Below are 57671 nucleotides of genomic sequence, written 5' to 3' on the forward strand. Positions count from 1 at the left end.
CGCCGCCCCCCGGCCCGTCCTCGCCCCGTCCGTACGCCTGCTGTCCGTACGCCCCCTGCCGGTGCCGTCCACGAACAGTCCGTCCCGGCCCCAAGTGCCCGCGCTCACGCGATGCCGCCCTCTTCCTCGCCGAACCTGCGACCTCCCGCCCGCTGCGGGCGCAGCCATCCGACGCTACGTCGCCGGGGCGCGAGGCAGGCCACGGACGAGGGTGGATCACACGTTCGGGTGACACCCCCGGCCGCGCGCCCCGGTTCTTCCCCCGGTCCCGACCGCTGGTCCGGGCACGGCTGCTACTCCACGCCCAACGACACGTAGTCGTAGCGGCCGAAGTAGGCGTCCGACGTGTAGGCGTTGGTCAATCGCGGGCCACGCCACATCATGATCTTCTCGTAGGTGATGGGCAGATAGACGGCGTTCTCGGAGACCTGACGGTTGATCTGGTGGTAGATCCTCCCCGCCCTGACCGGATCCCGTTCGGCGATCGCATCGTCGAACAGGTCGTTGATCTCCGGATCGTCGAGCTCGCTGTAGTTGTTGTTGCCCGACTCCAGGATGAACCGTCCGTCGACCAGCGGACGCAGGAAACCCTGGCCGGTCGGGAAGTCCGCGGCGAAACCCATGAGGATGATGCCGTACCCCCTGTCCTTCACCGCCTTGGGCGACTCGAGCACCCCGAAGGTCGCGGCGCCGTCGATGCGGTCGATCGTCGTGCGGATGCCGACTTTCTCCAGCTGCTTCTGCAGGGCCAGAGCGGTGTCCACTTCGACCGGTACGTTCTTGCGCACGGCGATGGTCGTGGAGAAGCCGTCCGGCCTTCCGCACGCCTCGAGTTCCTTCCTGGCCGCTTCGAGTTGTGGCCCGCCCTTGTTCTCGAGCACGCCGTAGGGGTCGTAGGCCGGATCGGATCCCGCGATGGACGCCGGGAGCATGTTGGGCGCGATGTCACCGCCGACGAGTGGTCCTCCCCGGGCCGTCTGGAGCCCCTTGTGATCGGCGGCGAGGATGACGGCCTTGCGGCAGTGGATGTCGTTCATCGGCTCGACCGACTGCGGGAACGCCGCATACCTGATGAATCCGGTACCCGGATTGTCCAGGTGTCTCTTGAGGTCGGAGCTCTTCAACGCCTTGGAGACGGCAGCCCGGCTGAGTCCGGTCCCGTTCAGGTCGAGATCGAACTCGCCCTTGATCAGACGGGTGTCCATGTCGTCGGCATCGGCGACGAAGGTGACCTCGATGCGGTCGGGAAGCGCCGGACGGATTGGATCCGATTCCTCGTTCCACCGCTCGTTGCGGACCAGGACCAGCTTGTGGTGCGGGTCGTACGACGCGAACTTGTACGGTCCCGACGAGAACGGCCTCAGTTCGTACACGCTGCCGGTGTCACGCTCCCGTTTGACCGGGGACGCCACGGGCAGAGCCAGCATCTGCTCGAAGTCACCGTTCGGCTGCGCGAGATGGAAGACGATCGTCCGGCTGTCCGGGGTCTCGATGGCCCGCAGCCCCAGCTTCTCCGGATGCTCGTCCTTGTACGGCCCCTTGTAGGTCTTCTTCGGATCGAGGACCTTCTGGAGGTATGCGGGGCCGCCGGAGACGACGTCACTGGCCCAGGTCCGCTCGATGCCGTACTTGACGTCCTGGGAGGTGATGGGCGACCCGTCCTCCCAGGTGCTGCCCTCACGCAGGACGTAGGTGTACGTCCTGCCGCCGTCCGAGACCTCCGCCAGGCCGGTGGCGAGGTCGGGCACCAGGGCGGTGCTTCTGGGCCCCGGCTGGGGAGCGAAGGTGACCAGCTGGCGGGCGTAGTAGCGGGCGAAGTTCCACACGAACCCGTAGTAGGTGCGCTGCGGGTCCCAGGAGTCGGCCTCCTGGGTGGCGGCGAAGCGCAGGGTGCCGCCCCGGGTCGTCGCCGCGTTGGCGACGCTGGTCGTTGCGGCGTCGTACTCGGCACCGGAGCCGGTCGTCCGCTGCGACGACTCGTGCCACCAGTCCAGCGCGACCGGAATTCCCGCGGCCAGCAGACCGACGGCTGCGACCCCGGAGGTGAGGGCACGGCTGAAACCGCGCCTCCTGCGACTGCGGTGCCGCGGGACGGCTGTGTCCTCCGCACCCTGATCGGCCGGCTCCCGGGTGGTGGCGGCGCGGCGGGCGTGCACCACGGTGAGCAGCTCGTCCGGAGTGGGCCGGTGGGCCGGGTTCTTGTCGAGGCATCTTCCGACGACGGTCCGCAGAGAGTCGGGGAGGGTGCCCAGGTCGGGGTCGTGATGGACGATCTGGTAGGCCGTCACATAGGGATTGCCCGCGTCGAAGGGGCCGCGGCCGGTGGCCGCGTAGACCAGGAGCGAGCCGAGCGCGAAGACGTCGGTGGCCGGGCTGACGGCCGGCGGAACCTGCCATTGCTCAGGGGCCATGAACGGTGGCGTCCCGACGATTTGGCCGGTCTGGGTCAGCACCTCCCCGGCATTGTGGTCGACGGCCTTGGCGATACCGAAGTCGATGACCCGTGGTCCGTCCTCGGTGATGAGGACGTTGCTGGGTTTCAGGTCCCGGTGGATCATGTGGACGCGGTGGATGTCGCGCAGGGCTTCGGCTAATCCGGCGAAAAGTTGCCACAGTTCTTCCGCGGGCATGGGGCCGTTGTCCTGGATATGCCTCGAAAGGGTCGGGGCGGGCACGTAGATCGTGGCCATCCAGGGCTGCGGGGCGTCCGGATCGGCGTCCACCACCGGGGCGGTGAAGGCCCCGCTGACCCGCCGCGCGGCCGCCACCTCCCGGCGGAACCGCGCCCGGAAGCGGGGATCCTCCGCCAGCTGCGGGTGCACCGCCTTCACGGCCACACGGCGACCCGACGGAGAATGGGCCAGGTAGACCTCGCCCATACCTCCCGCCCCGAGTCGGGAAACCAGGCGATAGGTGCCGATCGTTCGACGTTCAAGGCGTTCGGCGCCGTCGTCCGGAATTGACATGTTCCCCCCTGTGCCGGCCTGGCCGTCGCACAGATTACGGCGCGCAGGAGCCCGATCGCGCAGGGTGGACAGTACCGTTACAGAAAGGCGGAATCGTGCCGCACACCGTTGTCGCCGACCGCCCTTGCCCTTTGTCCCGGCCCGGTGGAAGGCCGGCTCGCTCGGGCGCGTATCCGGTCCGGGGGGCGACCGGCCGCTCTTCCTACCGCGGCCCGTACTTCCGTCCCGTCCGGGACGTGAACCCGCCCAGCAGCCCCCGCGGTACCAGCTTCGCCGCGCCCATCAGGGCCTTGTAGCGGGGGTCCGGGACGGAGACGGACTTGCCGCGGGAGAGGTCGGACAGGGCGGCCGTGACGACGTTGTCGGCGTCGAGCCACATCCACTTCGGGATGCTGTTCGTGTCCATGCCGGCCCGCTCGTGGAACTCCGTGCGCACGAAGCCGGGGCACAGCGCCATCAGCCGTACGCCGCTGCCCGCCAGGTCCTGCGCCACGCCCTGGGTGAACTGCACGACCCACGCCTTCGAGGCGCCGTACGTGCCGCGCGGGACGAAGGCCGCGGTCGAGGCGACGTTGACGACGCCGCCGCGGCCCCGCTGCCGCATGGCCTCCGCCGCCGTCGACGTCAGCCGGAGCACCGCCTCGCAGTGCACCTTGAGCATGGTCAGCTCGTCGGCCGTGGAGACGTCGAGGAAGCGGCCCTTGTTGCCGAAGCCGGCGTTGTTGATCAGCAGGTCGACGGGGTTCCTGCGGTCGTCCAGGCGGGCCGCCACCGCCTCGATGCCGGCGTCGGTCGCGAGGTCGGCCGTCAGCACCTCGGCCTCGATGCCGTGCCGGTCGTGCAGCTCGGTCGCCTGTCCGCGCAGCCGCTCGGTGTCCCGGGCCACCAGGACCAGGTCGTGTCCGTCCGCCGCCAGCCGACGCGCGAACGCGGCGCCGATGCCCGCCGTCGATCCCGTAATCAATGCCGTTGTCATGGCGCAAGGTTATGGGTCCGGACCGGGTGGGTCCGGTTCGCTCACTCCTGCCGACGATCGTGCAGATGTGGTGAAGAAGGCCCTGGTGAGGGCCGGTGACAATCTGGTGGCGGCCGGTCAGGAGCCGTACTCGGCCACGTACTTCCGTGCCCTCGCGAGCGCCTCCGGGTGCAGCGCGTCACCCGCGGCGAGCAGCCGGGGGAGCAGCTCCCGCTGGATCGTGACCGCCTTGAACTGCAGGGCCACGGTCACTTCGTGGGCGGGCCGGTGCACGACGCGCACCGGATCGCCCGTGCGGATCTCGCCGGGCTCCACGACCCGGAAGTACGCGCCCGGCGCGGCCTTCTCCATGAAGCGCTTCATCCACCGCTGCTCACCCATGTGGCCCTGGAAGGTCCGGCAGGGGATGCGCCCGGACGTCACCTCGAGCAGCAGCTCGGGGCCGACCCGCCAGCGCTCGCCGATCAGGGCGCCGGAGACGTCCAGGCCGGTGGTGGTGAGGTTCTCGCCGAAGGCGCCGTTCGGCAGCGGACGGCCCAGTTCGTGCTCCCACGCGTCCAGGTCCTCGCGGGCCACCGCGTACACCGCCTGGTCGTCGCCGCCGTGGTGGCGGGTGTCGCAGACGGCGTCGCCGGCCAGTCCGCTCCCTCCGGCCCCCTTCGTGCCGGGTGCCGCCACCCGTACGGGTCCTTCGGCGGGGCGCTTGTCGATGCCGGTGACCCCCTCGGGCTGGTCCGTGTACGGCACCGCGGTGGGGCGGCCCAGGTTGACGGACAGGAGCTTCGCGGCAGGACGGTGCAGCGGGGAGACGGGACGGTTCATGGGGGAACGGTAGAACAGCGCGGGTCAAAGCGTCGACGTGTTATTCGCCGCCCGGTCAAAGGGGCGCTTATCCTCGGAGGCGTGATCGAGGCTCGTCATCTCCGTGTGCTGCGCGCCGTGGCATCGACCGGTTCCTTCTCCGCCGCCGGGCGCGAGCTGGGCTGCACCCAGCCCGCCGTCAGCCAGCAGATGAAGGCGCTGGAGTCCTCCGTCGGCACCCCGCTGCTGGTACGCACCGGCCGCGAGATGCGGCTCACCCAGGCCGGTGAGGCGCTGGTGCGGCACGCCGCCGGGATCATCGCCGGGCTCACCGCGGCCGAGGAGGAGGTCGCCGCCATCGCCGGGCTGCGCGCCGGACGGGTGCGGCTGGTCTCCTTCCCCAGCGGCAGCTCCACCCTCGTACCGACCGCGCTGGCCGCACTGCGGGCCGCGCACCCCGGCACCCGTGTCTCGCTGGAGGAGGCCGAGCCGCCGAACTCCGTGCAGCTGCTGCGCGAGGGCGACTGCGACGTGGCACTCGCCTTCCGCTACGAGGGCGCGGCGGGCGCGGAGGAATGGGACGACCTCGTCGTACGGCCGCTGCTGACCGACCGGCTGGTGGCGCTGGTGCCCGAGGCGCACCGGCTCGCGCGTACGGCTGCGGACGGGGCCGTGGCCATCGGGGAGCTGGCCCGGGAGTCCTGGATCGCGGGCTGCCCGCGCTGCCGCGGCCAGCTGGTCGAGGTCTGCGAGGGCGCGGGCTTCAGCCCCCGCATCGACTTCGCGACCGACGACTACCCCGCGGTGGTCGGCCTCGTCGGCGCCGGACTGGGCGTGGCCGTCCTGCCCCAGCTCGCCGTCGACTCCGTACGGCCCCGTGGCGTACGGACGGTGACGCTGGAGCCGGCGGTGCGGCGGGAGATCGTCGCGCTCACCCTGCCCGACCTGGCCCAGGTCCCGGCGGTGGCGGCGACGCTGGACGAGCTCAGCCGGGCAGGCACGCGCCGTCCGCCGGCGCGCTGACCGCGTCGGAGGGCCGGCTGGCGGCCCTTTTCGGAGAAACGTTCCTTCAGTGAGGTGCGACCGCCTCCCCGCCGGTCGGTGCCGATGCCGCCACCAGCCGGTGACGGGCGCGTCCCATCAGCTCTTCGCGCTCGTCCTCGGTCAGCCCGCCCCACACGCCGTACGGCTCGCGCACCGCCAGCGCGTGCGCCGCGCACTCCGCGCGGACCGGGCACCTCATGCAGACCTCCTTGGCCGAGTTCTCGCGAGCGCTCCGTGCCGCACCGCGTTCGCCTTCCGGATGGAAGAAGAGTGAGCTGTCCACCCCACGGCACGCAGCCAGGAGCTGCCAGTCCCACAGGTCCGCGTTCGGTCCGGGAAGGCGGGAGAAATCTGCCATTGCGTGACCCCTTGTTGCCGATATGGGTGGATGAAGGGATACAGCGTCTGCAACCGTACAACTACGATCTAAGGAGATGAAAATATGACTCATTGCGAATCTAGCCGCAGACACCAGCGAAGTGGAAGAAAAGCGGCTGAATGGGGCACTGGTTGTGGCGAATCGGCGTGGGTCCGACGCGCATGTCTGCTGCGTGGCCGACCCCTCACGTAGAGTGCTGAAGACGACACACAGCCCCGTAACTCTTTCGAGTGACCGTCGTTGAGAGTGCGGAGGCGGTTGAAGGAACAAGTGCTCGGGCGGGCGTCCGGGACGGTCGACCGCACAGGTGACGATTTCGTACCAGCCTGGAGGCTCAACGTGACGCGCAAGAGCTGCGGAGGACGGCCATGACTTCCGTCCTCGTCTGCGACGACTCCCCGCTTGCCCGAGAGGCGCTGCGCCGCGCGGTCGCGACCGTGCCAGGCGTCGAGCGTGTGACGACGGCCGCCAACGGCGAGGAAGTCCTCCGCCGCTGGGGCGCCGACCGCTCCGACCTGATCCTGATGGACGTGCGCATGCCCGGACTGGGCGGCGTCGAGACCGTCCGGCGGCTGCTGTCCGCAGACCCCGGGGCACGGATCATCATGCTGACCGTCGCCGAGGACCTGGACGGCGTGGCCCTCGCGGTCGCCGCCGGTGCCCGCGGCTACCTGCACAAGGACGCCTCGCGCGCCGAACTGCGCGCCACGGTCACGCAGGCCCTCGCCGACCCCACCTGGCGGCTCGCCCCGCGCCGGCTGCGCTCGGCCGAGATGGGCGCCGCGCCCACCCTCACCGCGCGGGAGATCCAGGTCCTGGAGGGCATGAGCCACGGCCGCTCCAACGCGGAGATCGGCCGCGAGCTGTTCCTCTCCGAGGACACCGTCAAGACCCACGCCCGGCGGCTCTTCAAGAAGCTCGGCGCCTCGGACCGGGCGCACGCCGTGGCGCTCGGTTTCCGGTGGGGCCTGGTCCGCTAGGAGCCCCCGTGCAGAGGCCGGTCAGGGCCGTCGGGGACGTGAAGATCCCCGCTTACCGCGAGGTGAGCGGGGGTGACAAGGCGACCCGCCGGGTGCCCGCTGCTGGTTTCGCCGCGGATGACGCATCCTTGAGGTGTGGAGTTCCTCGGGGACGAGTCGGTCGAGCGGAAGGGGAGGGCGCAGGGGATGAGTTCCGGCGCACCTGCTCATAACGCTTCGGTGCACAACAACGGGCACGGAGCCACGGATCGGACGGCCGCAAGGCACGATGGACCGATGCGTGACGACGAGGCGCCCCCGGATCAGGGGACGGTCGGTGGGCTCGTCCACCGCGCCGTCGACGGGGACGAGCAGGCCACGCACGACCTGCTGGCCCATGTCCACCCCCTGGCGCTGCGCTACTGCCGCACGCGCCTGTCCCGGCTGCCCGGCGACGCCCGGCACTTCGTCGAGGACCTCGCCCAGGAGGTCTGCGTCGCGGTGCTCCTCGCGCTGCCCCGCTACAAGGACACCGGCCGCCCCTTCGAGGCGTTCGTCTTCGCCATCGCCGCCCACAAGGTCGCCGACCTGCAGCGCGCGGCGATGCGCCACCCCGGCTCGACGGCCGTCCCCTCCGACGAGATGCCCGAGCGGCCGGACGACTCCCTGGGCCCCGAGGAGCGCGCGCTGCTCAACAGCGACGCCGCCTGGGCCAAGAAACTGCTGGCCAACCTGCCCCAGAACCAGCGCGAGCTGCTGCTGCTGCGCATCGCCGTCGGCCTGACCGCCGAGGAGACCGGGCAGATGTTGGGAATGTCACCGGGGGCCGTGCGGGTCGCCCAGCACCGGGCACTGAGCCGGCTGCGGGCCCTGGCGGAGCAGTAGCCGCCGCCGGGAACGGCACGAGGGGCGTTGCCCGGTACCTTCGGGCGGTGTGCCGGCCCCCGGGAACGGCGCAGATGTGCGGCGGGGCGCCGCAGCGAACGGTGCGGACGGACGGTGCGCCGCCGCCGTGAACGGGTGGGGACCGCCATCCGTACGAAGCTACGAAGAGTGCGGGCCGCCCCGGTCGTGGAATGAGCCACCTCCACTTCCCGTTAGCATGGACATCCGCACCGATCAAGGCCATTTGGGGAAGGTGTCATGACTGCCAACGTCGACGGAGTGCCTGAGAAATTCGCGACCCTCGGGCTGACCTACGACGACGTGCTGCTGCTGCCGGGAGCGTCAGAGGTGCTCCCGAACGCGGTCGACACCTCGTCCCGCATCTCCCGCAACGTCCGGGTCAACCTCCCGCTGCTCTCGGCGGCGATGGACAAGGTGACCGAGTCCCGCATGGCCATCGCCATGGCCCGCCAGGGCGGCGTCGGCGTGCTGCACCGCAACCTGTCCGTGGAGGACCAGGTCAACCAGGTCGACCTCGTCAAGCGGTCCGAGTCCGGCATGGTCACCGACCCGATCACGGTCAACCCCGAGGCGACGCTCGGCGAGGCCGACGCCCTGTGCGCCAAGTTCCGCATCAGCGGCGTCCCGGTCACCGACCCGGCCGGCAAGCTGCTCGGCATCGTCACCAACCGCGACATGGCCTTCGAGTCCGACCGCACGCGCCAGGTGCGCGAGGTCATGACGCCGATGCCGCTGGTCACCGGCAAGGTCGGCATCTCCGGTGTGGACGCCATGGAGCTGCTGCGCCGGCACAAGATCGAGAAGCTTCCGCTGGTCGACGACGAGGGTGTCCTCAAGGGCCTCATCACGGTCAAGGACTTCGTCAAGGCCGAGCAGTACCCGAACGCCGCCAAGGACTCCGAGGGCCGGCTGCTGGTCGGCGCCGCGGTCGGCGCCAGCCCCGAGGCGCTGGAGCGCGCCCAGGCCCTGGCCGCCGCGGGCGTGGACTTCCTGGTCGTCGACACCTCGCACGGCCACAACAGCAACGCCCTGAGCTGGATGGCGAAGATCAAGTCCAGCGTCGGCGTCGACGTCGTCGGCGGCAACGTCGCCACCCGTGACGGAGCCCAGGCCCTGATCGACGCGGGCGTCGACGGCATCAAGGTCGGCGTCGGCCCCGGCTCCATCTGTACGACCCGCGTCGTCGCCGGCATCGGCGTGCCGCAGGTCACCGCGATCTACGAGGCGTCCCTCGCCGCCCGCGCCGCCGGGGTGCCGCTGATCGGCGACGGCGGCCTGCAGTACTCCGGCGACATCGGCAAGGCGCTGGCCGCCGGCGCCGACACCGTGATGCTGGGCAGCCTGCTCGCGGGCTGCGAGGAGTCGCCGGGCGAGCTGCAGTTCATCAACGGCAAGCAGTTCAAGTCGTACCGCGGCATGGGCTCGCTGGGTGCCATGCAGTCCCGCGGCCAGGGCAAGTCCTTCTCCAAGGACCGCTACTTCCAGGCCGAGGTCGCCTCCGACGACAAGCTCGTGCCCGAGGGCATCGAGGGCCAGGTCCCCTACCGCGGCCCGCTCGCCAACGTCCTGCACCAGCTCGTCGGCGGCCTGCGCCAGACCATGGGCTACGTCGGTGCCGCCACCATCGAGGAGATGGAGTCCAAGGGCCGCTTCGTGCGGATCACCTCCGCGGGCCTCAAGGAGAGCCACCCGCACGACATCCAGATGACCGTCGAGGCGCCGAACTACAGCCGCAGCAAGTAACCACGCAGGCAGCAGCCTCCCGAGGGCGGCTCCGGACCATCCGGGGCCGCCCTCAGCACTGCCCCGGCGGGCCCGTCGGGGATACTGGAAGGCGCTGCAACGCATCAGGGAAAGGCCACAGACGTGACTGAGATCGAGATCGGGCGCGGCAAGCGCGGCCGCCGGGCGTACGCCTTCGACGACATCGCCGTCGTCCCCAGCCGCCGTACGCGGGACCCGAAGGAGGTCTCGATCGCCTGGCAGATCGACGCCTACCGCTTCGAGCTGCCGTTCCTGGCCGCTCCCATGGACTCGGTCGTCTCCCCGGCCACCGCCATCCGCATCGGTGAGCTGGGCGGCCTCGGCGTCCTCAACCTGGAAGGGCTGTGGACCCGGCACGAGGACCCGCAGCCGCTGCTCGACGAGATCGCCGGTCTCGACGCGGACACCGCGACCCGCCGCCTCCAGGAGATCTACGCCGCTCCCATCCAGGAGGAGCTGATCGGGCAGCGCATCAAGGAGGTGCGCGACTCGGGCGTGGTCACCGCCGCCGCGCTCTCCCCGCAGCGCACCGCCCAGTTCTCCAAGGCCGTCGTGGACGCGGGCGTCGACATCTTCGTCATCCGCGGCACCACCGTCTCCGCGGAGCACGTCTCCGGCTCGCACGAGCCGCTGAACCTGAAGCAGTTCATCTACGAACTCGACGTCCCGGTGATCGTCGGCGGCTGCGCCACCTACACCGCCGCCCTGCACCTGATGCGTACCGGCGCCGCGGGCGTCCTGGTCGGCTTCGGCGGCGGCGCCGCCCACACCACGCGCAACGTGCTCGGCATCCAGGTGCCCATGGCCACCGCGGTCGCCGACGTGGCCGCGGCCCGCCGGGACTACATGGACGAGTCCGGCGGCCGGTACGTCCACGTCATCGCCGACGGCGGCGTCGGCTGGTCCGGCGACCTGCCCAAGGCCATCGCCTGCGGCGCCGACTCCGTGATGATGGGCTCCCCGCTGGCCCGCGCGACCGACGCGCCGGGCAGGGGCCACCACTGGGGCATGGAGGCCGTCAACGAGGAGCTGCCGCGCGGGCAGAAGGTCGACCTCGGCACGGTCGGCACCATCGAGGAGGTTCTCACCGGCCCGTCCCGCACCCCCGACGGCTCCATGAACTTCTTCGGCGCCCTGCGCCGCGCGATGGCCACCACGGGCTACAGCGAGCTGAAGGAGTTCCAGCGCGTCGAGGTCACGGTCGCGGACTCGCAGCACCGGCGGTAGTCCCCACGGGACGTGCAGGGGCCGGTCACCCGGGTGGGGTGACCGGCCCCTTTCGTGCGCTCGGGGGCTCTTGAGGGGGCGCGTGACGTGGCGCGGGGGCGTGCGGTGGTGTTCGGGGCGAATACGCGGGGGAGGGCCGTGCCGGGTCGGTAGTGTCCCTGCTCGGCGACCCCGTTCTCTGGGGCGCCCCCTTCCAAGGAACCGTTCCGGACCCCGCTCCTCGGGGCCCGGCCCGAATTCCGGACGGACCGCCTCACCGGGATATGGGCGGCATCGTGGAAGGGGGCGCGCCATGGGCCGTCACCGCAAGCCCACTCGCTGGGACCTGATCCGTCTGCGGATGGTGAAGTTCCGGAGGAGGTGCATCTTGTGGATCTACGGGAAGTGAGCGGCCGCCCCCACGTGAACTAGGGGCGGACACTCCGATCACTTCTCTGGAGCCTGCCGCATTCCCAGTGCGGTGGGCTCCACCCGCCCCACCGTACCGGCGCAGCCGCCCTCCCACCACCAGCCTCGTGGCCCGGTCACCTCCGTGCGCCCCCGCCTCACAACCGGTGCGCCGCCCCCGTGGGTGTGGCGCCTCGCGTGTCCAGGAGGAGCTGGGCCTTGACCGACAAGCCCTGCAGGTCGTACGTGCGGTGTTGCTGGAGGAGGATCGTGAGGTCGGCGTCGGCGGCGGCCTCGTAGAGGGAGTCGGCGCGGGGGACGGGGCGGTCGGCGACGTTCCAGGACGGGATGTGCGGGTCGTGGTAGCTCACCGCGGCGCCCATCGACATCAGGCGGGTCGCGATCTCCTCGGCCGGGGTGGCCTGCTGGTCGGCGAGGTCGGCCTTGTAGGTGACGCCGAGCAGGAGGATGCGGGCGCCGCGCGCGGACTTGCCGTGCTCGTTGAGGAGGGCGGCGGCGCGCTGGACGACGTAGCGGGGCATCTGGGAGTTGACCCGCTGGGCCAGCTCCACCATGCGCAGACTGTGCGGGGCCCGGCCGGTGAGGTCCTGGGGGACGGAGTGGCCGCCGACGCCGGGCCCGGGGCGGAAGGCCTGGAAGCCGAACGGCTTGGTCTCCGCGCAGCGCAGCACGTCCCACAGGTCGACGCCGAGGTCGTCGCAGAGCACGGCCATCTCGTTGACCAGGGCGATGTTCACGTGCCGGAAGTTGGTCTCCAGGAGCTGGACCGTCTCCGCCTCCCGCGGCCCCCGCGCGCGGACCACCTTGTCGGTGAGGCGGCTGAAGAAGGCGGCGGCCGACTCGGTGCAGGCGGGGGTGAGGCCGCCGATGACCTTCGGGGTGTTGGCCGGGGTGAAGTCGCGGTTGCCCGGGTCGACGCGGCTGGGGGAGTAGGCGAGGTGGAAGTCGCGGCCGGCGCGCAGCCCGGAGCCCTGCTCCAGGAGCGGGCGCAGGAACTCCTCCGTCGTCCCGGGCCGCACCGGCGACTCCAGGATGACGGTGGTGTGCGGGCGCATGTGCGCGGCCAGGGTGCGGGCCGCGGCCTCCACCTGGCCGAGGTCCAGGCCGCCGTCGGGGGAGGGCGGGGTGGGCGCGCAGATGACGGCGGTGCGGACGCGGCCCAGCTCGGCCGGTCCGTGCGGGGTGCGGAAGCCCGTCGCCAGCATCCGGCGCACCTCGGCGGGGGTGAGCGGGTCGGCCTCGGGGCCGGTGCGGTAGCCGAGGGTGGGGATGCCGGCGGCGACGGCGGCCTGGGCCAGGGGCAGGCCGTACGGGCCGAGTCCGATGACGGCGAGATCTGCGGGCATGGCGTGGGCCGTCCTTCCCAGTAGCCGGAGCGGGACAGGTGTGCAAGCCCGGTGGACAGGATGGGCGAGCACAACGTCAGACTAGGAGTAAATATGACCGATATGTGGGATTGATGAGCGGGGTTTTGCCGGGTTTCAGCGAGTTTCAGCTGGTTCTGACGTGGGTCGACGGCGGAGACCCGGGGGTTGGCGTGGTTGGCGCCGGTGGGCGGGGGAGTTGTCCACAGGCGTGGGCGGATCCGGATGCCGGGTTGTCCACAGGTTGGGGCGTGCGGCTGCCGATCTCGGGCAGGCGGGTCAGAATCTGGGCATGGGGGTACCAGGAACCGGGCTCGCCCGACGGGTGCGGCCGACGCGACCGACAGCGGGAGGCAGCAGTGAGGACAGCGACACTGGGGCCGGCGCAGCGCGCCGAGTCGCTCGCGGCCATGGCCGAGCGCGAGCTTGACGTACTGGTGGTGGGCGCCGGTGTGGTCGGTGCGGGCACCGCGCTCGACGCCGTGACGCGCGGCCTGTCCGTCGGCCTGGTGGAGGCCCGGGACTGGGCGTCCGGCACCTCCAGCAGGTCCAGCAAGCTGATCCACGGCGGCCTGCGCTATCTGGAGATGCTCGACTTCGCGCTCGTACGGGAGGCGCTGAAGGAGCGCGGGCTGCTGCTCGAGCGGCTCGCCCCGCACCTGGTGAAGCCGGTGCCGTTCCTGTACCCGTTGCAGCACAAGGGCTGGGAACGGCTGTACGCGGGTTCGGGCGTCGCGCTCTACGACGCCATGTCCATGGCCCGCGGCCACGGCCGGGGCCTGCCGATGCACCGTCACCTGAGCCGCGGCCGCGCCCTGCGGGTCGCGCCCGCCCTCAAGAAGGACGCGCTGGTCGGGGCCCTCCAGTACTACGACGCACAGGTGGACGACGCCCGCTTCGTGGCCACCCTGGTGCGCACGGCGGCGGCGTACGGCGCGCAGGTCGCCAACCACGCGCGGGTCACCTCCTTCCTGCGCGAGGGCGAGCGGGTGGTCGGCGCACGGGTCCAGGACGTCGAGGCGGGCGGGGAGTACGAGGTCCGCGCCAAACAAGTGGTGAACGCGTCCGGGGTGTGGACCGACGACACCCAGTCGATGGTCGGGGAGCGCGGCCAGTTCCACGTCCGCGCCTCCAAGGGCATCCACCTCGTCGTGCCCAAGGACCGCATCCACTCCAGCACCGGGCTGATCCTGCGCACCGAGAAGTCCGTGCTGTTCGTCATCCCGTGGGGCCGGCACTGGATCATCGGCACCACCGACACCGACTGGGACCTGGACAAGGCCCACCCGGCCGCGTCCAGCGCCGACATCGACTACCTCCTGGAGCACGTCAACGCGGTGCTGTCGGTGCCCCTCACCCGCGACGACGTCGAGGGCGTGTACGCGGGGCTGCGCCCGTTGCTGGCCGGCGAGTCCGACGCCACCAGCAAGCTGTCGCGCGAGCACACCGTCGCGCACCCGGTGCCCGGCCTGGTCGTCGTGGCGGGCGGCAAGTACACGACGTACCGGGTGATGGCCAAGGACGCCGTCGACGAGGCGGTGCACGGGCTGGACCTGCGGGTCGCCGACAGCGTCACCGAGGAGACACCGCTGCTCGGCGCCGAGGGCTACCACGCGCTGTGGAACGCGCGGGCGCGGATCGCCGCCCGCACCGGCCTGCACGTGGTGCGCGTGGAGCACCTGCTCAACCGGTACGGGGCGATGGCCGAGGAGGTCCTGCAACTCATCGCCGACGACACCTCGTTGGGTGCGCCGCTGCAGGCCGCCGACGACTACCTGCGCGCCGAGGTCGTCTACGCCGCCTCGCACGAGGGCGCCCGGCACCTGGACGACGTGCTGACCCGGCGCACCCGCATCTCCATCGAGACCTTCGACCGCGGCACGCGCAGCGCCCGTGAGGCCGCCGAACTGATGGCACCGGTGCTGGGCTGGGACAAGAACCAGATCGAACGGGAGGTCCAGCACTACGAGAAGCGGGTCGAGGCCGAACGGGAGTCGCAGCGCCAGCCCGACGACCTGACGGCCGACGCGGCCCGGCTGGGGGCGCCGGACATCGCGGCGCGGTAGGGGCGCGGTCCCCGAGGGGCCGTGGGGGCGGGTGTGACGCGGTGTCGGGGCAGGGCGGTGCCCGGCTCCGCCTCCGGCCGCCTCCCGTGGCACCCTGGGCGTCGAGCACTTGTCGCGTGAGGGACAATGGAGGCTCTGTCAGGGCGGGTTGCATGAGGGGACGCATGTCGGAGGCGGAGCGGGCGGGGACATCCCGTACGGACAAGAGCGCACGTCTCCTCGCCGGGCGGTACCGGCTGGGAGACGTGCTCGGCCGCGGCGGCATGGGGACGGTGTGGCGGGCCGAGGACGAGACCCTCGGACGCACGGTCGCCGTCAAGGAGCTGCGGTTTCCGGGCAACATCGACGAGGAGGAGAAGCGGCGCCTGATCACGCGCACGCTGCGCGAGGCCAAGGCGATCGCGCGGATCCGCAACAACAGCGCCGTCACGGTCTACGACGTGGTCGAGGAGGACGACCGGCCGTGGATCGTGATGGAACTCGTCGAGGGCAAGTCGCTCGCCGAGGCCATCCGCGAGGACGGCCTCCTGGAGCCGAAGCGCGCCGCCGAGGTCGGCCTCGCCGTCCTCGACGTGCTGCGCTCCGCGCACCGCGAGGGCATCCTGCACCGTGACGTGAAGCCGTCCAACGTGCTGATCGCCGAGGACGGCCGGGTCGTGCTCACCGACTTCGGCATCGCCCAGGTGGAGGGCGACCCGTCCATCACCTCCACCGGCATGCTCGTCGGCGCCCCCTCCTACATCTCCCCGGAGCGCGCCCGCGGCCACAAGCCCGGCCCGGCCGCCGACCTCTGGTCGCTCGGCGGGCTGCTGTACGCCGCCGTGGAGGGCACCCCGCCCTACGACAAGGGCTCCGCGATCGCCACGCTCACCGCGGTGATGACGGAGAACCTGGAGGAACCGAAGAACGCCGGACCGCTGCGGGACGTCATCTACGGGCTGCTCAACAAGGAACCCGCCCTGCGGCTGGACGACGCGGGCGCCCGCGCGATGCTCAACAAGGTCATCCACGCTCCCGAGCCCGAGCCCGTGGACGCCACCAAGGTCGTGCCGCTGCCCGCACAGCCGGACGGGCCGGCGGGCCGCGGCGGCGCGGCGGGCAACGGGGGCAGGCGGACCGAGGAGGCCGGGGAGCGGCTGCGCGGGGCGCTGCGTTCCGTGCGCAAGGCCGCCGTCGGAGCGGGCGCGGCCGGTGCCGCGGCCGCCGCGCGGACCAGGCAGGGCCGGGGCGGCGCCGGCACGGCGGGGATGTCGCAGGCCGCGGGAACGGCTGCGGCGTCCGGGGCCGCCGGTACGGTCGCCCCGCCGGGACCGGCCGAGGGCGCGGCTTCCGGCGCGGGCACACGGTCCGGTGCGGGTGCGCGGTCCGGTGTGGGCGCGGGGGTCGGGTCCGGCTCCGGCGTCGGCGCGGGCCGTGGTGCGGGCACGGGAGCGGCCTCCGGGGGCAGCGGTCCGGGCGGTGGCACCGGCGGTGGCACGAGCGGTGGTACGGGCGGTGGTACGGCTAACTCTCCCGCGGGTGCGCGCAGTTCCGGCTGGCCGGTCATGCCGCCGCCGGACCTGCCGGTCCGCTCCGCGCCCCGCGCCCCGCTGACCGACGTGGTGCCCCGCCGTACGCTGATCATCATCGCGGTGGTCGTGGCCCTCGCGGTACTCGGCACCGTACTGGCCCTCACGCTCGGGGGCGGCGACGACGAGAAGGGCGCCGAGGGCGGTGGCGGTGGCGGGACCGTGGCCTCCGCCGGGCCGAGCGGCGACACCAAGCAGGACGAGGAGAGCGGTACCGGCACCGACGGCTCCGCCTCCGCCCCGGCCGCGGGCGGTGACGCGTCCGCCGCGGACGCCGGCGCGTCCGGCGAGGCGGGGAGCGGGGCGCAGGACGACGCCGGGAAGTCCGACGACTCCGGCGACGGCGAGGGCGCGGCCGCCACCCACAAGGGCAGCCAGGGGTACCGCATCGGGCTGCCCGAGGGCTGGAAGTACGCCTCCACGGGGTCCGCGGGGGACCGTTTCACCGGACCGCGCGGGCAGAAGCTGCTGGTCGCCTGGACCTCCACGCCCAAGGGCGACCCGGTCTCCGACTGGGAGAGCCAGGAGCAGTACATGGTGCGCTCGCAGTACAAGAAGATCCGCATAGAGAAGGTGGACTACCGGGACTGGAACGCGGCCGACTGGGAGTTCACCTACACCGACGGCGGCACCAAGTACCGCACCGTGGACCGGGGGTTCGTCGTCAACGACCACCAGGGCTACGCGCTGATGTACACCGCGAAGGCGGCCGACTGGGACAGTGACCTGCGCGAGGACACCTGGCAGACCCTGTCGGAGACCTTCGAACCCAAGTCCTGAGCGGGCGGGGCCGGGTTTGAGCCGCCCGATATCTGGCATCAGCTCATTGCGGGTTGCCTCCGGCACGTATCGTGAGTGCTTGCGGACCGTACGCAGCCGGAACGGCCCGCCGGACGAACGGAATTGACCGAGGGCTGCCGGGGGTGGCGACGTGGACGACTATGCGGGACGGGTACTCGCCGACCGCTACCGCCTGCCCCTGCCGCCGTCCGACGAGTACGAACTCACCGAGACCCGGGCCTTCGACACGTACAGCGGCCAGGAAGTGCTGGTACGGCAGGTGCCGTTGCCGGAGGTCGTCGAGGCGGAGGTGCTCGACGTGGAGGGCCTTCCCGACGGGTTCACGGCCCGCGACGGAGGCCTCCGGCACCCCGGTGTCCGGCATTCCGGCAGGCGGTCGCCGGCCGCGGGCGGGGCCGTGCGGCGGCCGGCCGACCCGGTGGTGCGGCGGGCCGTCGAGGCCGCCCAGGCCGCGGCCGCGGTGCCCGACCACCCGCGCCTGGACCAGGTCTTCGACGTGTTCGCCGAGGGCGGTTCGCTGTGGATCGTCAGCGAACTGGTGGCCGCGAGGCCGCTGGCCGCGCTGCTCGCCGAGCAGACCCTGACGCCGTACCGGGCCGCCGAGGTCGCCTCCGACGTGCTCCTCGCGCTGCGGGTGCTGCACACCCACGGCTGGGTGCACCGCAACATCACCGCGCGGACCGTACTCGTCTGCGACGACGGACGTGTGATGCTGACCGGTCTGGCGGCCGGGGCGGCGGAGGAGGCGCTGTGCGGGTACGACCCCGTCCCCGCCCCCGACGAGGAGCCGCCCCCCGCGACCGGTCCGGGCGGAACCTTCGGCCCGGGAGGCGGCACGCCCGGTGCCTCCGGCACCACCGCGATTCGGCCCGGGTCCGTGGCTGGGGCTGGGGCTGGGGTTGGGACCGGGGCTGGGAGTTCCGGTTCCGGTGGCGCGCGTGCCGGGATCCTCGGTCCCGCGTCCGGCCCGGGACCGGGCGACGCCGATCCCGAGGCCGCCCGCCGGGCCGCCATCGAGGCGCGGGGCGTCGGGGAGCTGCCGGTGCCCGGCACCCCCACGCCCGGCCCTCCGGGGCTCGCGCCCGCGCCGCTGGACCCCGCGGGCGAGGCCCGCGCCGCGCGTGCCGGTGCGATCGCCGCGTACCGCGCCGGTGCCCGCGCCGCGGCCCGGGTCCAGGAGGCCCAGAACGGTCGCGCGGCCCTGCCCGGCGCCCGCCCCGCCCCCGACAGCGGTGCCGACGGCCTGCCACAGCGCACCACGGCCGCCGACGGGCACCCGGGCCACGGCATCGAGGGCGGAGCCGGAGACGGTGCCGGTGCCGGTGCCGGAGACGGTTCCGGTGGGGCGCGGCCCGGACGCGGGCCCGACGCCGGTCGGGACGCCTACGGGGTCGACGCCGGTCGGGACGCCTACGGGGTTGGCCCCGGGTTCGAGACCGGGCCGGTCGACTACGGGGCCCGTCCGGGCAGCAGGCCGTACGAGGGTGGCGGCGACGTTCCGGCCGGGGACGCGGGGTTCGCCGCCGGTCCGGGGTCCGCCGGAGACAGGGCGTTCGAGACCGGTTCCGGTGCCGGTCCGGGGCCCGGTCCCGGTCCCGGTTCCGGTTCCGGTCGCGTGGGAGGCGCCGCGTTCGAGACCGGTGCCCGTCCTGTCGGAGGTGGGGGGTTCGAGGGCGGTTCCAGCCTCGGTGGAGGCGCCGGCTTCGGCTCCCTCCCCGGCGCCGCCGGAGCCGGGCCCGGCGCCAACGCCCCGCCCGGACAGATCGCCGACCCCTACGGCGTAGGCACCGGAGACCCCTGGCACGGCACCACGCCCTGGGCCACCGGCCCAGCGCGGCCGGTCCCGACCGCCCCGGCACGGGAGGCGGCCTCTCTGGAGCCTGGCTTGAAGCCAAGCCTGGAGCCCGGCCTGGAGCCAGGTGTGAAGCCAGGTGTGAAGCCAGGCGTGGAGTCAGGCGCCGCGGGGGCCGGAGGCTGGGACGGGCCGTCCGCACGTACGCCCGCGTCCCGCGGCCCCGCCACCGCTCTCGATGCCGAGCGGGCCCGGCAGACGCGGATGGCCGTGGTCGGGCCGGTGACCGAGCGGTGGGCGCCGGAGCAGGCGGGCCCCGTGCACGAGAACTGGCAGCTGGCCGCGCCCATCGGCCCGGCGACGGACCTGTGGGCGCTGGGCGCCCTGCTCTTCCGCGCCGTACAGGGACACGCGCCCTACCCGGAGGAGTCGACCGCCGAGCTGGTGCAGATCGTGTGCGCGGAGCCGCCCGCCTTCGCCGAGGAGTGCGGGCCGCTGCGCCCGGTCGTGGAGTCGCTGCTGCGTCAGGACCCCACCGAGCGCATCGACTTCGAGGAACTGCGCGGCTGGCTGCGCTCCCTCGTGCGCTCGGCGCCCGAGCCCGAGGCCGGGCTGAACGTGATCCCGGCCCCGCCCGCGGAGACCAGCCGGCTGCCCATCGTGCGCCGCCGCGGCGAGCTGGTGCGCAGGCGGCGCGCCGGGCTGCCCGCGCACCACGGGCGGCACAAGCGGGGCCGGGAGCCGGCCCGCTCCCCGCGCAGCCTCGGCCGGACACTGCTCCTGGTGATACTGCTCGCCCTGGCCGGGGCGGTCGCGTACGCCGTGTTCTTCATGCCGAAGAGCGGTACCGCCGACTCCGGCACCGCACGGACCGGTGCCGCCGGCGGGGCGAGCCGCGCGCCGGCCGAGAGTTCGCCGGACACCGGCAGCGAGCCGGAGCCCGAGCGGAACTCCCCGACCACCGACCCCGGCGCCTCCGGGACGGCGGGCGGCTCCACCGAACCGCAGTCCGACGTCGCCGACGGATTCACCCTGCGCAAGGACCAGGAGGGCTTCAGCGTCGCCGTCGCCGAGGGCTGGGACCGCACCCCTCGCAACGGCAGCGGCCAGGTCGTCTACGGCAAGGGTGACTTCGAGCTCCTCGTCGTGCCCGGCCGGGACCGCGCCTCGGAGTTCGGTGACGACCCGATGGCCTACCAGCGCGACAGCGAGCCCGAGTTGGCGTCGTACCGGGCCTCCAGCTGGGCCACCTCCAGCGGGCTGAAGACCATCGAGGTCGGTGGACGTACCTCTGCTGAGGGGCAGTTCACCTGGACCGGTGTGAAGGGCGAGCTGTTCGTGCACAACGCCGCCGTCCTGATCGACGGCCGTTACCACGTGGTGCAGGTCCGCGGTCCGGAGGCGGAACGGGACGAGGTGAGCCGGATCTTCGAGCAGGCCTCGGCGACCTACCGGTACGCGCCCTGACCGCAGTTCGCCCCGATGGTTGACTGCCATCACGGAAAGCGACAACCGTCACAGAGCGGTTTCCATCCCACCCCGCCCGTTCCCCGACGGGTGGCCGGTCCCTAGTCTGGCCCTGACAAGACCATTGCGGGGCAACGTGAATCAGATGCAGGGCCGGCTCGTCGCAGACCGATACCGGCTCGAGGAGGCCATCGGCAGCGGCGGCATGGGCCGGGTGTGGCGCGCACACGACGAGGTGCTGCACCGGATCGTCGCCATCAAGGAGTTGACCGCCGCGCTCTACGTCTCGGAGAGCGACCAGGCCATCCTGCTGGCGCGCACCCGGGGCGAGGCGCGCGCCGCGGCACGGATCAACCACTCGGCCGTCGTCACCGTCCACGACGTACTCGAACACGACGGCCGGCCGTGGATCGTGATGGAGCTGGTCGAGGGCCGCTCGCTGGCCGACGCGGTCAAGACGGAAGAGCGGGTCGAACCGCGGGAGGCGGCCCGCATCGGCCTGTGGGTGCTGCGCGCCCTGCGCGCCGCACACGCCGCCGGTGTCCTGCACCGGGACGTCAAACCGGGCAACGTACTGCTCGGCGACGACGGCCGGGTGCTGCTCACCGACTTCGGCATCGCGCAGATCGAGGGCGACTCCACCATCACCCGGACCGGTGAGGTCGTCGGCTCCGTCGACTACCTCGCGCCCGAACGGGTCCGCGGCCACGACCCCGGCCCCTCCTCCGACCTGTGGGCACTCGGCGCGACGCTGTACACGGCGGTGGAGGGCAGGTCGCCGTTCCGGCGCACCTCGCCGCTGACGACCATGCAGGCGGTCGTCGAGGAGGAGGCCACCGAGCCCCGGTACGCCGGTCCGCTGGCGCCCGTCATCAGCGCCCTGCTCTGCAAGGACCCGCAGGCGCGGCCCGACGCGACCGAGACCGAGCACCTGCTCGCCCAGGCGGCGGAGGGGCGGCGCCCGGACGCGGCCCAGGCGTACGTGCCGACCACGCAGTACACGGGGCCGCCGGACCAGGGAGACACCCCGCACGAGCACCCGGCGGGCCCGGCGACCGGGACGCCGTATCCGCCGGTGGCCGGTCCGTCGATGGCCGGTCCGCCGGTGGCCGGGCCGCCCGGCACGGGGTCGGCGGCCAACGGGCCCACGGGCAGCGGGCCCACGGGCAGTGGGCCCATGGGCAGCGGTCCCACGGGCAGCGGTCCCACGGGTACCGGTCCCACGGCTGTGGGTTCTGCGGCGACCGGTCATACGGCGTTCGGTCCCGCGGCCACCGGTGACCGGGTGACCGGTCACACGGGCACCGGCCCTACGGCCGTCGGCGCCTCGGTCCCGGGGCACGCGGGGGCCGGGTACACGAACTCGGCGTACGGGCAATCCGAGTACACGGACTACACGAACTCGGCGTACACGAGCGCGGGCCGCCCCGGCCACCCGGGTCGCGACGGCACGGGGCACACGGGGCACACGGGGCACACGGGGCCCGGGCAGGTGCCGCCGGGCCACACCGCCACCGGCCCGGTACCGGTCGGGCCGGGCGCTCCCCGACGCCACCGGCTCGGGCGCCCGCGCACCTTCGTCCTGGTCGTCGCCGTCGCCGCCCTCATCGGCGCGGGCACCGCCGTGCTGCTCGACCAGCAGGGCGACAAGGAGCGCGGCTCCGAGGCCGGTTCCCGGCCCACCCGCTCGACCTCCCCCCTGCCCGACCCCTCCGCCAGCAGCAAGGACCCCGGCAGCTCCGTCCCCGCCGACTGGGTACGCCGGAACGACCCGCTGGGTTTCGGCCTGTCCCTGCCCAAGGGCTGGAAGCGGAAGGACTTCGACGGCGACAGCGGCGAACTCCGGCAGATCGACTACACCCCCGACGGCGGCGAGCACGTCATCCGCATATCCGTCGACACCGCCCCCGACTACAACGACCCGTACACCCACCAGCAGGACCTGGACGCCCAGCTCGGCCAGCGTCTGGTCGACTACCAGCGCGTCGCCCTGGAAAGGGTCGACTACCGGGACCGCGACAGCGCCCGGTGGGAGTACACCTGGACCGCGCTGGCGAAGGACACCTCCTTCCCCGGCCCGCGCCGCGCCGTGTCGCAGTCGTACGTCTCCCGCGACGGCGTCGAGTACGCCTTCAACATGTCGGGGCCGGCCAGCGACTGGCCGACCACGCGACAGCAGTTCAGGACCGTGCTCCAGAGCTGGCAGGAAAAGACCGGCTGACCCGTACGACGCGACGGCCGTGAGGCGGCAGCCGCGAGGCACCGAACGGGTCTCGCACACCCGTCGGTTGTCGGCCACCCGTGTGACAGCGACCCGGAGCCGGTGCGTCAGGTGGGGCATGATGGGCCGCATGGTGACCGAGGGGGCGGGCGGGCGTGTCATCGCGGGCCGGTACCGGCTCCACGAACGGCTCGGCCGCGGCGGCATGGGCATCGTCTGGCGGGCCACCGACCAACTCCTCGCCCGCGAAGTGGCCGTGAAGGCGCTCCCCCTCGACGAGACCCTCTCCGCGGCCGAGGCCCGGCGGCGCCGTGAGCGCACCCTGCGCGAGGCCCGCGCGGTCGCGCGGCTGCGGCATCCGCACGTCATCGTCGTGCACGATGTCGTCGAGGACGACGAACGCGCGTACATGGTCATGGAGTTCGTCGACGGCGGATCGCTCGCCGACCGCGTCGCCACGCACGGTCCGGTCGGGCCAGGCGAGGCCGCCCGGATCGGCGTCGCCCTGCTCGACGCCCTGCGCACCGCACACGCGGCGGGCATCCTGCACCGGGACGTGAAACCGTCCAACGTGCTCATCGCCGACGACGGCCGGGTCGTCCTCACGGACTTCGGGGTCGCACAGGTCGCGGGCGCCACCACGCTCACCGAGAGCGGCTCCTTCGTGGGCTCCCCCGAGTACACCGCGCCGGAACGGATGTCCGGCGCCGGAACAGGGCCGGAGTCGGACCTGTGGTCGCTGGGCGTACTGCTGTGCGCCGTCCTCAGTGGCGTGAGCCCCTTCCACCGCGACTCGCTCGGCGGTGTCCTGCACGCCGTGGTCACCGACGAGATCCGCCCGCCCGAGCAGGCCGGACCGCTCCTCCCGGTCGTACGGGGCCTGCTGGAACGAGACCCCGGACGACGGCTGGACGCGGCGTCGGCCGACCGGATGCTGCGTGCCTTCCTGAGCACCGGCCGCACCCCCGCGACCGCACGGGCGGCCGGGAGCGGCGGGTCCCGGAGGCTGAGGCGGGGTGTGCTGACGGCCGTGCTGCTCGTCGTCGCGGCCGCGGGCGCCGGCATCTCGCTGGCGGCCCTGCTGGCGGACGGCGACGACGACGGGAACGGTACGCCGACGACCTCGGCGCCCGCGACACCGACCACCGGGACGGTGTCACCGCCGCTGTCACCGCCGCTCTCACCGTCCGCGCCCGCCGGCCCCACCGCATCCGAGCCCACCGCGTCCGGCCCCACCGCATCCGGCCCAACCGGGAGATAAGCGGCACGTCGCGTCACGGGTGTGTGACCGCCGGACACCGGCGGTGGAAAGGGCCGCGTCCGGCGCGGTATGGATGGACCATGAGCAGCAACGGGGGGCCCCGCTCAGGGGCGGACGAGCCGACGAGTTTTGACCTGCAGCCACCGAACCAGCCGGTCGCGGTGCCGCATCCCGGCAACCCGTACGCGGCGCCCACCGAGGTCGTACCGCCGCAGGCCACGTCGCCCGAACCGGCCGCGTCGCCCGAACCGGCCGCGCCGCCGTCGCCCGCGCCGACCGCGGTGCCCTCTTCCGCTCCGGCCGCGGCAGCCGCGGCGCCCACGGTGGCCGGGGAGCCGGGCGCCGGGGACCCGGGGGCCGGACGCCTCGTCGCCGGCCGCTACCGGCTGATCGCCAGGCTCGGGCACGGCGGCATGGGCACGGTGTGGCGGGCGAAGGACGAGACCGTGGACCGCGAGGTCGCCGTCAAGGAGCCCCGCGTCCCCGACCACCTTCCCGAACGTGAACGGGACAACGCCTTCGAGCGCATGCGCCGCGAGGCGCGCGCCGCGGCCCGCCTCGACCATCCCGCCGTGGTCGACGTGCACGACGTGGCGGTCGTGGACGGCCGGCCGTGGATCGTCATGGAGCTGGTACGGGGGCGCTCGCTGGGCGACGCCCTGCAGGAAGGCACCCTGGGCGCGCGCGAGGCGGCCCGGATCGGTCTTGAGGTGCTCGGTGCGCTGGAGGCCGCGCACCAGGCCGGCATCCTGCACCGGGACGTGAAGCCGGACAACGTACTGCTCGGCCGGCACGACCGGGTCGTCCTCGCCGACTTCGGCATCGCACAGATCGAGGGCGAGACCAACCTGACCGACACCGGCGGCTTCGTGGGCTCGCCCGAGTACATCGCGCCGGAACGGGTGCTGGGGCGGCGTCCCGGCCCGGAGAGCGACCTGTGGTCCCTGGGCGTGGTGCTGTACGCGGCGACGGAGGGGGTCTCGCCGTTCCGCCGCAGCAACACGCCCGCCACGCTCCAGTCGGTGCTCAACGCCGTGCCGGCGCCGCCCGCCGCCGCGCAGGGCCCGCTGGCCGAGGTCATCACGGGCCTGCTGGACAAGGACCCTGCCCGCCGCCCGGACGCCGCCCGGGTCCGCACGCTGCTCGACGCCGCCGCGAACCCGCCCGCGCCGCCGCCGACCCGGGTTGCGCCGTTCGGTGCCGCGGGTGTTGCCCGTGGGGCGTCGGGCACCGGGCCGGGCACCGGCTCGCGCTGGGGCGTCCGGCTGGGCCGCAACGTGTGGATCACCCTCGGCGCGGCGGTCGTGGCGGCGGCCGTGGCCTCGTACCTCGTGGTCGCCGACCCCTTCGCGGGCCCCCTGCCGGAGGGCTGGAAGCAGCAGAAGCTCGGCGCGAAGGTCGGGATGAGCGTCGGCGTGCCCGCGGAGTTCGTGAAGGAGAAGCACGCGGAGGACGAGGAGTGGGACGGTACCAACGAGACGTTCTCCGACCCGAGCGGCGCGGTCACCGTCTTCGTGGACCGGGACATCAAGGCCGACGACGAGGCGGGCGAGATCCCGGACACCGCGGGGGCCAACGCCTGGGCGGACTGGGACATGCTCAAGGACGGCGAGTACTCCTGGGACTTCGCGGAGAAGCCCGCTCCCAAGGGGGAGCCGAGCGAGACAGAGTACAAGGGCGAGAAGGCCGCCGAGAACACCATCGCCTACACGACCACGGACACGGAGCACCCCCGCAAGCGGGAGTTCCACATCCTCTACTACCGTGCCGGCAACGGTGACATGTACAAGGTGTCGATCGACTACCCCCGCGAGGGCTACTTCGCCGACGAGGGCCGGGAGATCGCCCGGACGGTGATCGCCAACTGGGAGGTCGACAAGCTCTGATGGGACTCGAGGGCCGACTGGTCGGTGGGCGCTACCGGCTGCTGCGGCGGGCCGGCTCCGGACGGTCGGGCACCGTCTGGCGGGCCCTCGACGAGGCGGCGGACCGCGAAGTCGCAGTCCGGTGGCCCCGGTTGCCCGGCGTCCCGGAGGGCGAGACCTACCGGAGGGCGGCCCACCGCCTCTACCGCGAGGCGCGCGCCGCCGCCCGCGTCGATCATCCCGCCGCGGTCCGCATCCTCGACGTGGTCGTCGAGGATGCCGGTCTCGACGGACTGCCCTGGATCGTCATGGAGTGGGTCCAGGGCGAGTCCCTGCACGAAGTGCTCCGGCGCGGCCCGGTCCCACCGGCGGAGGCCGCCCGCATCGGCCTCGCCGTCCTCGGCGCCCTGCGGGCCGCGCACGCCGTCGGCATCGTGCACCGGGCGGTCCGGCCCGCCAACGTGCTCCTCGGCCGGCACGACCGCGTCGTCCTCACCGACTTCGGCACCGCCCACCTGCCGGGGGAGGGGGCGGCCCCGCCACAGCAGGGTGTCCTGCCGGAGCAGGGTGCCCCGCCAGGAGAGGGGCCCCCGCCGGGCCAGAGGTTCCGGGCGGGGGAGGACTTCCGGGCGGAGGAGGAGTTCCGGGCGGGGAAGGAGTCGCCGCGGGACACCGGGCCCGCGGCCGACCTGCGATCCCTCGGTGCCCTGCTGCGAGCCGCCGCGGGCGACCCACCGGCGTCCGGGCCGTCCGGGCTGTCCAGGCCGCCTGAGTCGCCTGTGCGGCCTGGGTCGGCAGGGCCGTCCGGGCTCCTCGGCACGGTCGTCGAACGCCTGCTGGCCGAGCACGCCGCGTTGCGGCCGGACGCGGAGGACGTCGCCCAGCAGTTGGAAGCGGTGGCCGGCGGTCTCCGGCCCACACCGGACGTAAAAGAAGTGATCAGATCCAGTCCTTCCGTGTAACGCCCTGATCAGCGGGTTTCTTGCCAGCGATCACTGGCGTGATGTGAGCACTCGGTGAATCACCGCGAATCCCCGTTACCGACGGGTACACAAAGCCCGCCCCGCGGCATACCCTGCGGCACATGACGGACGCGCAGGCCCCGGAACTCACCGGCACGAACCCCCTCGCCCCCACCCCGGAGGGCGCCCGCACCGCTGCCGACGTGGTCACGCCCGAGCTGGTCGCCCAGCTCACCAAGGGCGTGGCCGGGTCCGGCCGCACCGCCAACCACACCCCCTTCACCGGCGAGAAACTGGCCGACCTGCCCGAATCCACGCCCGAGGACGTGGCCGGCGCCTTCGAGCGGGCCCGGGCCGCCCAGGCCGTGTGGGCGCGCACTCCCGTACGACAGCGTGCCGCCGTGCTGCTCCGCTTCCACGACCTGGTGCTGGCGCGCCAGGCCGAGGTCCTCGACCTCATCCAGCTGGAGACCGGCAAGGCCCGTCTGCACGCCCACGAGGAGGTCCAGGCCGTCGCCGTCGCCGCCCGGCACTACGGCCGCAAGGGGCCCGCCTACCTGCGGCCCAGGCGGCACACCGGCGCCGTGCCGACCCTCACCAAGGTCACCGAACTGCGCCACCCCCGCGGTGTCGTCGGCCAGATCGCCCCCTGGAACTACCCGCTGGAACTGTCCGTCGGCGACGCGATCCCCGCGTTCGTGGCGGGCAACGCCGTCGTCATGAAGCCCGACACCGAGACCTGCCTCACCGCGCTGTGGGCCCGCGACCTGCTCATCGAGGCCGGCCTGCCCGCCGAGGTCTTCCAGGTCGTCCTCGGTGAGGGTCCGGTCGTCGGCCCCGAGGTCGTCAGGCACGCGGACTACGTCTCCTTCACCGGCTCCACCCGCACCGGCCGCGAGGTCGCCCAGGGGGCCGCCGCCCGCCTGGTCGGCGTCTCCCTCGAACTGGGCGGCAAGAACGCCATGCTGGTCCTGGAGGACGCCGACATCGAGAAGGCCGCCGCGGGCGCCGTCCGTGCCTGCTTCTCGTCGGCGGGGCAGCTCTGCATCTCCATCGAGCGCCTCTACGTCCACGAGTCCGTCGCCGACGCCTTCCTGGAGCGCTTCGCCGCGCGCACCAGGGCGATGCGGCTCGGCACCTCCCTCTCCTACGGCGCCGACATGGGCTCGCTGGTGGGCGACCGGCAGCTGGAGACCGTGCGGCGCCATGTCGCGGACGCCGTGGAGCGGGGCGCGAAGCTCGTCGCCGGCGGTGTCGCACGTCCGGACATCGGCCCGTACTTCTACGAGCCGACCATCCTCGACGGCGTCGCGGCGCCCATGACGGTGTGCGCCGAGGAGACCTTCGGCCCGGTCGTCTCCGTGTACCGCTTCAAGACCGAGGACGAGGCGGTCGAGCACGCCAACTCCACGCCGTACGGCCTGAACTCCGCGGTCTGGACGAAGGACGCCCGGCGCGGCCGCGACGTCGCCGCCCGCCTGCGCACCGGCACCGTCAACATCAACGAGGGCTACGCCTCCGCCTACGGCAGCGTCCAGTCGCCGATGGGCGGCATGAAGGACTCGGGCCTCGGCCGCCGGCACGGCTCCGAGGGCATCCTCAAGTACACCGAGGCCCAGACGGTCGCCCAGCAGCGGCTGCTGCCGATGGCGCCGTCACTGGGGATGGACGACGAGAAGTACGCGGCGTTCATGAGCCGCAGCCTGCGCCTGATGAAGGCGTTCCGCTTCCGCTGAGCGGCCCGCCGCCCCCCCGTACGCCCCCATACGCACCCGTTTCCGTATCCGTACCCGTACCCCGTTCTCGACGAGGAGAGCACGTGTCGCAGGAGAAGACTGTCCAGACCCGGGACGAGAGCGGGTACGACTACGACGTCCTCATAGTCGGCTCCGGCTTCGGCGGCTCGGTCTCCGCACTGCGCCTCACCGAGAAGGGCTACCGCGTCGGTGTCCTGGAGGCCGGCCGCCGCTTCACCCGCGAGTCGCTGCCCAGGAACTCCTGGGACCTGAAGAACTACCTCTGGGCGCCGAAGCTCGGCATGTTCGGCATCCAGCGCATCCATCTCCTCGGCAATGTCATGGTCCTGGCAGGAGCAGGCGTGGGCGGCGGCTCCCTGAACTACGCCAACACCCTCTACGTGCCGCCGAAACCGTTCTTCGACGACCCCCAGTGGCGGGACATCACCGACTGGCAGGAGGAGCTGACGCCGTACTACGACCAGGCCCGGCGCATGCTCGGGGTCCGCCTCAACCCGACGATGACCCCTTCCGACGTGCACCTGAAGGCCGCCGCCGAGCGGATGGGCTGCGGCGACACCTTCCACATGGCGCCGGTCGGCGTCTTCTTCGGCGACGGCGAGGACGCCGACGGCACGGCGCGGGCGACCCCCGGCGAGCAGGTGCCCGACCCGTACTTCGGCGGCGTGGGGCCCGAGCGCAAGGCCTGCAACGAGTGCGGCGAGTGCATGACCGGCTGCCGGCACGGCGCGAAGAACACCCTGAACGAGAACTACCTGTACCTCGCGGAGAAGGCCGGTGCGGTCGTCCACCCGATGACCACGGCCGTCTCCGTCACGGAGGACTCGCGCGGCGGGTTCGCGATCGCCACGCTCCCCACCGCCCGCAGGAAGCACCGCCCGAAGAACGGCAAGGACCGTACGACGGGGGAGCCGGGCCGCACCTTCACCGCCCGCCGCGTCGTCCTCGCCGCCGGCACCTACGGCACCCAGACTCTGCTGCACCGCATGAAGGCGGGCGGACAGCTCCCGTACCTGTCCGACCGGCTCGGCGGGCTGACCCGCACCAACTCCGAGGCACTGGTGGGCGCCCAGACCGACGACCGGCGTTACCGCAGGGCCACCGGCGAGCCGCACGCCGACTTCACGCGCGGCGTCGCCATCACGTCCTCCGTCCACCCCGACGCCAGCACCCACATCGAACCGGTGCGTTACGGCAAGGGCTCCAACTCGATGGGCGGCCTGTCGATCCTCCAGGTCCCGTACGCCGGCGAGAAGGGCTCGGGTGCCTCCCGCGTCCTGGGCTTCCTGGGGCACGCGGCCAAGCACCCGTTGCTCGTCCTGCGCTCCCTGTCCAACCGCAAGTGGTCGGAGCGGACCATCATCGGCCTGGTCATGCAGTCCCTGGACAACTCGCTGACCACGCACCTGAAACCGTCGGGCGTCGGCAAGGGCCTGCTCACCGCCCGACAGGGCCACGGCTCGCCCAACCCCAAGCAGATCAGGGCCGCGACCGAGGGCGCCTCCGCGCTCGCCGCCGAGATCAACGGCTTCGCCGGCTCCAACGTGGGTGAACTGATGGGCATGCCGCTCACCGCCCACTTCCTCGGCGGCTGTCCCATCGGCGCCACCCGCGAGACCGGCGTCATAGACCCGTACCACCGCCTCTTCGGCCACCCCGGCATCTCGGTCGTGGACGGCGCCGCCGTCTCGGCCAACCTGGGCGTCAACCCCTCCCTGACCATCACGGCACAGGCCGAGCGTGCGATGTCCTACTGGCCGAACAAGGGCGAGAGCGACCCGCGTCCCGCCCAGGGTGGCGCGTACGAACGCCTCGCGCCCGTCGAGCCCGGCTCCCCGGCGGTCCCGGCGGAGGCCTTCGGCGCACTCCGGCTGCCCTTCCTGGGCATGCCCACGGTGCCGCCTAAGCGGTAGCGAAAAGAACGGGAAGAGCAGAAAGACAGAAAGAGCGGGAAGAGCAGAAAGAGGGGAGCGGCGGGGACGTTGTCCGTCGGCCGGCCCCGGGCGTCCCCGGAGCCGACCGTTCTCTGGGTGACCGGGCTGCTGTCCCCTGCCGTCCGGTCACTTTCCTGGAGCGAGGTCCCACGACGTACGGAACGATCCGCACGTCTCATCGCTCCAGCGAGCCACGCGTGGTTCTTTCGGGCCCGCCCCTGGCTGACACGGACACCGGGACCAACGAAGCCGCTCGCGCGCCGGTCACGCTCCGTACGGGTGAGAAGACGCCGAACTCAGATGCGACCCTCGGACCCGTCCCTCAAACCCGCTCCTCAGACCTGCTCCTCAGGCCTGTCCCGCAGACCTGCCCCTCAGTCCTGTCCGTCAGGTCCGTCCTTCAGATCTGTCCCCGGCACAGCTCCAGCATCGTCATCGCCAGCGCCGTGCCGGGCTTGCCCAGCGCCTGCCGGTAGTGGTCGAGCACCTCCATCTCGCGGGAGAGGTTCACGCGCCGGCCGCCGGAAGTGATCCTCGCCTCCTGGATGACGGCGGAGACGGCCATCCGTTCCTGGATCAGTCCGATGATCCGGTCGTCCAGGCTGTCGATGCGCTCCCGGGCGCCGGTGATCACGTCGGCGGCCTCGGGGGTGCGGGCGCCGGTCTTGTCCGCGGCGGTTCCGGAGGTGCGGGTGCCGGAGGCGGAGGCTTCGGAGGTGGGGACGGTGGTGGTTGCGGTCATGGCGGGCTCCTCGCTGGGGTGGCGGTGCCCCGGTCTCCGACAGACTCCGCAAACGCCAGGCGCCCCGGGCCTTGTCGGCCCGGGGCGCCTGGGAAGTCGCTTGTCAGTTGCTCAAGCAGCACGACCATGGCAGCCGGTGGGCCGGTTGCCATAGGTAAACAGGAAAGTGCTCTGCTTGTGCATGGAGCCAGTATGCCCCGGGAACGGTTCGCGACCAAGCCGGTTCGCATGGTGAGATCCGGCCACGTGAGATCCGGCACGACGGCGACCGGTCGGGCAGCCGAGGGCCGGTGCCGGTGCCGGTGCCCGTGCCGGTCGGCTCCGCCTCCGCCCCCGTCAGGGACGGGGCGCGTGGGCGTCTCGGTAGAATCGGGAGCAGCAGACTCCCCGCCCGACCGCCGGAAGGCACCCCGTGTCATCAGCGACTCCCGCTGCCGCCGCCCCCGACACCGTCCTGGTTGTCGACTTCGGTGCGCAGTACGCCCAGCTCATCGCCCGTCGTGTCCGCGAGGCGCGGGTCTACAGCGAGATCGTGCCGAGCTCCATGCCGGTCGAGGAGATCCTCGCCAAGAACCCGGCGGCCATCATCCTCTCCGGCGGCCCCTCGTCGGTGTACGAGCCGGGCGCCCCGACCGTCGACCGCGCCCTGTTCGAGGCAGGCGTCCCCGTCTTCGGCATGTGCTACGGCTTCCAGCTGATGGCGCAGGCCCTCGGCGGCACCGTCGACAACTCCGGCGCCCGCGAGTACGGCCGTACCGACCTCGCGGTCTCCAAGCCGTCCTCCACCCTCTTCGAGGGCACCCCCGCCGAGCAGGCCGTGTGGATGTCGCACGGTGACGCCTGCTCGGCCGCCCCCGAGGGCTTCACCGTCACCGGCTCCACGGACGTCGTCCCGGTCGCCGCCTTCGAGAACGACGAGAAGAAGCTCTACGGCGTCCAGTACCACCCCGAGGTCATGCACTCCACGCACGGGCAGCAGGTGCTGGAGCACTTCCTGTACCGGGGCGCGGGCCTGACCCCGGACTGGACCATGGGCAACGTCATCGACGAGCAGGTCGCGGTCATCCGCGAGCAGGTCGGCGACAAGCGCGCCATCTGCGGCCTGTCCGGCGGCGTGGACTCCGCGGTCGCCGCGGCCCTCGTCCAGAAGGCCATCGGCTCCCAGCTGACCTGCGTCTACGTCGACCACGGCCTGATGCGCAAGGGCGAGACCGAGCAGGTCGAGAAGGACTTCGTGGCGGCGACCGGCGTACAGCTGAAGATCGTGGACGCCGGCGAGCGGTTCCTGGGGGCGCTGGCCGGGGTGTCCGACCCCGAGGAGAAGCGGAAGATCATCGGGCGCGAGTTCATCCGCGTCTTCGAGCAGGCGCAGCTGGAGATCATGCAGGAGGAGGGCCCCGAGGTCGCCTTCCTCGTCCAGGGCACGCTCTACCCGGACGTCGTCGAGTCCGGCGGCGGCACCGGCACGGCGAACATCAAGTCCCACCACAACGTGGGCGGCCTCCCCGACGACATCGAGTTCGAGCTGGTCGAGCCGCTGCGCAAGCTGTTCAAGGACGAGGTCCGGATGGTCGGCCAGGAGCTGGGCCTGCCGGAGGAGATCGTCCAGCGCCAGCCGTTCCCCGGCCCCGGCCTCGGCATCCGCATCGTCGGCGAGGTCACCAGGGAGCGGCTCGACCTGCTCCGCGAGGCCGACGCCATCGCCCGCGAGGAGCTGACGGCGGCCGGCCTCGACCGCGAGATCTGGCAGTGCCCGGTGGTGCTGCTCGCCGACGTCCGCTCCGTGGGCGTCCAGGGCGACGGCCGCACCTACGGTCACCCGATCGTGCTGCGGCCGGTCTCCTCCGAGGACGCCATGACCGCCGACTGGTCCCGGCTGCCGTACGAGGTGCTCTCCAGGATCTCGACCCGGATCACCAACGAGGTCAAGGACGTCAACCGCGTCGTCCTCGACGTGACGTCGAAGCCGCCGGGGACCATCGAGTGGGAGTGACTCCCTAGGTACGCCTGAGGGTGCGCAAAGGCTTTCCGGGCTGCCAGACCTCGACGACGAGGTACGCGTCGTCGACGTGAGTGCGCACGACCTCCGTCAGCTCGGTACGGAAGAGGTGGAACGGCTCCGGCGGTTCCACCTCCTTCGCGTATCCGGCCTTCGCCTCCGGGCTGTCGACCTCGGCCGCCCGGCCGCTGACCCGCACGTCCCCGCCACCCATCCCGGTGCCGTCCCCGGGGTTCGCCTGCAGCGTGAAGCGCGGGTCGCGGCGCAGGTCCAGTGCCTTCAGCGAGTCCGCCATCATGCCGAGCCACAGCTCGCCGCCCACGAAACGCACCTCCAGGCCGGTGGTGCGGGGCGAGCCGTCCTTGCGGAGGGTGGCGAGGACGTGGTGCGTGTACGCGCCGAAGCGTGCTTCGACGGTGCGGGCCAGGACGGGCTCGGCGGTGGCGAAACCGGCCCAGTTCACGGGAATGGCTGGGGTCATACGACCAGTGTGTGCCCGAAAACCGACACCCTCTGTCGCGTATCGGGGCGGGAGCTGTCCTCCCGGCCGCCTCAGCGGTAACTTCCGGCCCGTGAGGCCCATCCCGGTACCCGGTGCGGTACCGACATGCGCTACCGGTGTGCGGTGCGCGGTGCGCGGTGTGCGGTGGCGGTGCGCCGCTGCCGGTGCGCGGTGCCGGATCGGATCGCCGCAGGGCCCGGCAGGCCAGAGGCAGACGGAGGACACATGCACGGGACGCCCGGGGCCACTCCGCCCCCGCCGCTGCCCACCGACCGGCTGCGGTTCGCGATGCCGCCGATGCACGACTCGGTCGAGGACGAACGCAGGCACCGCAAGGAACGGCTCGCGGGGGCGCTGCGCGTCTTCGGGCGGTACGGCTTCGAGGACGGGGTCTCCGGGCACATCACGGCCCGCGACCCCGAGTACAGCGACTGCTTCTGGGTCAATCCCTTCGGCATGCCCTTCGCGCACATCACGGTGAGCGATCTCGTGCTGGCCAACTCCGAGGGCCAGGTGGTGGAGGGCGGCCACCACGTGAACCAGGCCGCCTTCACCATGCACTCCCAGGTCCACGCCCTGCGCCCGGACGTGGTCGCCGTCGCCCACTGCCACTCGGTGCACGGGCGCGCGCTCGCCGCCCTCGGCGACCTGCTCGACCCGATCACCCAGGAGAGCTGCGCCTTCTACGAGGACCACGCCCTGTACGACTCCTACTCCGGCGTCACCGTCGACGCGGAGGAGGGCCGGCGCATCGCGCGGGTGCTCGGCTCCGGCAAGGCGCTCGTCCTGCGCAACCACGGGCTGATGACGGTCGGCGACTCGGTGGACGCGGCGGCCTGGTGGTTCCTGTCGCTGGAACGGTCCTGCCAGGTGCAGCTGACGGCGAAGGCCGCGGGCCGGCCGGTGCTGATCGACCACCGGCAGGCCGTGGCGACCCGGGAGCAGCTCGGCGGCGACCTGGTGGCGTGGATCAACTACCAGCCGCTGTGGCGGCAGATCAGCCGCGCCGAGCCGGACCTGTTCGACTGACCTCGATCCCGCGACCTTCCCACGGGGCTTCCCGACCGGGTGGTCTTCCCGCCCGGGTCAACACGGCGATACCCGCGTCACCCGCGCTGAGCAGAGGTTAACGGGGGCGCCGGGCGCCAGAGGGTCGGCGTACGGCACAATTCGTCGTCGTCGCAAGGGACTTGGAAGCGTGGGTGCGGAAGGCGGGCGTCGGGCGTGGCGGTGCAGGAGGCGAGACGCGGGAGCGGCTCGGACAAGGGCGCGTACGAGACGGCCCACGGGGGCGGCTGTACCTGCGGGGACTGTCCGCACGGCGCTCGTGAGGGGCACCGTCGCGCGGTCGCCGCGTTCCTGCGGCGCCGGGACGAGTTCGCCGCCGGACAGGGGCTGCCGGCCGCGGTCGCCCACTCGGCCTCCGCCTCCCGGCAGTGGGTCTCCGAGGAACTGACCCAGTCCGCCGAGGCCGTCGCCGAACGCGGTCGCGCCGAGGGCGACGCATGGCTCGCGGGCCTTGGCCGGCGCACGGCGGCCGCGGTCTGGGCGGCGGTCGTCCTGCTGCTGCTCGGGCAGGCCCTCACCGCGATCGGCGCCGGCTGGTCGGCGGCCCGCACCGCCGGGCTCGCGGCGGCGCTGGTCGTGGCCGGTGCGCTCACGGCGGCGTCCTGGTTCCACCGGTCCCGGGGCGGGGCGCTGGCCCCGGTCATCGGCGAGGACAACCGGCTGTCCACCTCCCGGGCCGTGGCGGCGGCCTGGGTCCTCTTCATCGCCTACGCCGTGCTCGTGCTGGCCGGCCAACTGGCCGTCGCCTCCGGCCACGACCGGCGGGACGCGCTGATCTCGGGCCTCGAACTCGGCCGCGGCACCGGGGCGGTGACGGTGCTCGCCGTGGTCTGCGGGATCGCGGTCCTCGTACGGCGCGTCGTCGGCCTGCGGGTGCTGGGACAGCGGTTGCAGAAGGTCCGGGCGGACCGGCCGCGGGCCTCCGACCTCCTCACGGACGACGCGGGACGCGGCACCTTCGCCGACATCCAGTACGTGGTGATCAGCGCCGTCGCCCTGGTCTTCGCGGCGGTGCGCCTGGCCCGGCGCCCGGAACAGCTCCCCGACCTGCCGTGGGGACTCGCGGTCGTCGTACTGGTCTCGGCCGCGACCTATCTGGCCGGCAAGTACGCGGAGGGCGGCCGGCCGGTGGTCCTCTCCGTGGTCCGGGCACGCGAGGCCGGTGACCTGGACGCGCCGATCCGCACCGGCGACGACATCGAGATCCGTGGCGCCGGCTTCGTGCCGCCCGGTGCGCAGCGCGCGGACCGGCTGTCCCGGATGGTCGTCCGGATCGGCGCGGTCAACGTCCACGTCCCCCTTGTCCCGGTGGCGGGCGGCTTCAGCAACCCCTCGGACGACCTCCTCACCGTCCCCGTACCGGCCGACGTGGAGCCGGGCCGGGTGGACGTCCAGGTGGTCACCGGCGCGGGCGTGGAGACCAACCGGTACGCCATCGACGTGACGGACTGAGCGGGCGTGACGGATCGAGCCGGCGTGACGGGCTGTGCCGACGTGAAGGGCTGTGCCGATGCGACGGGCTGAGCCGACGCGACTGCCTGTGGCGGCGTGACGGGCTGAGGAGCTGGGAGCCCACTGCGTGGGTCCGCCCCCTCCGCACGGCGCCCTGCCCCGCAACCTGTCGAAACCGACAGGAAGAAACCGGTGGCCGAAGGGTTGAGCCGGATCCCCCTGTCGTACGTATGGTCTGGCGGGGGGTCTCGGCATGCGCGGCGAGAGGCGGCTGGCAGTGATGACTCACGGTATGCGGACGGATGTCTACTCCTCCCAACAGGGCGGTGGGGACTGGCGGGACAACGCCGCCCGCTACGCCCTCCTTCCTCTACGGATCTTCCTCGGCGTCACCTTCGTCTACGCGGGCCTGGACAAGCTCACCGACAGCGCCTTCATGAAGGACGCGGGCGCCGGCTCCGTCGGCGACATGATGCGGGCCGTCCGGGACTCCTCGGCCGTCCCCGCTCTGGTCGACCTGGCCCTGAAGAACCCTCCCGGCTTCGGCTACGCCATCGCGCTCGGCGAGCTGGCCGTCGGTGTCGGCACCCTGCTCGGCCTCCTCACCCGGCTGGCAGCGCTCGGGGGTGCGCTGATCTCCCTCAGCCTGTGGCTGACCGTCAGCTGGGCCTCCGACCCGTACTACTACGGCAACGACCTGCCCTACCTCATGGCCTGGCTCCCTCTCGTCCTCGCGGGCGCTCCTCTCCTGTCCCTGGACGCCGCGCTGCGCTCCCGGCGCCGACCGCGGTCGGCGGGCGACTACCGGTAGCCCGCGGCCGGCCGTGCGGCTCAGCCCGCCCTCGGACGCCGCCGAACATGGAGACCGAGCGAATCCGCCGTATCCCCCGGGCGGAGCGCCCGCGCCGGGGCCGGGAGGGGCGGGGCGTCCGGCGCCGGGCCGGTGCGGGGACTCTCCTCTCCACATCGGGGCCGTCCGTGCCGGGCCGCAGATGTCGGGCCGCATGTGCCGGAGCGTTTTCCCGGCACTGAGGGCTCCGGCCTTCGCCCGTCACATCAGCCGGAAAGGTGCTCGCGGGAGCCGTCCGGCTGCCCCGTGACCGCCCCCCGGCGCCGGTGCACTGTCCGGGCCAGGAGACCTACCGCTCCCGCGAGACAGAGACCACCCACCACGACGGGAATCGGCACGAACCAGGGTGTCTCCCACACTCCGCCGGCGTCACCGCCGTAGATGACGCCGGCCAGGATCAGGAAGACGCCTGCCACCAGCCGTCCGGGCTGGAACCTATGACGCAGCACGGGACACCTCCGCCTGGCCGATGCCGACCTGGAGGTCGAGGTTGAGAGTCCCGGCATCCTTGCCGTCCCCGGCAGGAGGCAGGTCGACCTTCTCGTGCCTGCCCGGTGCCACGTCCACGTCCTTGTTCCCGTCACCCGGCAGCCGGATGTCACCGACGCCCACGGAGATGGTCAGCCGCACCGTCACGTCCTGCGGCACCACGACCCTTATTCGGCCGATGCCCACGTCGGCACGGGTGCTCACCGTCTGTTTGCCCGTCAGGTCCAGCCGGGACAGGTCCACGGTGCCGCTGCCGGCACCGATCTGGTACTCCTCGCGCACCTCGGCCACGGACGCCGGGGCCCAGGTGGTCCGGACCCATTCCGTGCCCACGTCCTTCGGCACCGCGGCCGAGCCGGCCAGCAGGCCCGCCGTGATGACCGCCAGGAAGATCGAACCCGCTCCCGTGCGCCCGAGGAAGGCGCTGACGGCGATGCCCAGACCGAAGACTGCGAGCGCACACGCCAGCCCGGTCTGCAGACTGGTGCCGAGCGGCTGGTCGTCCCAGGTCAGCCGGGTGCCGAGGAAGCCGGCGAGCAGGGCGAAGAGGAATACCCAGCCACCGATGCCGCGAGGGCCTCGCTTCTGAGCGGGCCGCGCGTGCCGGTCACTGACAGGGGCGTACGCGAGGTCGAGGCCCCTGCGGCCCGCGGTCCCGCGGCCGATGTTGACGGCCGCCGCGATGTCGCGGTCCTCCGCGTCCGACGGGCCCCACAGATATCCCGTCCCGCCGTCATGGGTGCCGTCCTTGACTATGGGGCCCCGCCACCAGGAGGGCCACGTGTACATGATCGGCGGCGCCTGGGCCTCCGGTGGAGCGTCCGCGACGGTCTGGGCGGAGAGCGGGTCGGGCTCGGGGGCCCTGCGGTGCCGCGACCAGTACCCGGCGCCCGCGAGGAGGAGGGAGAGGACCACGGCGAAGGTCAGCACCCCGCCGTTGCGCAGCATGGTCAGGAAGACCCCGCAGCCGACCAGTGCGAAGAGGACGGCCGTCAGTGCCTGGCCGTCGACCCGGCCGGTCAGCAGCTTGCGCACCTCGTTCTCCTCATCGTCGTCGTAGGGGACGAAGAGCCACGCGAAGCCGTAGAAGAGGAGGCCGAGGCCGCCGGTGGCGGAGAGCACCGCGAGGGTGATCCGGAATATCACGGGGTCCAGATCGCACTGCCGTCCCAGGCCGGCGCACACTCCCGCGAGGGTCTTGTGCCGGCGGTCGCGCCGGAAGTGCTGCGGCGGCCCGGGAGCGTCGGCGACGCCCGGACCGCTCGGGGCGCCGGTGGCATCCGCGGCGGGCGCGGCATCCTGCTGCCCGGCGCCCCGTGACGGGCGCGGGCCGGAGCCGGGTCCCGGACCCGTCGCGGCGTGCTCGTGATCTGTCATGGCTCCATGGTGACGGGCGCGGCGCCGCGACGGCAGTCGGTACGACCCTGGTCGGACCCTGATATCGCCCCCGAGCCGGCGTTCGGGAAGCGTTCGAGGCCGCGCGGCCCGAGATCAGGGGCAGCAGATCAGGGGAGTATGGGGGGCGGACCCTGATGCCGCAGCTCCCGCACCCGTGTGACCATCAGTGTCATGCCGGAAGCCGCAGCAGCACCCCTCGCCGAACCGCGGCCGCCGCGCAAGCTCTACCGCAGCAGCGACGGACGCTGGCTCGGTGGTGTGGCGCGGGGGCTCGCCGGGCATCTCGGTCTGCCCGTCATCTGGGTGCGGTTCGCCTTCGTCGGCCTGTTCATGGCCGACGGCCTGGGCGCGTTGCTGTACGCGGCCTTCTGGTTCTTCGTGCCGCTGGGTGTCGGCGGCGTCGACGCGCAGAAGCCGCCGTCCCTCGTCACCTCCGAGACCGGTCCGGACGGCCGCCGCAGACTCGTCGCCCGCAAGCCGGACAAGGGGCAGATAGTCGCCCTGCTGCTCATGGTCGTCGTGGCCCTGGTCTTCGTGGGCAACGTCGACCTCGGCGGGGGAGCCAAGGCCTACCTCTGGCCCACCGTGCTCGTCGGCGCCGGTGTCGCCCTCGTCTGGCGCCAGGCGGACAACGCGCGCCGGGCCCGCTGGGCCGAGGTCGGACGCCACCGGCGCACCGTCACCCTGCTGCGCTCCGTGGCCGGTGTCCTGCTGGTGACGGCCGGTGCCACCGGCATCTTCGTCCTCCAGGGTTCCGCCGCCCACCTCGGCTCCGTCCTCCAGGCGGCCCTCGCCGTCCTCGTCGGGACAACGCTTCTCGCCGGGCCCTACCTGGTCCGGATGACACAGGACCTCTCCGAGGAGCGACTGATGCGCATCCGCGCCCAGGAGCGCGCAGAGGTCGCCGCCCACGTCCACGACTCGGTCCTGCACACCCTGACCCTGATCCAGCGCAACGCGGAGAACGCGGGCGAGGTGCGCCGCCTGGCCCGCGCCCAGGAGCGCGACCTGCGCTCCTGGCTCTACAAGCCCGAGGGCAACGGCAAGGACGAGGACGAGGAGCCCACCACGCTCGCCGAGGCCGTGAAGCGCAACGCCGCGGAGGTCGAGGACAAGCACGGAGTCCCCATCGAGGTCGTGGTCGTCGGCGACTGCCCGCTCGACGAGAGAGTGGGCGCACAGATGCAGGCCGCGCGTGAAGCGATGGTGAACGCGGCCAAGTACGGTGGCGAGGGCGGCGCCGTACAGGTCTTCGCCGAAGTCGAGGGGAGGACGGTCTTCGTGTCCGTCCGGGACCGCGGCCCCGGCTTCGACCTCGACTCGATACCCGCCGACCGCATGGGCGTCAGAGAATCGATCATCGGCCGCATGGAACGCAACGGCGGCACGGCGCGGCTGCGCGCGGTGCCCGACGGCGGCACCGAGGTCGAACTGGAAATGGAGAGGGCGGAGAAGACGTCATGAGCGACCCGACCGAGGCGGACGGAACGGCGGCGGGCGAGGCGGCCGAGCCCGCGCAGCCGGCGAACGGCGGCACGGGGGAGCGCCGGGTACGCGTGGTGCTCGTCGACGACCACCGCATGTTCCGCACCGGAGTCCAGGCCGAGATCGGACAGACCGCCGTGACGGGGGTCGAGGTCGTGGGCGAGGCCGCCGACGTCGACCAGGCCGTCACGGTCATCACCGCGACCCGTCCCGAGGTGGTGCTCCTCGACGTCCACCTCCCCGGCGGCGGCGGAGTGGAGGTACTGCGCCGCTGCGCCCCCCTGATGAGCGACACCGACCGGCCCGTCCGCTTCCTCGCCCTGTCCGTCTCGGACGCGGCCGAGGACGTGATCGGCGTGATCCGCGGCGGCGCCCGGGGCTACGTCACCAAGACCATCACCGGCACCGACCTGGTCGACTCCGTCTTCCGTGTCCAGGAGGGCGACGCCGTCTTCTCCCCGCGCCTGGCCGGCTTCGTCCTCGACGCGTTCGCCTCCACCGACGCCCCGCCGGTCGACGAGGACCTGGACCGTCTCACCCAGCGTGAGCGCGAGGTACTGCGCCTGATCGCCCGCGGGTACGCGTACAAGGAGATCGCCAAGCAGCTCTACATCTCGGTGAAGACGGTCGAGTCCCACGTCTCGGCGGTCCTGCGCAAACTCCAGCTCTCCAACCGCCACGAACTGACCCGCTGGGCGACGGCACGGCGGTTGGTCTGACAGCGCGAGCAGGTGGTTGGCGACATCACCGGGCGGGTGCCGCGACGGCCTCCGAATTCGGTGGACGTCTTCTGCTGAGTCGGTGAGTATCCGCTGGTGACAGATGAAGCCGACAACCGGGGTCCGTTCACGCGGAGCCCTAAGTGCGTTCGTTTCGTCGAGTTGTCCGGCGAGGCGATGTCCGCTCTGCTCGATGGCGACCTGTCCGAAGCCGGCAGGGTGGCCGGGGTTGCGCTGACCGAGTACTTCGTGACCGACAGGGCGCGGTGGTTGTGGAGGCTCCGGCTCGACCAGATGGCCGCCGACCCCGGCCAGGCGCGGTGGATGGTGCGGCAAGCCGTCGTCGGCGACCAGGGCCTCGTCGTCGGACATGCCGGGTTCCACGGACCGCCCGACGAGGCCGGCATGGTCGAGATCGGCTACTCCGTCGCTCCCGGATTCCGACGGCAGGGATACGCCCGCTCCACGCTGACCGAGTTGCTCCGTCGTGCAGCGGCCGAACCCTCGGCCACGACCGTGCGGGCGACGATCAGCCCCGGCAACGTGGCATCGCTGGCCACGATCTCGGGCTTCGGCTTCGTCGAGGTCGGTGAACAGTGGGACGAGGAGGACGGACGCGAAATCGTCTTCGAAGTCCCCGCCCGCCGGGGTCCGTCCGCCGGACCATGATGGTGAGCACCTGTACACCGGTCACGCTGCGGCCAGTTCTCTTACTTGCTGCCTTACTCGGCTTCATCCGATGATCCGCACACATCGTCCCGGCGTGGAAGAGCCGGCCAGTGGAAGGATCGGCCCCCCGAGCCGTTGGCGGCCGTCACACCATCCGCGCCGCCCCCGCGAACGGCATCTCGTCGACCGGGGCGACCCGCACCGGTGCCGAGGGGTTGGGGGCGTGGATCATGTTGCCGTTGCCGACGTAGATGCCTACGTGAGTGATGCCCGAGTAGAAGAAGACCAGGTCGCCGGGGAGGAGTTCGGAGCGTGAGACGCGGCGGCCCGTGTCGATCTGGGCGTAGGTGGTGCGGGGCAGGGAGACGCCGGCGGCGCGGTAGGCGGCCTGGGTGAGGCCCGAGCAGTCGAAGGCGTTCGGGCCGGTCGCGCCCCACACGTAAGGGCTGCCGAGCTTCTGGTAGGCGTAGGAGACGGCCGCCGCGGCACGGGAGTTGGGGGCCTGGGAGGAGGGGGACAGGCCCTCCCGGGGGCCGGACGAAGAGGCGCGGGAGGCGCGCTCCCCCGTTCCCTCGCCGACGTCGGCGCGTTCCTCCGCCGTCAGCCGGGACAGCAGGCGGCGGGCCCTCTCCAGCTTGCCGGTGACGGTCTCGCGGTGGCGTTGCAGCTCCGCCCGGCGGGACTTCAGCGAGGCCACCTCGACGCGGGCGGCGCCGCGCAGTTGCTCGACTTCGCGGAGATTCTTCCGCACGCGGCCCACGGCGGCCTTCTGCCGGCTGCCCGCGCGCTCGGCGAAGGCGGCACCGTCCAGGTACCGGTCCGGGTCGGAGGAGAGCGCGAGTTGCACGGCCGGGTCGAGGCCGCCGCCGCGGTACTGCGCCGCCGCGACGGAACCCAGCGCCTCCCGGGCCGAGTTCAGCCGGTCCTCCTTGCGCGCCGCCTCGTCCCGCAGTTTCTCCAGGCGCTGCTCGGCGGTGTCCGCCTTCTCCTTGGCGCCGTTGTACTTCTCCGTGGCGACCTCGGCCTCCTGGTAGAGCTTGTCCACCTTGGCTCTGACCTGCGCCGCCGTCGGCTGCGGGTCGGCGTGCCCGGTTCCGCCCAGGCCCGTCGCGGTGGCCGCACCCGCGAGGGTGATGGCGGCCGCCGTACGGGCCCTGCCGCTGCCCGTCGCGCGCTGTCGCGGCCTGCGGTGCGCTCCCACCTGCGACCCACGTCCCTTCCGTACGACTCGACTCCGGCTCGCGATGTCTCGTGCCGGTCGGCGCCGGTCCGCTCCGGCTGCCTGGGGCAGGACGCTAGGCGCGCCGGTAACGGTGCGGTGACGGGATGCGCGGAAGTGGCGATACCGGATCGGTCGGCGACTGTATGTGACCGTCGGTCTGGTCGACGGGCGTCTTATTCACGCAGGGTGATGACCGATGTGCGGGACCGGGACGGAAGGGGGAGTTGAGCTGCTATGGGACCTCAGGCACCGGGTCAGGGGGCGGGGCGGGCCGGTGTCGGGGTGTCCGCGGACGCTCGTTAGGCTCCGGCCCCATGGACGTACTCATCCACATTTTCGTCGGTCTGCACATCGTCGGTATCGCCGCGCTCCTCGGCGGTTTCCTGACCCAGATGAAGGCGATGGGGCAGGACGCCGCGCGGTTCACGCCCGCCATGCTGCACGGTGCGCTGACGATGCTGGTCACCGGTGCCGTCCTGGTCGGTCTCAACCAGGCCCAGGACTACTCCGTCGACAACGTCAAGATCGGCGTGAAGCTCGCCCTCCTGGTCGTGATCCTCGGGCTGGTCTACGTCAAGCGCGACGACGAGAAGGTGGAGAAGCCGCTCTTCGGCCTGGTGGGCCTGCTGACCGTCGCGAACATCTTCATCGCGGTGCTGTGGACCTGATCACGGAGGCTTCCGACGCTGCGGACCGCAGTCCGGACCTGGCCCGGACGACCGCCCCGGCCGCGACCGCCAGCCACCCGGCCACCGCGATCCACAGCAGCGCGTCACCCGGCGCGTCGAGCCAGGGCGCGTCGAGGACGGCCGCGACGGACAGCGTCGCGGCCGCCGTCATGCCGAGCGGGAAGACGGTCGACCAGCGGCGCACGTCGTAGCCCGGGCGGGGCCACGCGATCTCGGCGGCCAGGAGCACGGCGTACCAGGCCAGGTCGAGGGCGAGCAGGAAGACGGTCACGTCGTGCAGGACTGCCTGGTCGTCGGCGTTCCACAAGTACATGCCCGTCCCGGCCGCCGCCAGCAGCTTGGCGCCGGCCAGGGCGGAGATGGCGAGCGCTCCGCCCGCCACCCAGTGGTCGCCGCGGCCCCGTACCACCTGGCGCAGATCGAAGCGGAACAGCGCGACCAGGTAGAGCACGATCCCCAGCCAGAACGGCACGAGCGCCGCGTGTGCCAGCCGGGCCGTCGAAGTGGCCGCGGCCAGCGTGGCGCCGAGCACGGCGAGCCCCTCCGTGGCCACGCACCCCAGGAACACCGCCCCGGGCATCCTGCGCCCCCAGTGCCGTACGACCGGCACCAGCAGCCCCAGCCACAGCAGCGCGGCCAGGGCCAGGAGCCCCGCCGCGAGCGACGCCCGGCCGAGCAGTGAGAAGCGGGTGCCGAGAACGGTCGTCGCGGCGACCGCGGCCAGCGTGCCCGGCGTCCCAGCCCGCGTCACCCACCGGGCCCGATCGGCGAGCAGCAGGTGGACGAAGGCCGCCGCGAGCGCCACCCACGCGACGCAGGCCAGGACCAGGGCGGTCCGGGACAGCGCCTCGTGGCCGGTCAGGTGCAGGGCGACCGACACGATGCCGGTCGCCATGACCGCGGCCCCGGCCGCCGGTGGACGCTGGGCCCACCAGATGCGCAACGGGGAGGAGGAGGTGCCGGACGACATGCCCCGATGCTAGAGAGCGGGCCCGTCAGGCCGGGCGCACCACGCTGTGGATCGACGACTCGCCGTCGTAGAAGATCGACTCCTCCCGGACGTACGCGCCCGGCTTCGGGGCGTGGATCATCTTGCCGTCGCCGATGTAGAGGCCGACGTGGCTGATGTCGTCGTAGAAGAAGACCAGGTCACCGGGTTGTGCCTGGGAGACGGAGACCGTCGTGCCGGCGTTGACCTGGTCGTAGGTGGTGCGCGGCAGCGTCACCCCGGCGGCCTTCCAGGCGCCCTGGGTGAGGCCCGAGCAGTCGTAGGAGCCGGGGCCGGTGGCGCCCCAGACGTACGGCTTGCCGATCTGGGCCTGGGCGAAGGCGAGCGCCTTCTCGGCCTTGGTGCCGTTCGAGGAGCCGGGCGCCGACGACTCCGGCGAACCGGAGGAGGAGCCGCTCTCCTGCTGCTGGGCGGCCTCTTCCTGCTGCTTGCGCTCCGCCTCCTGCTGCTTCGCCAGCTCGGCGGCCTTGCGGGCGGCCTCCTCCTGCTTCTTCTTCTCGATCGCCGCGAGCCGGGCCTTCTCCTCGGCGGTCAGCTCGGAAAGCAGCTCCCGCGCGGTGGCGAGTTTCTTCTGGACGGTCGACTTGGCCGTCTTCAGGTCGTTCTGCGAGTCGGTGAGCGTGTCGAGGCTCGCCGTGGCCTCCCGGCGCTTCTTCATCGTCTCGGACTGCTGGGTGACGTAGTCGTCGACCGCGTTCTTCTGACGGCCGGTGAGGCGGTTCATCAGCTGGTTCTGGTCGAAGTAGTCCTGCGGCGAGTCCGCGAGCAGCAGGGTCGCGGTGTCGGGGACCGACGCGCCCGTGCGGTACTGGGCGGAGGCGAAGGAACCCAGCTCCGTGCGCGCGTCGTTGAGCTTCTGGGTGCGCTGGGCGACGTCGTCGAGGAGGGTGTCGACCTTCTTGCGCTGCTTGGAGGTCTTCTCCTTGGCCGCGTTGTACTTCTCGGTCGCCGAGCCGGCCTGGCGGTACAGGTCGTCGACCTTCTTCTCCACCTCTTCGAGGCTCGGGCGGTCGTCCGACGGCGCGGCGTTCGCCGTCTGGGACAGCAGGGCCACGGAGGTGAGGGCGGCCGTGGCGAGGGCGGGGGTCCGTATGCCTGCGACGCGCGTGCCGGCGGGGCGCGACTTGCGGTGCGACGCCAAGGAGGCGACTCCTTCCAGTGCTCCGCCTACCGGGTTAGCTGTCGGGTTCGGGCGGTGGTGCGCGGAAGGGTTGCCCTACGGCGGACCGTCCTCGTGGAGGGCGGTGCGGCCGATTCACCCCAAAGATCTCGGTCGGGTCCCCGGCTCCGGGTGCCGTGCGGGCACACCGGATTGAGCGGAGGCCGCGCGGCCCGGCGAGGTTCGCCGGAGGGGGTCGAGCGGCCTGCCCGCACCGTAGCCAACTGGTGTGGCCGCTGTGAAGGTTGGTGGGTGATATGCCCGATACATTTTCGTGACCTTCCGTCTGCGTGCCGCACTGCGGCCGCGTGCGTCACTCTTCGTGTTCCTGCCTGTCGCGGGCGTGCCCGGCGCCGGAATACCGGGCATTTTCCGGGGTGGCGCCGGGTTGTCAGTGGGGCGCCCTAGACTCGGAGAGCGATGAGCAGCCTCTTTGACGACAACTTCCTGGCGAGCCTCCAGACCCCCAGGGGTCACGAGGAGGAGCCTCCGCCTCCGCCCGAGGACGATCACGGACCGGAGCAGGTCCCGCACGATCTGTTCGCCGGGAAGTTCGACGTGCCGCCGGACCGGGACACCCACTACCGGGACGGCGCCCCCCGCCCGGTCCTCGACCCGGCCGCCCTCCTGGACGGGCTGAACGAGAACCAGCGCGCCGCCGTCGTCCACTCCGGCTCCCCGCTGCTCATCGTGGCCGGTGCCGGCTCCGGCAAGACCCGGGTACTCACCCACCGCATCGCCCACCTGCTGGCCGAGCGGAGCGTCCACCCGGGGCAGATCCTCGCCATCACCTTCACCAACAAGGCCGCGGGCGAGATGAAGGAGCGCGTCGAGCAGCTCGTCGGGCCGCGCGCGAACGCGATGTGGGTGATGACCTTCCACAGCGCGTGCGTCCGCATCCTGCGCCGCGAGTCGAAGAAACTGGGCTTCACGTCGTCGTTCTCCATCTACGACGCCGCCGACTCGAAGCGCCTGATGGCGCTGGTCTGCCGCGACCTGGACCTGGACCCCAAGCGCTTCCCGCCGAAGTCCTTCAGCGCCAAGGTCAGCAACCTGAAGAACGAGCTGATCGACGAGGAGGACTTCGCCGCACAGGCGGCCGACGGCTTCGAGAAGAGCGTCGCCCAGGCGTACGCCCTCTACCAGTCGCGGCTGCGCGAGGCCAACGCCCTCGACTTCGACGACCTGATCATGACGACGGTCAATCTGCTCCGCGCCTTCCCGGACGTCGCCGAGCACTACCGCCGCCGCTTCCGGCACGTCCTGGTCGACGAGTACCAGGACACCAACCACGCCCAGTACGCACTGGTGCGCGAGCTGGTCGGCACCCCCTCGGAGCACCCCGTCGACGTGCCGCCCGAGGCCGAGGTCCCACCCGCCGAGCTGTGCGTGGTGGGCGACGCCGACCAGTCGATCTACGCCTTCCGCGGCGCCACCATCCGCAACATCCTCCAGTTCGAGGAGGACTACCCGGACGCCACGACGATCCTCCTGGAGCAGAACTACCGCTCCACCCAGACCATCCTCAGCGCCGCCAACGCGGTCATCGAGCGCAACGAGTCCCGCCGCCCCAAGAACCTCTGGACCCAGCAGGGCAACGGTGCGCAGATCACCGGGTACGTCGCCGACACCGAGCACGACGAGGCCCAGTTCGTCGCCGACGAGATAGACCGCCTCACCGACGCGGGCGAGGCCAAGGCCGGGGACGTCGCCGTCTTCTACCGGACCAACGCCCAGTCCCGTGTCTTCGAAGAGGTCTTCATCCGCGTCGGCCTGCCCTACAAGGTCGTCGGCGGTGTCCGCTTCTACGAGCGCAAGGAGGTCCGGGACGTCCTGGCCTACCTGCGGGTGCTGGCCAACCCGGAGGACTCGGTGCCGTTGCGCCGCATCCTCAACGTCCCCAAGCGGGGCATCGGCGACCGGGCCGAGGCGATGATCGACGCACTCGCCCAGCGCGAGAAGATCAGCTTTCCGCAGGCGCTCGGGCGCGTCGACGAGGCGTACGGCATGGCGGCGCGCTCCGCGAACGCCGTCAAGCGGTTCAACACCCTCATGGAGGACCTGCGGACCGTCGTCGAGTCCGGCGCCGGACCGGCCACCGTCCTGGAGGCCATTCTCGAACGCACCGGCTACCTCGCCGAGTTGCAGTCCTCCACCGATCCGCAGGACGAGACCCGTATCGAGAACCTCCAGGAACTGGCGGCCGTCGCCCTGGAGTTCGAACAGGAGCGGGCCGAGGGCGAGGAGGGCGGCACCCTGGCCGACTTCCTGGAGCAGGTCGCGCTGGTCGCCGACTCCGACCAGATCCCCGACGAGGAGGACGGCGACGGCGTCGTCACGCTGATGACCCTGCACACGGCCAAGGGCCTGGAGTTCCCCGTCGTCTTCCTCACCGGCATGGAGGACGGCGTCTTCCCGCACATGCGCGCCCTCGGCCAGACCAAGGAGCTGGAGGAGGAGCGGCGCCTGGCGTACGTCGGGATCACCCGCGCACGTGAGCGGCTCTATCTGACCCGGTCCACGCTGCGCAGCGCCTGGGGCCAGCCCGCGTACAACCCGCCCTCCCGCTTCCTGGAGGAGATCCCCGCGCCCCACCTGGAGTGGAAGCGCACCGGGGCGAACGGGCCCGCGCCCTCCGCGCCGGTCTCGGGCGTGGCGGCCTCGCTGTCGTCGTCCCGCTCACGCTCGTCGGCGTCGGGCGCGTCCGGCTTCGCCACGCGCAGGTCGGCCTCCGCCGACCAGCCCACGGTCTCGCTCGCGGTCGGCGACCGCGTCACGCACGACCAGTTCGGCCTCGGCACGGTGGTCGGCGTCAAGGGCACGGGGTCCAACGCGGAGGCGACGGTCGACTTCGGGGACACCAAGCCCAAACGGCTGCTGCTGCGGTACGCGCCGGTGGAGAAGCTCTGAGGGCCGGGCACGGCGGGGAAGTGAGCGGGCGGGGTCCGTCGTCCTGACGGCGGTGCCCGCCCGGGCCCGGCCTGCCTGCTGAAACGCCCGGGACCCTACTGCGGGTTGAGTCCGTGGCTGCGCAGCCAGGAGAGCGGGTCGATGGCCGAGCCGCCCGCGGGACGCACCTCGAAGTGCAGGTGCGGGCCGGTCGAGTTGCCCGAGTTGCCGGAGAAGGCGATCGCGTCGCCGGCCTTCACCGTCGTACCGGAGGGGACCTGGTAGCTGGAGAGGTGGCAGTACCACGTCTCCGTGCCGTCCTTCGCGGTCAGGATCATCATGTTCCCGTACGCGCTGTTGTACTGCGTGCGCACGGTCCCGTCGGTCGCGGCCATCACCTTCGTCCCGTACGACACGGGGAAGTCGATGCCGGAGTGCACGGACATCCAGTTGATGCCGGCCTGTCCGTAGTACGCGCTGAGCCCGTGCTGGGCGACCGGGAGCGCGAACTTGGGGCGCAGCCGCTCCTTGCGGGCCGCCTCCTCCGCCGCCCGCTTCTTCTCGGCCTCCTGCTCGGCCTTGAGGTCGATGCGCTCCTGGGTCCGGCTGGCCCGGTCGGCGAAGTCGTCGGCTCCGGCGGCGAGACTCGTGAGCTGGGTGTCCAGCTTGTTGTTGGCGGTGGACGGCTTCACCGGCGCGGCCTTCGCCTCACCCGGGTCAGCTGCGGCCGCCGTGGTTTCCGCGCCGTCGTCGCCGGTCAGGCCGCCCACGGAGGCGGCGGCGATGCCGGCGACGCTCATCACGCAGGCCGACGGCACGGCGATGGTCAGCAGGGCGGAGCGCTTGGCGGGCTGGCGGCGGCGGGAACCGGATCCGCCGCGTGAGCCGGTGCGGGCCGCGGGGACCCGGTCGGCGGGGGTGATCTCCTCCTGGTCGTCCAGGAGCGCGGTCACGGTGGGGAGTTCGCCGGCGTGGGCCGGCTCGCCGCCGTCCGGGCCGGGTTCCTCGTGGCCCTGCGGGGCGTCGAGGGCGGTGGCGTCGGGGGCGCTGTCCGGTGCCGAGTGCTCCGCTGGGTCCGCCGTGGCCGCGTCCGGGTTCCACTGCGTGGCGTCGTAGGCGCCGGTGTCCACGGTGCCGCCGCCGTACCCGCCGGAGTTGAAGGTGCCGGTGGCGAAGGTGCTGGTGTCGTAGGCGCCCGTGTCGTAGGAACCGGTGTCGACGGTCCCGGTGCCGTAGGCGCCGGTTTCGAAGGTGCCGGTTTCGAAGGTGCCGGTTTCGAACGTCTGGGTGTCCCAGTCCCACTGCTGGGTTCCGTCGGCCGGATCGCCGGATGCTTCCGGGTGGGCCCAGGCGCCGGTGTCCCACTGACCGGTGGCCTCGGCGCCCGTGGCCTGCGGCGGCATGGCGGCGGACTGCTGGTAACCGGCCGTCCACGTCGTGGTGTCGTACGCCCCGGTGTCATAGGCGGCGTGGTGCTGTGCCGCGTACACGTCGTGGTTCAGGACCTGCCCGCTGCCCGTGGACCACTGGGTGGCGTCGTACGTACCCGTGGTGGCGTACGAGCCGGTGACGTCGTAGGTGCCGGTGGCGTCACCCGGCAGGCTGCCGAAGAGAGGGTCCGTGTCGAAGGCGGCCGACGCACCGGCGCCGGTGGAGAAACCGGTCGTGTCGTAACCGGTGTACGTGGTGAAATCCCCGTACTGGGCCTCCTGTGCGCCGTACGACGCGTACTGCGCCGAAGTGGCATCGGAAGCCGGAGCCGGGGTGGTTGTGGTCCCCGACGGGTGAGGGTCGTTCACCAACTTCTCTTTCGCCTCGACAACAGGGGCTGCCAGAGCAGTGCGGGCGACTGTACCCGGCGGTATACGGGCGCGACAATCTTCGTCAGGTTTCGCGGCCGCAGGAAACGGGCAATCGGCCGTGTTTTGGCGGTCCGCGGGCACGGGCTTGGCTTTGTGTTCGAGATTTGTTCGAAGCCGAACGGGTTGTGTCGGAGTCAGGCGACGGTCAGGCCGCCGGAGCGTTTGCCCGGTTCCGTCTCGATGGCGTCGAGTGCCTGCCTGATCCCGGTCGCCACGGCGGGGTGCACGGGCAGCGCGAGATGGCCGACGCCGCTCACCCTGACGTTCTGTACGGCCAGGTCGGCGTGGTCGAGACAGGCCGTCTCCAGCGGGTCCATCACCTGGTCCAGGTCGCTCCAGAAGCTGACGAACTGCGTACGGCAGCCGGCTGCGGGCAGGGCCAGCTCGTCGAGCACTGCCGATCCCGGGCGCATCTGGCGGACGATCGGGTGCGCGTTGGCCAGCGGGATCACCCGTGTGCCGGAATGCGGGGTGCCGAGCGTCACGAGCGTGCGCACCCGCTGGTCACCGCCGAGGCGCTGGACGTAGTACCGCCCGATCAGCCCGCCCAGGCTGTGCCCGACCACGTCGACCCGCTCGCTGCCCGTGCGCTCGCAGATCTCCTCGATGTGCCGGCCGAGCAGTTCGGCGGCGGTGCGGATGTCGCAGGTCAGCGGCGAGTAGTTCAGTGATTCGACCTGGTGCCTGCCGTGCTGGGCCAGGCTGCGGCGCAGGAACAGGAAGACCGAGCGGTTGTCGATGAACCCGTGCAGCAGGACGACCGGCGGGTGGTCGGGGGTCGGGAGGCGCGGCGTGGCAGGGGAGTGGCGCGGGTCCGCGGGGTCCGGGGGCGCGGCAGGAGCGGATGCTCGGCGCTCCTGGATGATGCCGGAGGGGTAGAGCAGGAGGTGCCCGGCGAGGATCGCGGCCTCCAGCGCACTGGCCTTCAGGAGGTTCAGGGAGAGGCCGGTCAGTCGTCCCGGGAGGCTCGCCAGTTCCGGCAGGCCGGGTACGGCGGGCAGTCCCGGCATGCCGGGGAGTCCGGGCAGAAATCGCTGACAGAGCGGGAGAAGGGGCAGTGCTGCCGTGGTGACCTTCATTGGCCGGCCTCCTGTCCGCACGCGCAGGGACGCCTCTGTCCCCCGTGTGCCCTCGTTGGAGCGCCGCGACACCGGTGAAGGGTGAGGTTTGCGAGGTTTGTTCCGACGGGTGCGTCGTGCGCCGACGTTTCCGACCAGGGGTGTATGCGCCCCGTGATGTCAGTGATCTGCCCGTGGTACGTCGACGAAGTCCGCCGCTGACCCGCCCTCGCCGCGGCTCTCCTGCGCGTGTGGTCGCCGCGCCCCGGGCGGTGCGTGGCGAACAAGTCCCAATGTGTGATTTCCCCCTCTGTATCCACCGCGAAACTGTCGGTTGCGGGATGCTGGAGATAACGTTCGTTCACTTCCTCGGGCGCTGTCGTACGGGGCATTCGCGCCCGCGGGGACGCGCGGTCCGTGCACTTCGTGCAGTGGACGCGCCACCTGTGCATGCGGGTGTCGTGCCGGTGTGTACGGCGTCGGCGAAGTGTGCGGTACTTGTCGGTACGGATGGATGTAATCGCTTCATGGAGGCAGTGATGGGTGTGGCAGCCGGTCCGATCCGCGTGGTGGTGGCCAAGCCGGGGCTCGACGGCCACGATCGCGGGGCCAAGGTGATCGCGCGGGCGCTGCGCGACGCCGGTATGGAGGTCATCTACACCGGGCTCCACCAGACACCCGAGCAGGTGGTGGACACGGCGATCCAGGAGGACGCCGACGCGATCGGGCTGTCCATCCTCTCCGGTGCCCACAACACGCTCTTCGCCGCCGTGATCGAACTGCTCCGGGAGCGGGACGCGGCCGACATCCTGGTCTTCGGAGGCGGGATCATCCCCGAGGCGGACATCGCCCCGCTGAAGGAGAAGGGCGTTGCGGAGATCTTCACGCCCGGCGCGACCACGGCGTCGATCGTCGACTGGGTCCGGACCAACGTCCGGGAGCACGCGGAGGCGTAGCCGCCTTCTTCTTCCTCCTCCTTCGAACTCCTTCCAAGTGCTTGCTCCCTCCTCGTGCAGCGGAGGCGCTCCCGCAGCCCATGCGGGGCATCGGACCCGGTCCCTGTTCGGCGACACGGCGTTGTCGGAGCCGGAGCCGGAGCCGGAGCCGGAGCCGGAGCCGGAGCCGGAGCCGAGTTGGGTGCCGGTCCGGTGTCAGGGGCCCGTGGACGTTCCGCCACCGCCGGGCCGATGAGGGCCATGGGCCGACCCGGCCGTCCAGGCGTCTCCGGGGGGCACCTTCTATCCCGTCCTACACCGACCCTTCCCCCTCCAGTTCCTCGGCCATGGCGGCCCGCAGTCGCAGGGTCGTGACGAGCCGTTGGAAGGCCTCCGCCCAGTAGCCCCCGGCTCCGGGTGACGCGTCCTCCGACTCGTCGGGTATCGCCAGCAAGGCGTCGAGGCGGCTCGCCTCCGCCGGGTCGAGGCAGCGCTCGGCCAGGCCCATGACGCCGCTGAAGCTCCATGGGTAGCTTCCGGCGTCCCGGGCGATCTCGAGCGCGTCCACCACCGCGCGCCCCAGTGGCACCGCCCATGGCACCCCGCACATGCCGAGCAGCTGGAACGCCTCGGACAGACCGTGCGTCGCGATGAACCCGGCCACCCACGCGGCCCGTTCCTCCCCTTCCAGCGTCCCGAGCAGTTTCGCCCGCTCGGCCAGGGACACCGCACCCGGACCGCCGGCCTCGGGCGCCGTGGGCGCCCCCAGCAGTGCCCTCGCCCACGCGCCGTCGCGCTGTCGTACTGCCGCCCGGCACCACGCCGCGTGCAGCTCGCCTCGCCAGCCGTCCGACACCGGCAGGGCCACGATCTCCTCGGGGCTGCGGCCGCCGAGCCGCGCCGACCAGGTCCGCAGCGGAGCGGCGTCCACCAGCTGACCGAACCACCACGACCGTTCCCCCCGCCCCGCGGGGGGCTTGGGTACCACGCCGTCCCGCTCCATCCCCGCGTCGCACTCGTGGGGCGCCTCGACGGCTATGGCTGGCGGGGCGAGGGCGCGGTCGAGTGACACGCATGTCGCGGCCCGTGCCGCCATGCGCGCGGCCAGCGTCGAACCGGGCAGCGCCGACAGCAGCTCCGCCGCGGTCGCCCGTACGTTGCGGCTGCGGTCGGCCAGCGCCTCTTCCAGGAAGGGTTCGTCCGTGGCAGCCAACCCCGTGCGCAGCGAGTCGAGGAACATCAGCCGGTCCTCGGCCCGCTCCGTCGCCCAGGTCGCGGCCAGCAACTCCCGTGCACCGCCGGGGTCACGGGCGCGCAGCGACGCCAGCAACGCTACCCGTTCGGCGAACAGGCCCTCGTCCCAGAGCCGTCGCACCCGCTCCGCGGCGCCGGGGCCGGGCGGTACGGGCCCGGCGCCAGGCGTCGCCCGCAGCGCGAACCGCCAGTCCGGGTTCAACCGGGCCAGCCAGACGGCACGCGGCCCCGCGAACGCCAGTACCGCCGGCCGCAGGTCCGTACGTCCCCGGGCGGCGTCCAGCAGCGCCGGAAGGGCCTCGGGCGGGGCCGCGAAACCGCGGGAGTTGGCCGTCGCCAGCCACTGGGGCAGCAACTCCATCAGATCCGGCGCGCTGCCCCGGCGCCCAACGGCCGCCGGGCCGGGCCGGTCGGCGAGCAGCACGGTCAGCCGGTGGGCGGCATCGGCCGGCAGCACGGGGCGGGGGTCCTCCGGAGCGGGGTCCGGGCGCCGCGCGGCACGGGCCGGCCGCAGGCCCGCACGCCGACGGACGGTCTCGGCTGCGGCCGAGTCCAGCAGCGCGCCCGGCGCGCCGGCACCCGGCTCGCTCCCGGGCGGCGTTCGCCGGTCCGTCCCGAGCAGGGCCGCAGTGACGAGTGCCTCCCAGCCGGTCGGCTCGGCTGCTCCGGTGCCGCCGGTCGGGAAGGCGTCCACCCTGGTCATGGCATCCACCTTGGTCGTTGCCTCCACCGTGGTCATACGTCCCCCCTCATGATCGCCTGGTCTCGCCGGGCCCCGGTCCGGTTCCCGAGGTCCGCGGGTCCTTCCGGCCCTCTCGGGTGCCGGCTCTCCGCGCGCGGGCCCTTCCGGTGGCGCGTATCAGCACAGTGGTACTGCCCGGCCCGGTCCCGTCGGCCAGGCCGTCAGCGGAGTGAAGCCGCGGTGGCCGCACTCGCCGAAGACCGTCACGGGCGCGCCGCCCGACAGGGCGACCAGACGCCACAGGCCAGGGCGGTTGCCCGCCGCCGGGGTGAGGGGCAGCGCCGTGTCGGAGTCGGCGTCCGCCAGTTGCCAAGCGTCGCCGTCCGGCACCGGGACCACTCGCTCCAGGGTCACCGGCACCGACTCCAGCCACGGGTCCTCACGGAGCGCCTCGCCGTACACGCCGGCGGCCCGGGACGCCGTCACTCCGCCCGGGCGTACGGGCGTGGGTGCGGGCGGTCCGAACCGGCGGCCCAGGGCCACTCGCCGACGACCCGTGTCCGGGTGGGCCGACACCTCCGCGTCGAGGGCCAGACCCACAGGCAGCGGAGGCTCCAGGGGCCGACCGCTCGCACCGTAGGAGAGGAGCAGCACAGTGCGGTCCTCCTCCACCCCGTACAGCCAGGTACGACGGGTCGTCAGCCGGGCGTCCGCCGTGTCGTAGCGCGCGACGACCAGCCAGCGGTCCCGCACCGGAGGACCGTCCGCCGAGGTCGGCAGTCCCACGCGGGAGCGGACCGTCGCGGCCAGACCGTCCGGCAGCCGCTCGCGGTGGAGCCAGCCACGGCCCAGCAGGTGGAGCAGAGCGCACTCCTCCAGCAGGCGGACCGGCCAGCCGGGGCCCGAGGCCGGTATGGTCCCCAACTCCCGTACCCGGGAGGCCAGTCCCGGCGCCTGGGCATCGACCATGCGGGCCGCCGTCTCCTCCCACAGCGCGTACCCGGGCTGCTCCGCGCCGGCCAGGCCGCCGCGCAGCAGGTCCGTCAGCCGTTGTTCCAGGTCCGTCACGCCCGCGGTGATCCGACCAGCCCGCTCCTCCGCACGTCGCCAAGCGGCCTCCGTGGCGCCGGGGCCGACCGCGTGATGCGGACCGGCCGTCGGCTCCTGCCTCTCCCGCCTCTCCCGCCTCTCCTTCCTTCTCCGGGCCGAACCCTCCTGCACCTCGGCGAGCCATCGCCGGGCCCAGGCCGGTGCGTCCCCCTCCGGCACCGCGCCGTCGCCACCCGTCCAGAGCAACAACAGGCCCAGCGCGTGCTCGCACGGGAGCCCGCGGCCCTGGCAGTCGCACCGGTACACCGGCCCGGACCCGTCCCCGACCGTCACGACCGTCCGATACGGTTCGCTGCCGCTGCCGTCCCTGCACAGTCCCCATGCCGTCCACCCGTCGGAATCTTCCACCCCGGAACTTCCGACCCCGGACCACGGACCGGCAGCACCGAGCCTGCCTGCCGCCTGGCGTGACGCGGCGTCAGGCGCCAGTGCCAGCACCTGGTCCACGGTCCAGCGCGCCCCCTGCTGAGTCATGCCATCGAAGGTAGGTGCCACCACTGACAACGGGCTCTGTGTGGGTGTTTTTGCTGGTCAGGGCCATTGTCAGTGGCGTGGTGCACTGTGGATGGCAGATCGAACCGGCCGAGCTGGAGGGGGATTCAGCCATGCCTGTGTCTGTAGAGCCGACGACCACACCATCGACGTCCGTCGAGGCGTTGCGGCCGCACGCCGAGGCCGCTTTCGGAGCCGAACTGGCGGCGCTGGCCGCGCGCGACGACCGTCCGCGTCCGGCCCGCTGGAAACTGTCGCCGTGGGCCGTCGCCACCTACCTGCTCGGCGGCACCCTGTCCGACGGCACGGTGATCACTCCCAAGTATGTGGGCCCGCGGCGCATTGTCGAGGTCGCCGTCACGACCCTCGCCACCGACCGTGCCCTTCTCCTGCTCGGTGTGCCCGGCACCGCGAAGACCTGGGTGTCCGAGCACCTGGCCGCGGCCGTCAGCGGGGATTCCACCCTGCTGGTGCAGGGAACGGCCGGCACCCCCGAGGAAGCCATCCGCTACGGGTGGAACTACGCACAGCTCCTCGCCCACGGCCCCAGCCGCGACGCCCTCGTGCCCAGCCCGGTCATGCGGGCCATGGCGGAGGGCATGACCGCCCGAGTGGAGGAGTTGACCCGTATCCCGGCCGACGTGCAGGACACCCTCATCACCGTTCTGTCGGAGAAGATCCTGCCGATACCGGAGCTGGGCCAGGAGGTACAGGCGGTACGCGGCTTCAACCTGATCGCCACGGCCAACGACCGCGACCGGGGGGTCAACGAGCTCTCCAGTGCTCTGCGACGCCGCTTCAACACCGTGGTGCTGCCGCTGCCCGAGAGCGTCGAGGCGGAGGTCGGGATCGTCACGCGTCGCGTGGACCAGATCGGCCGTTCCCTCGACCTGCCGCCGGCGCCCGGGGGTGCCGACGAGATCCGCCGTGTCGTCACCGTCTTCCGGGAGCTGCGCGACGGGTTGACGAGTGACGGGCGTACGAAGGTGAAGTCGCCCAGCGGCACGCTGTCGACGGCCGAGGCCATTTCGGTCGTCACCGGCGGACTCGCACTGTCCGCCCACTTCGGCGACGGGGTGCTGCGCCCAGGCGACGTCGCCGCAGGCGTCCTCGGCGCCGTGGTCCGGGATCCGGCCGCCGACCGGGTCGTCTGGCAGGAGTACCTGGAGACGGTGGTCCGGGAGCGCGAGGGCTGGCAGGACTTCTACCGGGCCTGCCGCGAGGCCGACGCGTGAACAGCACGACAAGCAGCACGAGAAGCAGGACGAAAAGTACGGCACGCAGTACGACAAGCAGTACGACAAGCAGCCCGAGAACCCGCATGGGGAAGCGGACGAGGACGAGGACGAGGACCGGGACGGTAACGGGGATGGGGACGCGGATGCGGCACGAGACGGGAGCAGCGGTGATCGGTTCTGTGGGGGACGACGGGGACTCGACGTGGACCCG

General features: G+C 72.4%; 41 protein-coding genes and 1 riboswitch. Of the genes, 25 read left to right on the top strand and 16 right to left on the bottom strand.

Annotated elements, in window-relative coordinates; all coding sequences use genetic code 11:
- Positions 1 to 293: 293 nt before the first annotated feature.
- The 3 genes from HZS56_RS38225 to HZS56_RS16205 all read right to left on the bottom strand — a co-directional run bounded on the left by HZS56_RS38225 (position 294) and on the right by HZS56_RS16205 (position 4764).
- A complete protein-coding gene (locus HZS56_RS38225) occupies positions 294 to 2966 on the bottom strand; it encodes an ABC transporter substrate-binding protein (RefSeq protein ID WP_253914348.1) in 2673 nt (890 codons plus the stop codon).
- A 202-nt stretch (positions 2967 to 3168) separates the two neighbouring features.
- On the bottom strand, positions 3169 to 3942 hold the full coding sequence (locus tag HZS56_RS16200) for an SDR family NAD(P)-dependent oxidoreductase (protein WP_216721393.1): 774 nt from the start codon (positions 3940 to 3942) through the stop codon (positions 3169 to 3171).
- A gap of 117 nt (positions 3943 to 4059) precedes the next feature.
- On the bottom strand, positions 4060 to 4764 hold the full coding sequence (locus tag HZS56_RS16205) for an MOSC domain-containing protein (protein ID WP_216721394.1): 705 nt from the start codon (positions 4762 to 4764) through the stop codon (positions 4060 to 4062).
- An 81-nt stretch (positions 4765 to 4845) separates the two neighbouring features.
- On the opposite strand from HZS56_RS16205, the gene HZS56_RS16210 reads away from it, so the two are divergent.
- Positions 4846 to 5766 carry a LysR family transcriptional regulator gene (locus tag HZS56_RS16210; protein WP_216721395.1) on the top strand — a complete coding sequence of 307 codons (921 nt, stop codon included), beginning with the start codon at positions 4846 to 4848 and terminating at the stop codon, positions 5764 to 5766.
- Positions 5767 to 5812: 46 nt separating this feature from the next.
- Here the strand turns inward: HZS56_RS16210 and HZS56_RS16215 are convergent, their stop codons facing one another.
- Positions 5813 to 6145, bottom strand: a complete 333-nt coding sequence (locus HZS56_RS16215; protein WP_216721396.1) for a WhiB family transcriptional regulator — start codon at positions 6143 to 6145, stop codon at positions 5813 to 5815.
- A gap of 389 nt (positions 6146 to 6534) precedes the next feature.
- On the opposite strand from HZS56_RS16215, the gene HZS56_RS16220 reads away from it, so the two are divergent.
- The 4 genes from HZS56_RS16220 to HZS56_RS16235 all read left to right on the top strand — a co-directional run bounded on the left by HZS56_RS16220 (position 6535) and on the right by HZS56_RS16235 (position 11022).
- A complete protein-coding gene (locus HZS56_RS16220) occupies positions 6535 to 7146 on the top strand; it encodes a response regulator transcription factor (RefSeq protein WP_003948568.1) in 612 nt (203 codons plus the stop codon).
- A 276-nt stretch (positions 7147 to 7422) separates the two neighbouring features.
- The gene (locus tag HZS56_RS16225) at positions 7423 to 8010 is read left to right on the top strand and encodes a sigma-70 family RNA polymerase sigma factor (RefSeq protein ID WP_030400271.1); all 588 of its coding nucleotides are present in this window, start codon (positions 7423 to 7425) and stop codon (positions 8008 to 8010) included.
- Between the two features lie 258 nt (positions 8011 to 8268).
- Positions 8269 to 9774: an IMP dehydrogenase gene (gene guaB / locus HZS56_RS16230; RefSeq protein WP_216721397.1), complete on the top strand. Its 1506-nt coding sequence runs from the start codon at positions 8269 to 8271 to the stop codon at positions 9772 to 9774.
- 123 nt (positions 9775 to 9897) lie between these two features.
- Positions 9898 to 11022, top strand: coding sequence for a GuaB3 family IMP dehydrogenase-related protein (locus HZS56_RS16235; protein WP_216721398.1), 1125 nt, complete (start codon positions 9898 to 9900; stop codon positions 11020 to 11022).
- Positions 11023 to 11567: 545 nt separating this feature from the next.
- Here HZS56_RS16235 and HZS56_RS16240 read toward each other — a convergent pair.
- Positions 11568 to 12776 (bottom strand): nucleotide sugar dehydrogenase, encoded by a 1209-nt coding sequence (locus tag HZS56_RS16240; RefSeq protein ID WP_216721399.1) that lies wholly within the window; start codon positions 12774 to 12776, stop codon positions 11568 to 11570.
- Between the two features lie 377 nt (positions 12777 to 13153).
- Between HZS56_RS16240 and HZS56_RS16245 the strand changes: the two genes are divergently transcribed.
- The 9 genes from HZS56_RS16245 to HZS56_RS16285 all read left to right on the top strand — a co-directional run bounded on the left by HZS56_RS16245 (position 13154) and on the right by HZS56_RS16285 (position 30467).
- Complete coding sequence (locus tag HZS56_RS16245; RefSeq protein WP_216721400.1) at positions 13154 to 14860, top strand: glycerol-3-phosphate dehydrogenase/oxidase; 1707 nt, start codon at positions 13154 to 13156, stop codon at positions 14858 to 14860.
- Between the two features lie 164 nt (positions 14861 to 15024).
- The gene (locus HZS56_RS16250; protein WP_216721401.1) at positions 15025 to 17208 is read left to right on the top strand and encodes a serine/threonine-protein kinase; all 2184 of its coding nucleotides are present in this window, start codon (positions 15025 to 15027) and stop codon (positions 17206 to 17208) included.
- A 151-nt stretch (positions 17209 to 17359) separates the two neighbouring features.
- A complete protein-coding gene (locus HZS56_RS16255; RefSeq protein WP_216721402.1) occupies positions 17360 to 20488 on the top strand; it encodes a serine/threonine kinase C-terminal domain-containing protein in 3129 nt (1042 codons plus the stop codon).
- Between the two features lie 145 nt (positions 20489 to 20633).
- Positions 20634 to 22709 carry a serine/threonine-protein kinase gene (locus HZS56_RS16260; RefSeq protein WP_216721403.1) on the top strand — a complete coding sequence of 692 codons (2076 nt, stop codon included), beginning with the start codon at positions 20634 to 20636 and terminating at the stop codon, positions 22707 to 22709.
- Positions 22710 to 22830: 121 nt separating this feature from the next.
- Positions 22831 to 23970 (top strand): serine/threonine-protein kinase, encoded by a 1140-nt coding sequence (locus tag HZS56_RS16265; protein WP_216721404.1) that lies wholly within the window; start codon positions 22831 to 22833, stop codon positions 23968 to 23970.
- Between the two features lie 80 nt (positions 23971 to 24050).
- Complete coding sequence (locus tag HZS56_RS16270) at positions 24051 to 25856, top strand: serine/threonine-protein kinase (protein WP_216721405.1); 1806 nt, start codon at positions 24051 to 24053, stop codon at positions 25854 to 25856.
- On the top strand, positions 25856 to 26797 hold the full coding sequence (locus tag HZS56_RS16275; protein ID WP_216721406.1) for a serine/threonine-protein kinase: 942 nt from the start codon (positions 25856 to 25858) through the stop codon (positions 26795 to 26797). Before HZS56_RS16270 ends, HZS56_RS16275 begins: the two co-directional genes overlap by 1 nt.
- A gap of 122 nt (positions 26798 to 26919) precedes the next feature.
- Entirely contained in the window at positions 26920 to 28533 is a 1614-nt protein-coding gene (locus tag HZS56_RS16280; RefSeq protein WP_216721407.1) for a succinic semialdehyde dehydrogenase, read from the top strand.
- 83 nt (positions 28534 to 28616) lie between these two features.
- Positions 28617 to 30467 (top strand): GMC family oxidoreductase, encoded by a 1851-nt coding sequence (locus HZS56_RS16285; protein ID WP_216721408.1) that lies wholly within the window; start codon positions 28617 to 28619, stop codon positions 30465 to 30467.
- Between the two features lie 421 nt (positions 30468 to 30888).
- On the opposite strand, the gene HZS56_RS16290 is transcribed toward HZS56_RS16285, so the two are convergent.
- Entirely contained in the window at positions 30889 to 31230 is a 342-nt protein-coding gene (locus tag HZS56_RS16290) for a chorismate mutase (RefSeq protein WP_216721409.1), read from the bottom strand.
- A gap of 412 nt (positions 31231 to 31642) precedes the next feature.
- Between HZS56_RS16290 and guaA the strand changes: the two genes are divergently transcribed.
- Complete coding sequence (gene guaA, locus HZS56_RS16295; RefSeq protein ID WP_216721410.1) at positions 31643 to 33223, top strand: glutamine-hydrolyzing GMP synthase; 1581 nt, start codon at positions 31643 to 31645, stop codon at positions 33221 to 33223.
- 4 nt (positions 33224 to 33227) lie between these two features.
- On the opposite strand, the gene HZS56_RS16300 is transcribed toward guaA, so the two are convergent.
- Complete coding sequence (locus tag HZS56_RS16300) at positions 33228 to 33710, bottom strand: pyridoxamine 5'-phosphate oxidase family protein (protein ID WP_216721411.1); 483 nt, start codon at positions 33708 to 33710, stop codon at positions 33228 to 33230.
- A 246-nt stretch (positions 33711 to 33956) separates the two neighbouring features.
- On the opposite strand from HZS56_RS16300, the gene HZS56_RS16305 reads away from it, so the two are divergent.
- From HZS56_RS16305 to HZS56_RS16315, 3 genes are all read left to right on the top strand, one after another.
- Positions 33957 to 34760: a class II aldolase/adducin family protein gene (locus HZS56_RS16305; RefSeq protein ID WP_216721412.1), complete on the top strand. Its 804-nt coding sequence runs from the start codon at positions 33957 to 33959 to the stop codon at positions 34758 to 34760.
- Positions 34761 to 34955: 195 nt separating this feature from the next.
- Positions 34956 to 36251: a hypothetical protein gene (locus tag HZS56_RS16310; protein WP_216721413.1), complete on the top strand. Its 1296-nt coding sequence runs from the start codon at positions 34956 to 34958 to the stop codon at positions 36249 to 36251.
- Positions 36252 to 36531: 280 nt separating this feature from the next.
- Positions 36532 to 37062, top strand: coding sequence for a DoxX family membrane protein (locus HZS56_RS16315; protein WP_216721414.1), 531 nt, complete (start codon positions 36532 to 36534; stop codon positions 37060 to 37062).
- Positions 37063 to 37307: 245 nt separating this feature from the next.
- On the opposite strand, the gene HZS56_RS38230 is transcribed toward HZS56_RS16315, so the two are convergent.
- Positions 37308 to 37550 (bottom strand): hypothetical protein, encoded by a 243-nt coding sequence (locus HZS56_RS38230; protein ID WP_308408084.1) that lies wholly within the window; start codon positions 37548 to 37550, stop codon positions 37308 to 37310.
- The gene (locus HZS56_RS16320) at positions 37537 to 38967 is read right to left on the bottom strand and encodes a PspC domain-containing protein (RefSeq protein ID WP_216721415.1); all 1431 of its coding nucleotides are present in this window, start codon (positions 38965 to 38967) and stop codon (positions 37537 to 37539) included. Before HZS56_RS16320 ends, HZS56_RS38230 begins: the two co-directional genes overlap by 14 nt.
- A gap of 192 nt (positions 38968 to 39159) precedes the next feature.
- Here HZS56_RS16320 and HZS56_RS16325 point away from each other — a divergent pair, with 192 nt between their 5' ends.
- The 3 genes from HZS56_RS16325 (at position 39160) to HZS56_RS16335 (ending at position 41861) form a co-directional block, all read left to right on the top strand.
- Positions 39160 to 40452, top strand: coding sequence for an ATP-binding protein (locus tag HZS56_RS16325; protein ID WP_216721416.1), 1293 nt, complete (start codon positions 39160 to 39162; stop codon positions 40450 to 40452).
- Positions 40449 to 41192 (top strand): LuxR C-terminal-related transcriptional regulator, encoded by a 744-nt coding sequence (locus HZS56_RS16330; RefSeq protein WP_216721417.1) that lies wholly within the window; start codon positions 40449 to 40451, stop codon positions 41190 to 41192. The genes HZS56_RS16325 and HZS56_RS16330 overlap by 4 nt, the downstream gene beginning before the upstream one ends.
- A 177-nt stretch (positions 41193 to 41369) precedes the next feature.
- The gene (locus HZS56_RS16335) at positions 41370 to 41861 is read left to right on the top strand and encodes a GNAT family N-acetyltransferase (protein ID WP_216721418.1); all 492 of its coding nucleotides are present in this window, start codon (positions 41370 to 41372) and stop codon (positions 41859 to 41861) included.
- Between the two features lie 145 nt (positions 41862 to 42006).
- Here HZS56_RS16335 and HZS56_RS16340 read toward each other — a convergent pair whose 3' ends face one another.
- The gene (locus HZS56_RS16340; protein ID WP_216721419.1) at positions 42007 to 43062 is read right to left on the bottom strand and encodes a C40 family peptidase; all 1056 of its coding nucleotides are present in this window, start codon (positions 43060 to 43062) and stop codon (positions 42007 to 42009) included.
- A 335-nt stretch (positions 43063 to 43397) separates the two neighbouring features.
- On the opposite strand from HZS56_RS16340, the gene HZS56_RS16345 reads away from it, so the two are divergent.
- Positions 43398 to 43751 carry a hypothetical protein gene (locus HZS56_RS16345; protein WP_216721420.1) on the top strand — a complete coding sequence of 118 codons (354 nt, stop codon included), beginning with the start codon at positions 43398 to 43400 and terminating at the stop codon, positions 43749 to 43751.
- Here HZS56_RS16345 and HZS56_RS16350 read toward each other — a convergent pair.
- Together HZS56_RS16350 and HZS56_RS16355 are read right to left on the bottom strand one after the other, a co-directional pair.
- On the bottom strand, positions 43729 to 44742 hold the full coding sequence (locus HZS56_RS16350) for a tellurite resistance/C4-dicarboxylate transporter family protein (RefSeq protein ID WP_216721421.1): 1014 nt from the start codon (positions 44740 to 44742) through the stop codon (positions 43729 to 43731). The genes HZS56_RS16345 and HZS56_RS16350 overlap by 23 nt on opposite strands.
- A 25-nt stretch (positions 44743 to 44767) precedes the next feature.
- Positions 44768 to 45922 carry a C40 family peptidase gene (locus HZS56_RS16355; RefSeq protein ID WP_216721422.1) on the bottom strand — a complete coding sequence of 385 codons (1155 nt, stop codon included), beginning with the start codon at positions 45920 to 45922 and terminating at the stop codon, positions 44768 to 44770.
- Between the two features lie 6 nt (positions 45923 to 45928).
- Positions 45929 to 46110, bottom strand: a riboswitch (cyclic di-AMP (ydaO/yuaA leader).
- Between the two features lie 250 nt (positions 46111 to 46360).
- On the opposite strand from HZS56_RS16355, the gene pcrA reads away from it, so the two are divergent.
- Entirely contained in the window at positions 46361 to 48850 is a 2490-nt protein-coding gene (pcrA, locus tag HZS56_RS16360) for a DNA helicase PcrA (RefSeq protein WP_216721423.1), read from the top strand.
- A 95-nt stretch (positions 48851 to 48945) separates the two neighbouring features.
- On the opposite strand, the gene HZS56_RS38905 is transcribed toward pcrA, so the two are convergent.
- The gene (locus HZS56_RS38905; RefSeq protein ID WP_216721424.1) at positions 48946 to 50628 is read right to left on the bottom strand and encodes a M23 family metallopeptidase; all 1683 of its coding nucleotides are present in this window, start codon (positions 50626 to 50628) and stop codon (positions 48946 to 48948) included.
- 197 nt (positions 50629 to 50825) lie between these two features.
- Complete coding sequence (locus HZS56_RS16370; protein WP_216721425.1) at positions 50826 to 51770, bottom strand: lipase family alpha/beta hydrolase; 945 nt, start codon at positions 51768 to 51770, stop codon at positions 50826 to 50828.
- A 518-nt stretch (positions 51771 to 52288) separates the two neighbouring features.
- Here HZS56_RS16370 and icmB point away from each other — a divergent pair.
- Positions 52289 to 52705, top strand: a complete 417-nt coding sequence (gene icmB, locus HZS56_RS16375; RefSeq protein WP_216721435.1) for a coenzyme B12-dependent isobutyryl CoA mutase small subunit — start codon at positions 52289 to 52291, stop codon at positions 52703 to 52705.
- Positions 52706 to 52997: 292 nt separating this feature from the next.
- Here icmB and HZS56_RS16380 read toward each other — a convergent pair whose 3' ends face one another.
- Both HZS56_RS16380 and HZS56_RS16385 read right to left on the bottom strand, forming a co-directional pair.
- Positions 52998 to 54641: a DUF5691 domain-containing protein gene (locus HZS56_RS16380; RefSeq protein ID WP_216721436.1), complete on the bottom strand. Its 1644-nt coding sequence runs from the start codon at positions 54639 to 54641 to the stop codon at positions 52998 to 53000.
- A gap of 156 nt (positions 54642 to 54797) precedes the next feature.
- On the bottom strand, positions 54798 to 56204 hold the full coding sequence (locus HZS56_RS16385) for an SWIM zinc finger family protein (RefSeq protein ID WP_216721426.1): 1407 nt from the start codon (positions 56202 to 56204) through the stop codon (positions 54798 to 54800).
- A 131-nt stretch (positions 56205 to 56335) separates the two neighbouring features.
- On the opposite strand from HZS56_RS16385, the gene HZS56_RS16390 reads away from it, so the two are divergent.
- On the top strand, positions 56336 to 57457 hold the full coding sequence (locus HZS56_RS16390; RefSeq protein ID WP_216721427.1) for an ATP-binding protein: 1122 nt from the start codon (positions 56336 to 56338) through the stop codon (positions 57455 to 57457).
- The last annotated feature ends 214 nt before the right edge of the window (positions 57458 to 57671 follow it).

It is taken from the genome of Streptomyces mayonensis, from assembly GCF_018982965.1.
In the GTDB taxonomy this organism is placed as follows: Bacteria; Actinomycetota; Actinomycetes; order Streptomycetales; family Streptomycetaceae; genus Streptomyces; species Streptomyces mayonensis.

Bases quoted from the DNA above. Each gene is read 5' to 3' on its own strand.
- HZS56_RS38225 (WP_253914348.1), bottom strand. From the start codon at position 2,966: ATGTCAATTCCGGACGACGGCGCCGAACGCCTTGAACGTCGAACGATC.
- HZS56_RS16200 (WP_216721393.1), bottom strand. From the start codon at position 3,942: ATGACAACGGCATTGATTACGGGATCGACGGCGGGCATCGGCGCCGCG.
- HZS56_RS16205 (WP_216721394.1), bottom strand. From the start codon at position 4,764: ATGAACCGTCCCGTCTCCCCGCTGCACCGTCCTGCCGCGAAGCTCCTG.
- HZS56_RS16215 (WP_216721396.1), bottom strand. From the start codon at position 6,145: ATGGCAGATTTCTCCCGCCTTCCCGGACCGAACGCGGACCTGTGGGAC.
- HZS56_RS16220 (WP_003948568.1), top strand. From the start codon at position 6,535: ATGACTTCCGTCCTCGTCTGCGACGACTCCCCGCTTGCCCGAGAGGCG.
- HZS56_RS16225 (WP_030400271.1), top strand. From the start codon at position 7,423: ATGCGTGACGACGAGGCGCCCCCGGATCAGGGGACGGTCGGTGGGCTC.
- guaB (WP_216721397.1), top strand. From the start codon at position 8,269: ATGACTGCCAACGTCGACGGAGTGCCTGAGAAATTCGCGACCCTCGGG.
- HZS56_RS16240 (WP_216721399.1), bottom strand. From the start codon at position 12,776: ATGCCCGCAGATCTCGCCGTCATCGGACTCGGCCCGTACGGCCTGCCC.
- HZS56_RS16250 (WP_216721401.1), top strand. From the start codon at position 15,025: ATGTCGGAGGCGGAGCGGGCGGGGACATCCCGTACGGACAAGAGCGCA.
- HZS56_RS16260 (WP_216721403.1), top strand. From the start codon at position 20,634: ATGCAGGGCCGGCTCGTCGCAGACCGATACCGGCTCGAGGAGGCCATC.
- HZS56_RS16265 (WP_216721404.1), top strand. From the start codon at position 22,831: ATGGGCCGCATGGTGACCGAGGGGGCGGGCGGGCGTGTCATCGCGGGC.
- HZS56_RS16270 (WP_216721405.1), top strand. From the start codon at position 24,051: ATGAGCAGCAACGGGGGGCCCCGCTCAGGGGCGGACGAGCCGACGAGT.
- HZS56_RS16275 (WP_216721406.1), top strand. From the start codon at position 25,856: ATGGGACTCGAGGGCCGACTGGTCGGTGGGCGCTACCGGCTGCTGCGG.
- HZS56_RS16280 (WP_216721407.1), top strand. From the start codon at position 26,920: ATGACGGACGCGCAGGCCCCGGAACTCACCGGCACGAACCCCCTCGCC.
- HZS56_RS16290 (WP_216721409.1), bottom strand. From the start codon at position 31,230: ATGACCGCAACCACCACCGTCCCCACCTCCGAAGCCTCCGCCTCCGGC.
- HZS56_RS16300 (WP_216721411.1), bottom strand. From the start codon at position 33,710: ATGACCCCAGCCATTCCCGTGAACTGGGCCGGTTTCGCCACCGCCGAG.
- HZS56_RS16305 (WP_216721412.1), top strand. From the start codon at position 33,957: ATGCACGGGACGCCCGGGGCCACTCCGCCCCCGCCGCTGCCCACCGAC.
- HZS56_RS16315 (WP_216721414.1), top strand. From the start codon at position 36,532: ATGACTCACGGTATGCGGACGGATGTCTACTCCTCCCAACAGGGCGGT.
- HZS56_RS16320 (WP_216721415.1), bottom strand. From the start codon at position 38,967: ATGACAGATCACGAGCACGCCGCGACGGGTCCGGGACCCGGCTCCGGC.
- HZS56_RS16325 (WP_216721416.1), top strand. From the start codon at position 39,160: ATGCCGGAAGCCGCAGCAGCACCCCTCGCCGAACCGCGGCCGCCGCGC.
- HZS56_RS16330 (WP_216721417.1), top strand. From the start codon at position 40,449: ATGAGCGACCCGACCGAGGCGGACGGAACGGCGGCGGGCGAGGCGGCC.
- HZS56_RS16335 (WP_216721418.1), top strand. From the start codon at position 41,370: ATGTCCGCTCTGCTCGATGGCGACCTGTCCGAAGCCGGCAGGGTGGCC.
- HZS56_RS16345 (WP_216721420.1), top strand. From the start codon at position 43,398: ATGGACGTACTCATCCACATTTTCGTCGGTCTGCACATCGTCGGTATC.
- HZS56_RS16350 (WP_216721421.1), bottom strand. From the start codon at position 44,742: ATGTCGTCCGGCACCTCCTCCTCCCCGTTGCGCATCTGGTGGGCCCAG.
- pcrA (WP_216721423.1), top strand. From the start codon at position 46,361: ATGAGCAGCCTCTTTGACGACAACTTCCTGGCGAGCCTCCAGACCCCC.
- HZS56_RS16370 (WP_216721425.1), bottom strand. From the start codon at position 51,770: ATGAAGGTCACCACGGCAGCACTGCCCCTTCTCCCGCTCTGTCAGCGA.
- icmB (WP_216721435.1), top strand. From the start codon at position 52,289: ATGGGTGTGGCAGCCGGTCCGATCCGCGTGGTGGTGGCCAAGCCGGGG.
- HZS56_RS16380 (WP_216721436.1), bottom strand. From the start codon at position 54,641: ATGACCAGGGTGGACGCCTTCCCGACCGGCGGCACCGGAGCAGCCGAG.
- HZS56_RS16385 (WP_216721426.1), bottom strand. From the start codon at position 56,204: ATGACTCAGCAGGGGGCGCGCTGGACCGTGGACCAGGTGCTGGCACTG.
- HZS56_RS16390 (WP_216721427.1), top strand. From the start codon at position 56,336: ATGCCTGTGTCTGTAGAGCCGACGACCACACCATCGACGTCCGTCGAG.